At 40.2% G+C, this 57,671-nt stretch carries 48 protein-coding genes and 2 pseudogenes (2 of these 50 running past the window's edge); 48 read left to right on the top strand and 2 right to left on the bottom strand.

Annotated features, from left to right (window positions below):
* From uppS to RCP16_RS09795, 24 genes are all read left to right on the top strand, one after another.
* Positions 1-400: the 3' portion of an undecaprenyl pyrophosphate synthase gene (uppS, locus tag RCP16_RS09910; RefSeq protein ID WP_069327348.1), read on the top strand. It extends 368 nt beyond the left edge of the window; the window shows 400 of its 768 coding nt (coding positions 369-768); its start codon lies beyond the left edge, outside the window; its stop codon occupies positions 398-400.
* A gap of 55 nt (positions 401-455) precedes the next feature.
* Entirely contained in the window at positions 456-1,256 is an 801-nt protein-coding gene (locus tag RCP16_RS09905) for a phosphatidate cytidylyltransferase (protein ID WP_137222729.1), read from the top strand.
* Positions 1,257-1,304: 48 nt separating this feature from the next.
* Positions 1,305-2,453, top strand: coding sequence for a 1-deoxy-D-xylulose-5-phosphate reductoisomerase (locus RCP16_RS09900; RefSeq protein WP_308642320.1), 1,149 nt, complete (start codon positions 1,305-1,307; stop codon positions 2,451-2,453).
* Between the two features lie 194 nt (positions 2,454-2,647).
* Positions 2,648-3,919 carry an RIP metalloprotease RseP gene (rseP, locus tag RCP16_RS09895; RefSeq protein ID WP_069327345.1) on the top strand — a complete coding sequence of 424 codons (1,272 nt, stop codon included), beginning with the start codon at positions 2,648-2,650 and terminating at the stop codon, positions 3,917-3,919.
* A 274-nt stretch (positions 3,920-4,193) separates the two neighbouring features.
* Positions 4,194-5,651, top strand: coding sequence for a proline--tRNA ligase (gene proS, locus RCP16_RS09890; RefSeq protein WP_273593734.1), 1,458 nt, complete (start codon positions 4,194-4,196; stop codon positions 5,649-5,651).
* A gap of 206 nt (positions 5,652-5,857) precedes the next feature.
* Positions 5,858-10,177 (top strand): PolC-type DNA polymerase III, encoded by a 4,320-nt coding sequence (locus tag RCP16_RS09885; RefSeq protein WP_137222735.1) that lies wholly within the window; start codon positions 5,858-5,860, stop codon positions 10,175-10,177.
* Positions 10,178-10,485: 308 nt separating this feature from the next.
* Entirely contained in the window at positions 10,486-10,947 is a 462-nt protein-coding gene (gene rimP, locus RCP16_RS09880; RefSeq protein ID WP_069327342.1) for a ribosome maturation factor RimP, read from the top strand.
* 34 nt (positions 10,948-10,981) lie between these two features.
* The gene (nusA, locus tag RCP16_RS09875; protein WP_069327341.1) at positions 10,982-12,079 is read left to right on the top strand and encodes a transcription termination factor NusA; all 1,098 of its coding nucleotides are present in this window, start codon (positions 10,982-10,984) and stop codon (positions 12,077-12,079) included.
* A 119-nt stretch (positions 12,080-12,198) separates the two neighbouring features.
* Complete coding sequence (gene rnpM, locus RCP16_RS09870) at positions 12,199-12,507, top strand: RNase P modulator RnpM (RefSeq protein WP_069327454.1); 309 nt, start codon at positions 12,199-12,201, stop codon at positions 12,505-12,507.
* Entirely contained in the window at positions 12,500-12,841 is a 342-nt protein-coding gene (locus RCP16_RS09865; RefSeq protein WP_069327340.1) for a L7Ae/L30e/S12e/Gadd45 family ribosomal protein, read from the top strand. Before rnpM ends, RCP16_RS09865 begins: the two co-directional genes overlap by 8 nt.
* The gene (infB, locus tag RCP16_RS09860) at positions 12,816-15,335 is read left to right on the top strand and encodes a translation initiation factor IF-2 (protein ID WP_308642319.1); all 2,520 of its coding nucleotides are present in this window, start codon (positions 12,816-12,818) and stop codon (positions 15,333-15,335) included. Before RCP16_RS09865 ends, infB begins: the two co-directional genes overlap by 26 nt.
* 17 nt (positions 15,336-15,352) lie before the next feature.
* A complete protein-coding gene (gene rbfA / locus RCP16_RS09855; protein ID WP_069327338.1) occupies positions 15,353-15,709 on the top strand; it encodes a 30S ribosome-binding factor RbfA in 357 nt (118 codons plus the stop codon).
* Between the two features lie 57 nt (positions 15,710-15,766).
* Positions 15,767-16,744 carry a DHH family phosphoesterase gene (locus tag RCP16_RS09850; protein WP_273593736.1) on the top strand — a complete coding sequence of 326 codons (978 nt, stop codon included), beginning with the start codon at positions 15,767-15,769 and terminating at the stop codon, positions 16,742-16,744.
* A complete protein-coding gene (gene truB / locus RCP16_RS09845) occupies positions 16,741-17,679 on the top strand; it encodes a tRNA pseudouridine(55) synthase TruB (RefSeq protein ID WP_069327336.1) in 939 nt (312 codons plus the stop codon). Before RCP16_RS09850 ends, truB begins: the two co-directional genes overlap by 4 nt.
* Before the next feature lie 33 nt (positions 17,680-17,712).
* The gene (locus tag RCP16_RS09840) at positions 17,713-18,669 is read left to right on the top strand and encodes a bifunctional riboflavin kinase/FAD synthetase (RefSeq protein ID WP_069327335.1); all 957 of its coding nucleotides are present in this window, start codon (positions 17,713-17,715) and stop codon (positions 18,667-18,669) included.
* A 157-nt stretch (positions 18,670-18,826) separates the two neighbouring features.
* Positions 18,827-19,096 carry a 30S ribosomal protein S15 gene (rpsO, locus tag RCP16_RS09835; protein ID WP_069327334.1) on the top strand — a complete coding sequence of 90 codons (270 nt, stop codon included), beginning with the start codon at positions 18,827-18,829 and terminating at the stop codon, positions 19,094-19,096.
* 223 nt (positions 19,097-19,319) lie between these two features.
* The gene (gene pnp, locus RCP16_RS09830; RefSeq protein WP_069327333.1) at positions 19,320-21,428 is read left to right on the top strand and encodes a polyribonucleotide nucleotidyltransferase; all 2,109 of its coding nucleotides are present in this window, start codon (positions 19,320-19,322) and stop codon (positions 21,426-21,428) included.
* A gap of 220 nt (positions 21,429-21,648) precedes the next feature.
* A complete protein-coding gene (locus RCP16_RS09825; protein WP_308642318.1) occupies positions 21,649-22,902 on the top strand; it encodes a M16 family metallopeptidase in 1,254 nt (417 codons plus the stop codon).
* Complete coding sequence (gene dut, locus RCP16_RS09820; RefSeq protein ID WP_069327331.1) at positions 22,886-23,341, top strand: dUTP diphosphatase; 456 nt, start codon at positions 22,886-22,888, stop codon at positions 23,339-23,341. Before RCP16_RS09825 ends, dut begins: the two co-directional genes overlap by 17 nt.
* 204 nt (positions 23,342-23,545) lie before the next feature.
* Positions 23,546-24,592, top strand: a complete 1,047-nt coding sequence (locus tag RCP16_RS09815) for an aspartate-semialdehyde dehydrogenase (protein WP_069327330.1) — start codon at positions 23,546-23,548, stop codon at positions 24,590-24,592.
* A gap of 18 nt (positions 24,593-24,610) precedes the next feature.
* Positions 24,611-25,849 (top strand): aspartate kinase, encoded by a 1,239-nt coding sequence (dapG, locus tag RCP16_RS09810; RefSeq protein ID WP_069327329.1) that lies wholly within the window; start codon positions 24,611-24,613, stop codon positions 25,847-25,849.
* 54 nt (positions 25,850-25,903) lie between these two features.
* The gene (dapA, locus tag RCP16_RS09805; RefSeq protein ID WP_308642317.1) at positions 25,904-26,782 is read left to right on the top strand and encodes a 4-hydroxy-tetrahydrodipicolinate synthase; all 879 of its coding nucleotides are present in this window, start codon (positions 25,904-25,906) and stop codon (positions 26,780-26,782) included.
* Between the two features lie 498 nt (positions 26,783-27,280).
* Positions 27,281-28,960 (top strand): ribonuclease J, encoded by a 1,680-nt coding sequence (locus RCP16_RS09800; RefSeq protein ID WP_069327328.1) that lies wholly within the window; start codon positions 27,281-27,283, stop codon positions 28,958-28,960.
* A 171-nt stretch (positions 28,961-29,131) separates the two neighbouring features.
* Complete coding sequence (locus tag RCP16_RS09795; protein WP_308642316.1) at positions 29,132-31,936, top strand: FtsK/SpoIIIE family DNA translocase; 2,805 nt, start codon at positions 29,132-29,134, stop codon at positions 31,934-31,936.
* 153 nt (positions 31,937-32,089) lie between these two features.
* On the opposite strand, the gene RCP16_RS09790 is transcribed toward RCP16_RS09795, so the two are convergent.
* Positions 32,090-33,166 carry a stalk domain-containing protein gene (locus tag RCP16_RS09790; RefSeq protein ID WP_308642315.1) on the bottom strand — a complete coding sequence of 359 codons (1,077 nt, stop codon included), beginning with the start codon at positions 33,164-33,166 and terminating at the stop codon, positions 32,090-32,092.
* 395 nt (positions 33,167-33,561) lie between these two features.
* On the opposite strand from RCP16_RS09790, the gene yfmF reads away from it, so the two are divergent.
* The 24 genes and pseudogenes from yfmF (at position 33,562) to RCP16_RS09670 (ending at position 56,988) form a co-directional block, all read left to right on the top strand.
* Entirely contained in the window at positions 33,562-34,845 is a 1,284-nt protein-coding gene (gene yfmF, locus RCP16_RS09785; RefSeq protein WP_069327326.1) for an EF-P 5-aminopentanol modification-associated protein YfmF, read from the top strand.
* 2 nt (positions 34,846-34,847) lie between these two features.
* A complete protein-coding gene (gene yfmH, locus RCP16_RS09780; protein WP_069327325.1) occupies positions 34,848-36,131 on the top strand; it encodes an EF-P 5-aminopentanol modification-associated protein YfmH in 1,284 nt (427 codons plus the stop codon).
* 44 nt (positions 36,132-36,175) lie between these two features.
* Complete coding sequence (gene ymfI / locus RCP16_RS09775) at positions 36,176-36,904, top strand: elongation factor P 5-aminopentanone reductase (RefSeq protein ID WP_069327451.1); 729 nt, start codon at positions 36,176-36,178, stop codon at positions 36,902-36,904.
* A gap of 322 nt (positions 36,905-37,226) precedes the next feature.
* Positions 37,227-37,994: a DUF3388 domain-containing protein gene (locus RCP16_RS09770; protein WP_069327324.1), complete on the top strand. Its 768-nt coding sequence runs from the start codon at positions 37,227-37,229 to the stop codon at positions 37,992-37,994.
* Positions 37,995-38,030: 36 nt separating this feature from the next.
* Positions 38,031-39,077 carry a helix-turn-helix domain-containing protein gene (locus RCP16_RS09765; RefSeq protein ID WP_308642314.1) on the top strand — a complete coding sequence of 349 codons (1,047 nt, stop codon included), beginning with the start codon at positions 38,031-38,033 and terminating at the stop codon, positions 39,075-39,077.
* Positions 39,078-39,205: 128 nt separating this feature from the next.
* Positions 39,206-39,694, top strand: a complete 489-nt coding sequence (locus tag RCP16_RS09760; RefSeq protein WP_069327322.1) for a YajQ family cyclic di-GMP-binding protein — start codon at positions 39,206-39,208, stop codon at positions 39,692-39,694.
* A 128-nt stretch (positions 39,695-39,822) separates the two neighbouring features.
* Complete coding sequence (gene pgsA / locus RCP16_RS09755) at positions 39,823-40,410, top strand: CDP-diacylglycerol--glycerol-3-phosphate 3-phosphatidyltransferase (protein WP_069327321.1); 588 nt, start codon at positions 39,823-39,825, stop codon at positions 40,408-40,410.
* Positions 40,411-40,580: 170 nt separating this feature from the next.
* A complete protein-coding gene (locus RCP16_RS09750; protein ID WP_069327320.1) occupies positions 40,581-41,852 on the top strand; it encodes a competence/damage-inducible protein A in 1,272 nt (423 codons plus the stop codon).
* A gap of 316 nt (positions 41,853-42,168) precedes the next feature.
* Positions 42,169-43,236 (top strand): recombinase RecA, encoded by a 1,068-nt coding sequence (recA, locus tag RCP16_RS09745; protein WP_069327319.1) that lies wholly within the window; start codon positions 42,169-42,171, stop codon positions 43,234-43,236.
* 144 nt (positions 43,237-43,380) lie between these two features.
* Positions 43,381-44,067, top strand: a complete 687-nt coding sequence (locus RCP16_RS09740; RefSeq protein WP_308642313.1) for a regulatory protein RecX — start codon at positions 43,381-43,383, stop codon at positions 44,065-44,067.
* Positions 44,052-44,147: pseudogene (locus RCP16_RS09735) on the top strand (regulatory protein RecX); the annotation flags it as partial. The gene RCP16_RS09740 and the pseudogene RCP16_RS09735, both read left to right, overlap by 16 nt.
* A 367-nt stretch (positions 44,148-44,514) precedes the next feature.
* Complete coding sequence (gene rny, locus RCP16_RS09730; RefSeq protein WP_069327318.1) at positions 44,515-46,056, top strand: ribonuclease Y; 1,542 nt, start codon at positions 44,515-44,517, stop codon at positions 46,054-46,056.
* A gap of 65 nt (positions 46,057-46,121) precedes the next feature.
* A complete protein-coding gene (locus RCP16_RS09725; protein WP_153226900.1) occupies positions 46,122-46,916 on the top strand; it encodes a TIGR00282 family metallophosphoesterase in 795 nt (264 codons plus the stop codon).
* Between the two features lie 157 nt (positions 46,917-47,073).
* Complete coding sequence (locus tag RCP16_RS09720; protein ID WP_017813748.1) at positions 47,074-47,334, top strand: stage V sporulation protein S; 261 nt, start codon at positions 47,074-47,076, stop codon at positions 47,332-47,334.
* A gap of 278 nt (positions 47,335-47,612) precedes the next feature.
* A complete protein-coding gene (pduL, locus tag RCP16_RS09715; protein WP_069327317.1) occupies positions 47,613-48,185 on the top strand; it encodes a phosphate propanoyltransferase in 573 nt (190 codons plus the stop codon).
* 112 nt (positions 48,186-48,297) lie between these two features.
* On the top strand, positions 48,298-49,035 hold the full coding sequence (locus RCP16_RS09710; protein WP_308642312.1) for a L,D-transpeptidase family protein: 738 nt from the start codon (positions 48,298-48,300) through the stop codon (positions 49,033-49,035).
* Between the two features lie 170 nt (positions 49,036-49,205).
* Positions 49,206-50,756, top strand: coding sequence for a tRNA (N6-isopentenyl adenosine(37)-C2)-methylthiotransferase MiaB (gene miaB, locus RCP16_RS09705; protein WP_308642311.1), 1,551 nt, complete (start codon positions 49,206-49,208; stop codon positions 50,754-50,756).
* A 31-nt stretch (positions 50,757-50,787) separates the two neighbouring features.
* Positions 50,788-51,248, top strand: a pseudogene (locus RCP16_RS09700) (YlbF/YmcA family competence regulator).
* Between the two features lie 132 nt (positions 51,249-51,380).
* Complete coding sequence (locus tag RCP16_RS09695; RefSeq protein WP_308642310.1) at positions 51,381-52,421, top strand: GNAT family N-acetyltransferase; 1,041 nt, start codon at positions 51,381-51,383, stop codon at positions 52,419-52,421.
* A 28-nt stretch (positions 52,422-52,449) separates the two neighbouring features.
* On the top strand, positions 52,450-52,848 hold the full coding sequence (locus tag RCP16_RS09690) for a PaaI family thioesterase (RefSeq protein WP_069327314.1): 399 nt from the start codon (positions 52,450-52,452) through the stop codon (positions 52,846-52,848).
* Between the two features lie 71 nt (positions 52,849-52,919).
* A complete protein-coding gene (locus RCP16_RS09685; RefSeq protein ID WP_175425157.1) occupies positions 52,920-53,693 on the top strand; it encodes an NUDIX domain-containing protein in 774 nt (257 codons plus the stop codon).
* Between the two features lie 48 nt (positions 53,694-53,741).
* Complete coding sequence (locus tag RCP16_RS09680) at positions 53,742-54,284, top strand: cysteine hydrolase family protein (RefSeq protein WP_137222757.1); 543 nt, start codon at positions 53,742-53,744, stop codon at positions 54,282-54,284.
* A 91-nt stretch (positions 54,285-54,375) separates the two neighbouring features.
* Positions 54,376-55,830 (top strand): nicotinate phosphoribosyltransferase, encoded by a 1,455-nt coding sequence (locus RCP16_RS09675; protein ID WP_069327311.1) that lies wholly within the window; start codon positions 54,376-54,378, stop codon positions 55,828-55,830.
* Between the two features lie 159 nt (positions 55,831-55,989).
* The gene (locus RCP16_RS09670) at positions 55,990-56,988 is read left to right on the top strand and encodes an acrylyl-CoA reductase family protein (protein ID WP_308642309.1); all 999 of its coding nucleotides are present in this window, start codon (positions 55,990-55,992) and stop codon (positions 56,986-56,988) included.
* Between the two features lie 171 nt (positions 56,989-57,159).
* Here RCP16_RS09670 and RCP16_RS09665 read toward each other — a convergent pair whose 3' ends face one another.
* Positions 57,160-57,671, bottom strand: partial view of a MogA/MoaB family molybdenum cofactor biosynthesis protein gene (locus RCP16_RS09665; RefSeq protein WP_137222761.1) — the 3' portion only. It continues 1 nt past the right edge of the window; the window shows 512 of its 513 coding nt (coding positions 2-513); its start codon straddles the right edge of the window (only 2 of its three bases are visible, at positions 57,670-57,671); it ends in the stop codon at positions 57,160-57,162.

Below are 57,671 nucleotides of genomic sequence, written 5' to 3'. Positions count from 1 at the left end.
ATTACCCCCTCATACGATTGAGCCTTTAGAAAAAGCGATTCGTGATACTGCTAATAATACAGGACTGGTTCTTACTTTTGCTCTGAATTATGGAAGTCGTGATGAAATTACTGAAGGTGTGAAAGAAGTCGCTCAAGCTGTACAAAAAGGTACAATGCGTATCGAAGATATCACTTCTGAAAGTTTTGAACGTGTTTTACAATCTTCAGGGATGCCTGATCCTGATTTACTTATACGAACAAGCGGAGAACTTCGCCTGAGTAATTTTATGTTGTGGCAACTTGCCTATACAGAATTATGGTTCACTCCTATTTTTTGGCCAGAGTTTGGCAAGCAGCATATGATCGAAGCGGTATTAGAATACCAGCGTAGAACTCGCAGATATGGTGGTTTGAAATGAATGGTGATCTCTGCATAGGCAGGGAATATCCATTTGTTCGGATGGAGGATGGATTGTGAAAGAGCGGATAATCACTGGCATTGTAGCCGGAATACTCTACTTAGGGCTTTGCCTGCTCGGTGGCTATGCTTATCATGGGCTGCTCGTGGTGATGGCTCTTATTGGATATTATGAATTTGTAATCATGACAAAGTCGGCTCCGTTCGGAGCACCGGCAGTGATTGGTTATATTAGTGTGCTATATATGCTTTTACCATGGACATTAATGAATCTTGAACCGCCGTTGTCTGTTGATCACAGTATGTGGATTGTGATGCTGTTATTATTGTCCATTACTGTTATTTCCAAAAATAAAGTGGATATTAAACAAATGGCATTATTGTTCATCGGAGCCGTTTATATAGGTACAGGGTTTGCATATATTGCAGATACACGTCAGACACCAGACGGACATGGATTATTTTGGACGTTTATGTTGCTAGCTTCGATTTGGGCTAGTGATATTGGAGCTTATTTTACAGGCAAAATGCTAGGCAAAAATAAGCTATGGCCTTCGATCAGTCCCAATAAAACGGTTGAAGGTGCGATTGGTGGAGTCGTATTTGCTATTATTGTAGCTGTTATCTTCTCACTGATATCACCAGAACTTCTTCCAATGACCAATGCGATATTAATAGGTATAGCAGCGGCAGTCGTAGGACAGATGGGTGATTTGATTCAATCGGCATACAAGCGCATCTATGGAATCAAAGATTCTGGAAAATTGTTACCAGGTCATGGTGGTATTTTAGATCGTTGTGATAGCTGGTTAATGGTATTTCCACTGGTTCACATTGCGTTGCTTTTACCTTTCTAAATGATACGGATTTAAATGATAACCTATTGTAATCTAACGGGGTGCACAATGAAAAAATTAGCGATTCTTGGCTCTACAGGTTCAATCGGTACTCAAACATTAGATGTTGTTCGTACGCATCCTGAAGCTTTTGAAGTTGAAGGACTAGCAGCAGGTAATAATATAGAATTGTTGATTCAGCAAGTATTGGAGTTTAAGCCATCTAAAGTTTCTGTAGGTTCTAAACAATCAGCAGAGCAGATCAAGCAACAACTACCTTCTCATATCGAAGTATTCTATGGGGAGCAAGGATTGATTGAAATTGCAGCAGGAACAGATGCAGATACCGTTGTTACAGCAGTTATGGGTAGTATGGGGCTTCCATCTACACTTGCAGCGATTGATGCAGGCAAAACGATAGGATTAGCGAATAAAGAAACATTGGTAACAGCAGGTCATCTAGTTACAGCTCGTGCTAGACAAAAAGGCGTTCAATTGTTGCCGATTGATAGCGAACATTCAGCATTATTTCAATGTCTAAATGGAGAACCCCGTGAACGTGTACATCAATTAACGTTGACTGCTTCGGGAGGTTCATTTCGTGATCGTACACGAGAGCAATTGAAGCATGTGACTGTAGCTGATGCACTGAAGCATCCTAACTGGTCTATGGGTTCCAAAATTACGATTGATTCTGCAACGATGGCGAATAAAGGACTTGAAGTGATTGAAGCACACTGGCTATTTGATATGCCTTATGATCAGATTTCAGTACTGTTGCATCCTGAAAGTATTATTCATTCATTTGTAGAATTTGTAGATACCAGTATTATTGCACAATTGGGTAATCCAGATATGCGTGTACCGATTCAATATGCATTAACGTATCCTGATCGTCAGCAAGCTCCTTCTTCGCGTCTGTCGTTAGCTCAGATCGGGCAGCTTAATTTCCGTGAAATGGATTACAATCGTTTTCCTTGTCTAAGTATGGCTTTTGAAGCAGGACGTTTGGGCGGAACAGCACCGACAGTATTTAATGCAGCGAATGAAATTGCAGTAGCTCGATTTTTAAATGGAGAAATTCCATTCTTATTGATCGAAGATATTATTGCGGATGCTCTACAACAGCATGAAGTGATTGCCAATCCAGAGCTAGAAGTCATCTATGCTACCGACGCACAGACTAGAGCAAGAGCCAGTGCATTTTCAGTATTGTAAAAGGAATGGTATGTTGTATAGATAATGTGATAATGGTTTTGTATCATGACGATTATGCCTATAACCGGGATTATCAACAGAAATGGAATTTATTTCTTGATGTTCGCCATGCTCTGCTTGTATCAGACCGTACAAAAGTGATAATCTAAAAGTGCAGACCTTCGGTCGCAAGCGAAAAAGGAGGATTTGGCGATTTGGAGACACTTCAAGTAGTAGTTATGACGGTACTCATGTTTTTTATTATTGTTACAGTGCATGAGTGGGGGCATTATTATTTTGCCAAGCGTGCAGGAGTATTAGTACGTGAATTTGCTATTGGCTTCGGCCCAAAACTGTTTTCATATAAAAAAGATGAGACTGTATTTACATTGCGTTTACTGCCTTTTGGTGGTTATGCCCGTATGGCTGGTGAAGATCCTGAACTGGTTGAGATTCAGCCCGGACAGACGATCGCTATTCGTACAGCCAATGAAGTCGTTAAAACGATTTTTGTAGATCAATTAGATAATCGTAAGAATGTTATTCGTGGCGAAGTACAATCAATTGATATTATTGATGATCTCAAAATTGTATTAGATGTTGATGGTGATATTCAAACATTTAATGTAGATCCCAAAGCAATGATGTCGATCAAAGGGCAAGATATTCAGATTGCACCGCGCAATCGTCAGTTTAATAGTGCAACTGTAGGTCAACGTGCATTGTCTATTTTTGCAGGACCTGCAATGAACTTTATTCTTGCTTTTATTCTTTGTCTGATCTTGGTACGTATGACAGGTGTACCTGTTGAAAATCCAACAGGGGTTATTTTGGGTCAGGTCACTTCGGATTCTCCAGCTCAATCTAGTGGGTTGCTAAAAGGCGATCTAGTGGAGAAAGTTAACGGAACCGAAATTGCAGGAGATTCTGTCAAAATGATTAGTTTGATTGAATCTTCGGCTGGTAAACCTATGGAATGGACGATTGAACGTGGTGGTCAAGAACAGACGGTTACTATTACTCCTAAAGCAAACGAAAAAAATGTAGGTAAAGTAGGGGTCGCTGTAGAACCTCAAACTCGTTCAGCTTCTTTTGGTGAAACATTTAGTTATGCAGGCGAACGCTTTATCGATATGAGTACAACGATTTTAACAAGTTTAAAAATGTTAATTTTTGGACAGTTCCATTTAGATGATCTAGCAGGACCTGTAGGTACGATTCAAGTTACGACTGAAGTGGCAAGACAGGGACTTGATAGTATGATTCTTTGGACAGCACTAATTAGTACCAACTTGGGAATATTCAATCTATTGCCTATTCCAGCATTAGATGGAAGTCGTTTGATTTTCTTGTTGGTGGAATGGATACGTCGTAAGCCACTTGAACCAAGCAAAGAAGGTCTGGTTCATTTAATCGGATTCGGTATGTTATTCTTGCTGATGATCGCTGTAACCTATAATGATATTGTACGTTTAATTAAAGGTTAATATCTGTGCTGTAGCGTATAGACAGACATGATATACTCAAAGAAAGACCACGGAAGCAGAAGGGTGGAAATGCAACATGTACGCCTCAGCGTAAAGTTGAAGGATGTTGCAGATCATCACTCTTTTGCTTCTTTGTCTGAAATCATTCAACAAGCACTCACAATCATGATACAATAAGGTAAAATGAGCGACTAATAATAACAGATATCGATTCTGATATTATTCAGATCTGCTCGCTAAATATTTGGTTACTTACAGGAGGATATCCATTTTTATGTCGAATGATAAGCAGGACAAACAATTCGTAACTGAAATTACACCACAAAGCGAAGACTTCTCACGTTGGTATATCGACGTGATCAAAAAAGCTGAATTAATGGACTATTCACCTGTACGCGGTTGTATCGTTTTCCGCCCGGATGGATATGAAATTTGGGAGCATATTCAGCACGATTTAGACCGTCGTTTTAAAGAAACCGGTCATCGTAATGCGTATTTCCCATTATTTATTCCAGAAAGCTTTTTTGAAAAAGAAAAAGAACATATCGAAGGATTTAATCCTGAATTACCTTGGGTAACTGAAGCAGGTGGAGATAAGCTAGAAGAACGTTTGGCTATTCGTCCTACATCAGAAACCATGTTCGGACATATGTATTCTAAATGGATTCAATCTTATCGTGATCTTCCAGTATTGATTAACCAGTGGGCTAACGTTGTTCGTTGGGAAAAACGTACATTGCCTTTCTTACGTACAAGTGAATTCTTGTGGCAAGAAGGTCATACTGCTCACGAAACAGAAACAGAAGCACGCGAAGAAACAATGCGTATGCTTGAAGTGTATCGTGATTTTGTAGAAAGTTTCTTAGCGATTCCTGTAATTACAGGGCAGAAGAGTCCTTCTGAGAAATTTGCAGGCGCACGTGATACGTATTCCATCGAAGCAATGATGAAAGATGGACGTGCTGTACAAGCAGGTACTTCTCACTTTATGGGTACTAACTTTGCAGAAGCTTTTGAAATTCAATACTTAAGTCGTGATAATACACAAGAGTATGCACATACCACTTCTTGGGGTGTAAGTACACGTCTAATCGGTGCGCTTATCATGGTACATGGTGATGATCGTGGATTGGCTTTACCTCCTAAAGTGGCTCCAAAACAAGTCATGATTATTCCAATTGGACCTCCTAAAACACGTGATATGGTTGTAGGGCGTGCAGATGAATTATTTGCTGAATTGAAAAAAGCCGGAGTGCGTGTAGGTATTGATGATCGTGCCGATGTACGTCCAGGTTGGAAATTCAACGAATATGAAATGCGTGGTATTCCAGTTCGTTTGGAAATTGGACCTCGTGATATGGAAAATGGAGTATGTGTATTGGTTTCTCGTATCACAGGCGAGAAAAAGCAAGTGGCTCTTGAAAATATTGTAACTGAAGTTCAAAATATGTTAGATCAAGTACAACAAGAAATGTACGATCGTGCGCTTGCTTTCCGTGAAGAAAACATGCACCAAGTCGATACATTGGATGAAATGAAAGCTATTATGGAAGAAAAACGTGGCTTCTTTATCGCAGGCTGGGATGGTACGATCGAATCCGAAGCGAAAGTAAAAGAAGAAACAGGAGCAACGATCCGTAATATTCCTTTCCAATTAGATGTACAAAAAGAAAAATGTCTTGTTACAGGTGAACCTGCGAAACATACTGTTGTATTCGCTCGTGCTTATTAAGATATCTTATAGATCTAGACTGTCATCTATCTAGATCGGGTAAATGTATAATTCAATTTCTAGCTGCTGTTGGTATAGGGCTGAAATGAACATATAGCTAACGATGTAAAGCTATTGAAGCAGGCAAGCTTCCAACAGAGTGGAGTAGACGGCAGTCTGATACCAACTTTAGTGGAGGCTTGTTGCTTTTTGGAAAGGGGGATCTTATGAGTGTTAGTGGAGAGAAAAGAACACGGTTCGAACTGTTAATGAACCAGGCACAAGTACCTGCTGGATTAATGGAGCCTCATTTTGCAGATGGTATGATCGATCGAGTAGAGATTAGTCGTAGCAATAAAGAATGGAAAATCGTGATTGCGAAAGAAACATTAGTAGCAGCACCAACCTATCGTGCATTTTGCTTGCATATTCAAGAGAAGATGGGGCATATCGCCAAAATTCGCTTTCTCTTTCAATACGATGAAGCGGTCGATGTGGTACAGATTGTAGAAGAATACTGGAATATGTTTTTGGAATGGGTACAACGTGAAATCCCTTCTGTTAATGGATGGATGACACGTGCTAAATATATGGTAGACGATCATACAGTTACAGTGACGATGAGTGATAATATGTCACTAGAACTTGCCAAAAAGAAACAAATTGATCAAGCTATCGTACGCTTTTATCAAGATTATTTTAACCTTACGTTACGGATCAAGCTTCAAGTGGGTGAAAATACGACTGAAGCTGTAGAAGAATTCCATGTACAGCGTCGTAAAGAAGAACTGGAAGAAATCGAGAAATTGATGACCAGTATGGAATCCGAGTTCGAAGAAGATACCGATGCAGATGGAGAGCCTGTACGCTTACAAGTTGGTTATGAGATCAAAGAACAACCTACACCACTTCAAGATATTCAAGATGAAGAAAAGAAAATTACGATTCAGGGAACTATTTTTGGCTTAGAAAGCAAAGAGCTTCGTAATGGTAGTACATTATTTACGTATTTCTTAACAGACTTTAGTGATTCCTTGCAAATGAAAATGTTTGCTAAAAATAAAGAAGATCTCAAAATCATGAATCTACTAGCCAATGGAAAATGGGTAAAAGCTCGTGGTAGAGTAGAATACGATCGCTTTATGACTATTCCAGAACTTGTCATGATTCCATCGGATCTAAGCGAAGTTAAAGCTCCTGCTGGACGCAAAGATGATGCTGACGAAAAACGGGTTGAATTTCATTTGCATACAACAATGAGTTCAATGGATGGTATTACCCCGATTGATCAATATGTCAAAACAGCCGCTGCATGGGGACATTCTGCGATTGCAGTTACCGATCATGGTGGAGTTCAATGTTATCCTGAAGCCTACAAAGCTGCTAAAAAGCATGGTATCAAAATGATGTACGGACTTGAAGCGAATGTAGTGAATGATGCCGTAGCGATTGTACTCAATCCTCAACCGATTGATTTGAAAACAGCTACGTATATCGTTTTTGATATAGAAACAACCGGTCTATCGGTTACACAGAACAAAATTATTGAAATTGCAGCGATCAAAATGGTAGATGGCAAAGAGTTAGATCGCTATGCGACTTTTGTCGATCCGCATGAACGAATTCCTTACAATATTCAGCAGTTGACTAATATTACGGATGAAATGGTTCGTGGAGCACCAGAAATTGATCAAGTGATTCGTGAGTTTGTAGAATTTGCTGGTGATGGTATTCTAGTCGCGCATAACGCACGTTTTGATATCGGCTTTATTCAAGCTACACTGAAAAATCACGATTTACCAGAAATGGAAAATCCGGTGTTAGATACTCTTGAATTAGCACGTTTACTGTATCCAACATTGAAAAATCACCGTCTAAATACATTAGCTTCGAAATATAAAGTCTCTTTGGAAAGCCATCACCGTGCGATTGACGATACACTAGCACTTGGAGGTATTTTGTTTGGACTGTTGAGTGATGCGGATAAAGAACGTCGCTTAACTCGTTTGGATCGTTTGAATGAATTTGTAGGGCAAGATTTATCCAATGTACGTCCTTTTCATTGTGGTATTTATGCATTGAATGAGATTGGCAAAAAGAATCTATTTAAATTAATTACTTTATCACATACTCAATACTTCAAACGGGTAGCTCGTATACCTAAATCGGTATTGACTGAATATAGAGAAGGATTGTTAGTTCTCTCTGGTTGTGAAAAAGGGGAGTTTTTCGAAGCCGTTCTTAATAAATCAGTAGAAGAAGCCGAGGAAATTGCTCAATTCTATGATGTATTAGAAATTCAGCCGCTAACGATGTACATGCATCTGGTGGACAAAGGATTAGTAGCTAGTCCACGTGAGTTAGAGATCGCTGTAAACAAAATTTATGATATCGGAGCTAAATTAGACAAACCGGTAGTCGCAACAGGAAATGTTCATTATTTGGAACCGAGACAGAAATTGTTCCGTGATATTACGATTAACGGGATTACCGGTTTTAGTCCGCTTAAAGATCAGCGTAAACCGGATGCTCATTTACGCACAACGAATGAAATGATTGAAGAATTCAGCTTTATGGGTGAAAGCAAAGCCAAAGAAGTCGTTGTTACCAATACACAAGCATTAGCAGAACGTTTTGAATCGTTTGAGCTGTTCCCTGAAAAATTGTTTACACCTATTTTGGAAGGCGCAGACGAAGAAATTCGAAATACTTGTTATGATACAGCGAAGTCGATCTATGGCGAAGAGTTACCAGATGTTGTTGTAAAACGTCTTGAAAAAGAATTAGAACCGATTATCAAGTTCGGATTTTCTGCCAACTATTTGATTTCCGAGAAATTAGTTAAAAAATCTAACCAAGATGGTTATTTGGTAGGTTCACGGGGTTCTGTAGGTTCTTCTGTTGTAGCTACGTTTCTAGGTATCTCTGAAGTAAATCCATTACCTGCTCACTATATCTGTACCAACCCAGAATGTAGACATAGTGAATGGTTTTTAGATGGTAGTATCCCGAGTGGATTCGATTTACCCGACAAAGACTGCCCTGATTGTAATGGTAAGCTTAAAGGGGAAGGTCAAGATATTCCGTTTGAAACGTTTTTAGGATTTAAAGGGGATAAAGTTCCCGATATCGATTTGAACTTCTCAGGGGATTATCAACCGAAAGCTCATAATTACACCAAAGAATTGTTTGGCGAAAAAAATGTATTCCGTGCGGGTACCATTGGTACAGTAGCGGAAAAAACAGCATTTGGTTTTGCTAAAAAATATGAAGAATTGCATCAGAAGAAATGGCGTAATGCTGAACTTAGCCGCCTAGCTTCAGGATGTACAGGCGTCAAACGGAGTACAGGACAGCATCCCGGCGGTATCGTTGTTGTACCGGATTATATGGATGTAGAAGATATTACACCTGTTCAGTTCCCGGCAGATGATGTGAATGCAGAGTGGAAAACGACACACTTTGATTATCATGCTTTTGAAGCCAACTTGCTCAAGCTAGATATACTAGGACATGATGATCCGACCATGATGCGGATGTTGCAGGATTTGACAGGTGTAGATCCGACGAAGATTCCGATGAATGATCCCAAAGTCATGAGTATGTTTAACTCGACAGAAGCATTAGGGATTACAGCAGAGCAATTACGTAGCCCTGTTGCTACTTATGGTGTACCTGAGATGGGTACTAAATTTGTACGCCAGATGTTAATTGAATCGCTACCTTCTTCCTTTGCCGATTTGTTGCAGATATCAGGTCTATCTCATGGAACAGGGGTATGGTTAGGAAATGCACAAGATTTGATCAAAAATAATACCTGTAATATCAAAACAGTAATCGGTTGTCGTGATGATATTATGTTGTTCTTAATTTACAAAGCAGGTATGGATGCCAGTCTTGCTTTTAAAATTACTGAAAGTGTACGTAAAGGGAAAGGGTTGTCCCAAGAGTGGATTGATGAGATGAAGAAATGCAAAGTACCGCAGTGGTATATTGATTCCTGCCTCAAAATCCAGTACATGTTCCCGAAAGCCCATGCTGCTGCTTATGTTATTTCAGCAGTGCGGACGGCTTACTTCAAACTATATTATCCAATTCAATACTATGCGACTTATTTTACAGTGCGGATCGAAGACTTTGATCCTGATCTATGTTGTCAGGGATATGAAGCGATCTATCGTAAAATTGTCGAGATTGAACAAATGGGATTCCAAGCTCCAACCAAAGAAAAAAATATGATTCCTATGTTAGAAATGGCACTTGAAATGACAGCACGTGGATTCAAATTCCAACCGGTGGATCTGTATCGCTCTGAAGCGACTACATTTACAGTGGATGGAGATAGCTTGATTCCTCCATTTTCAGCTGTACCGGGGATTGGTGATAATGCAGCACGTAATATTGCGGCTTCTCGTCAACACGGGGAATATCTGTCGATTGAAGATTTCCAACAGAAATCCAAAGCGACTAAAACGATCGTGGAATTGATGACGCAAATGGGTTGTTTCCGTGGCTTGCCAGAAAGCAATCAGCTGTCTCTATTTTAAATCAAGACGATGCGTCATGTACCAAGCATTAACACCTTGTAGTCAAGGTTATTTACTTGTCACTCCTTTGGAATTATGATATAATTTTAAGGTGATAAGGAAGATAAAACCGTTTTGTGAAGAGTGGGGAAACCCACTCTTTACTCTTTGGTATACGGTTGTTGAATACATTTACAGGAAATAATGACGCAGAAGATCGAACCGAGAGAAGTAAATTGGTTCGATTTTCTACAAAAAGCGGCAATAATGAATTGGTTCAACAACATGTTTTGTATATAGGATTTTAAGGTGATGGAGGGTTGAATTGTTTGAGCACACCGAAGATTAAAACGACCGTAGAAGAAATGGTACAGCCATTTTTGAGTGAGCATGGCTTCGAGTTGGTCGATGTGGAATATGTAAAAGAAGGCAGTAACTGGTTTTTGCGAGTGTTCGTGGATAAGGACGGCGGTATTGATATCGAAGATTGCAGTCGGATCAGCGAATATATGAGTGAACAATTGGATGGCAATGATCCGATTACGGGAGCTTATTTTCTAGAAGTATCTTCTCCAGGTGCAGAACGTCCACTTAAGAAGAGTGAAGATGTTGCAAAAGCAGTTGGCAAAGATGTTTTTGTAACAACGTATGCAGCTTTGGATGGACAGAAGGAATTTGAGGGACGATTGCTTTCATTTGATAATGAAGAATTACTGATCGAAGCGGGCAAAAAAACTCACACTATTCCATATGAAAAAGTAGCCAGCGCAAGACTGGCAATCATTTTTTAAACGGTAGTTTTTTGAAAGGGGGAACTTGAAGCACATGAGTATGGAGTTTATTGAAGCAATGAACGAATTGGAAAGAGAACGAGGAATCAGCAAAGACATCGTGTTCGAAGCGATCGAGGCTGCCCTAATTTCCAGTTACAAGCGTAATTTTAATGCAGCACAAAATGTACGTGTTGATATGAACCGCAATACAGGAGTTATCAAAGTATTTGCACGTAAAAATGTAGTGGAAGAAGTCTTGGATGCACGTACAGAGATTTCTATAGTATCTGCGCACGACATCAACCCGAACTTTCAGTTGGAGGATGTTGCTGAGATCGAAGTGACTCCGCGTGACTTTGGACGTATTGCTGCACAAACAGCGAAGCAAGTCGTAACTCAACGTATTCGTGAAGCAGAACGTGGTTTGATTTACAATGCTTTTATCGACAAAGAAGAAGATATCGTAACAGGTATCGTTCAACGTCAAGATGCACGTAATATTTATGTGGATCTTGGTAAGATCGAAGCTGTACTTCCTCTAACTGAATTAATGCCTAACGAGAAATTCACAATGAATGAACGTATCAAGGCTTATATCACTAAAGTGGAAAATACAACTAAAGGTCCTCAGATCATTTTGTCACGCACACATCCAGGATTGCTTAAACGTTTGTTCGAACTTGAAGTACCTGAGATTTTCGATGGTGTGGTTGAGATTCGTTCTGTAGCACGTGAAGCAGGCTTCCGTTCTAAAATTGCTGTCTTCTCACGCAACGAAGAAGTAGATCCAGTTGGTTCATGTGTAGGTCCTCGTGGTATACGTGTACAGATGATCGTTGGTGAACTTCGCGGTGAAAAAATCGACATTGTTCGTTATTCTGATAGTGTTGAAGAGTATGTTGCTAATGCTCTTAGCCCATCCAAAGTACTGGAAGTTCAAGTATTTGAAGATGAGAAAATGGCACGCGTAATCGTTCCTGATTATCAACTATCTCTGGCGATTGGTATCAAAGGGCAAAATGCTCGTCTTGCTGCCAAATTAACAGGATGGAAAATTGATATTAAGAGCGAGACACAAGCAGAAGAAGAATATGGTCGTCCAAAAGAAGCTAGCGAAGAAATGCACCAAGATTCGATATCGGTTGACTAAACATTTTCATTTGTATGCCTGATAGGACTTTCCCTCAAAATGGCAGGGGACAGGTGCCGCTTTGGATGTTGATGTTATGATAACAATATGGGGAGTTCGAAGGGGGACATGAGATGATGATAAAAACCAAGAAAGTACCGCTGCGCAAATGTGTAGCTTGCCAGCAAATGATGCCTAAGAAAAGTCTAGTGCGTATTGTACGTACGCCAGACGATCAGGTGGAAATGGATTTGACCGGTAAAAAATCGGGACGTGGTGCGTATATTTGTGGCAACATGGCCTGTTTTCGTTTGGCACAAAAGAGTCGTGCGTTTGATCGTGCACTCAAAGCGCCTGTTAGTGCGGAAATATATGAGCAGCTTGCCCATGAATTTAGCAGTGTAGAGAACGATTTTTGCACAGTACAGGAAAGAGGCGCTAATGAATAACGAACTATCCCTACTCGGGCTTGCGATGCGAGCCGGCAAAGTGTTATCTGGAGACGAATTGGTTCTCAAAGCGATTCGTTCTCAAGAAGCCACCCTTGTCGTATTAGCTGGAGATGCTTCAGATAATACACAGAAAAAATTCCGTGATAAATGCGGAAGTTACAGTATTCCGCTTCTTATCGGGTATGACCGTGATCAGCTCGGCTCAAGTATTGGTAGAGATGGACGAGTCGTGTTGGCTCTGACAGACAAGGGTTTCGCAGAGTTATTCCGCAAACGAATGGGGAATTCCTCGGAGGTGGAATATATTGAGCACACAGGAGCAGAAGGATAAACTGAGAGTTTATGAATATGCGAAATCTCTCAATATGAGTAGTAAGGAAATCATTACGATCTTGAAAAGACTGGATGTACCGGTCAATAATCATATGAGTGTTATGGAAAATGATGCTGTATCCAAAGTGGAAAAGTTTTTCAAAGATATCAAATCAAATGCTGCGGATAAGCATGTCAATTCAACAACCCAAAACGCGAGTGCGGATCGTACTCGTGAAAAAATTCAACAGGAAAAGCAGGTAGGTATGGATACGAAAACGCAGAACAACTCAAATAGTGGGAATAACAAACCCCAAAACGGTTCCTCTAGCAGTAACCGTAGTAACTCGTCGTCTAGTCAATCAAGTAACCGTCCAAGTACGGGAAGTAACAACAGCAGTTCTAGAACATCTTCAACATCAGGACAAAGCAGTCGCCAACCAAGCAGTGCTTCTCGTCCGCCATCTCAATCCAGTTCTCAGAACCGTCAGCCTTCAGGTCAAGTAAGAAGCGCTGGTCCTACAGGTAACAGCAGTACAAGTAGCAATGGTAACCGCAATGCTAGTGGCGGTACTGGAAGTAGTAATGCTGGTCCTAAACGCAATAACAGTACTGGTGGCGGTCAAGGCGGAGGCAATCGCTCCGGCGGCGGTAACCGTTATGGTAGCAACAACAATAGTAACCGTAACAGTGGACGTGGTGGTAAAGGTCGCGGTAAAAATCAATATAGCAACCAACCTCCTCGTGAGAAAATTGATAATACACCTAAGAAAATCATCGTTCGCGGTGAAATGACTGTTGGTGAAACAGCTAAATTGCTTCATAAAGATGCTTCAGAAGTTATCAAAAAGTTGATCACAAGTGGCGTAATGGCTACGATTAACCAAGAGCTTGATTTGGATACGATTCAGTTGCTTGCTAGCGACTATGGTGTAGAAGTTGAAATCAAAATCGCAGTTGAAGATGATCGTTTTGAAACCGTTGAAGAAGTCGATGATGAAGCTGATTTGAGCGCACGTCCTCCAGTTGTAACGATCATGGGTCACGTCGATCATGGTAAAACAACATTGCTTGATGCTATCCGTTCTACGAACGTAACTGGCGGCGAAGCTGGTGGTATCACTCAGCATATCGGTGCATATCAAGTTGAAATCAACAAAAAGAAAATTACTTTCTTGGATACACCGGGTCACGAAGCGTTTACAGCTATGCGTGCTCGTGGTGCACAAGTTACAGACATTACAATTATCGTAGTTGCAGCAGATGATGGCGTTATGCCACAAACAGTAGAAGCGATTAACCATGCGAAAGCAGCGGGTCTTCCTATTATTGTTGCTGTAAACAAAATTGATAAACCAGGTGCGAACCCTGATAAAGTAAAACAAGAGTTAACAGAGTATGAATTGGTGCCGGAAGAGTGGGGCGGAGATACAATCTTTGTTAATGTATCTGCAAAACAACGCGAAGGTATTGAAGACTTGCTTGAAATGATCTTGTTGGTTGCTGAAGTGAACGACTATAAAGCAAACCCTGACAAACGTGCTCGTGGTGCGGTTATCGAGGCAGAGCTAGATAAAGGTCGCGGTCCAGTTGTACGTATTCTTGTACAAAACGGTACACTCAAAATCGGAGACGCATTTGTTGCAGGTAACTGCTTCGGACGTATCCGTGCCATGGTAAATGATAAAGGTCGCCGTCTTAAAGAAGCAGGCCCTTCTACACCAGTAGAAATTACAGGTCTGACTGAAGTTCCTTTAGCGGGAGATCCGTTCATGGTGTTTGAAGATGAGCGTAAAGCTCGTTCAATCGCTGACAAACGTGCGATTACACACCGTCAGTCTGAATTGGGTGCTAACACTCGTGTAACATTGGATGATCTTTTCCAACATATCAAAGATGGTGAAATCAAAGACCTTAACGTAATTATCAAAGGTGACGTTCAAGGTTCGGTTGAAGCTCTTAAAGGTTCATTGGAAAAAATCGAAGTCGAAGGCGTTCGCGTCAAAATTATCCACCGTGGTGTAGGTGCGATTAACGATTCTGATATTATCCTTGCTGCTGCTTCTAATGCGATCGTTATTGGTTTTAACGTTCGTCCAGATAGTCAAGCAACGCAAACCGCTGAACAAGAAAAAGTAGATATCCGTCTACATCGTGTTATCTATAATGCTATTGAAGAAATCGAGCAAGCTATGAAAGGCATGCTGGATCCAGAATATAAAGAAGTTGTTGTTGGTCACGCTGAAGTACGTAGCGTATTCAAAATCAGTAAAGTTGGAGCTATTGCAGGATGTATGGTTACTTCCGGTAAAATGGTCCGCGCTGCTGAAAGCCGTCTGATCCGCGATGGTATTGTTATCTTTGAAGGTAAATTAGATTCACTTAAACGTTTCAAAGACGATGCTAAAGAAGTGGCTCAAGGGTATGAATGTGGTATTACATTAGATGGCTACAATGACCTCAAAGAAGGCGACATTATCGAAGCATTCATAATGGAAACCGTAGAGCGCTAAGTGCGAGGTGAAAAAACATGGCTAAAATCCGAACAGGTAGAGTCGGAGAACAAATCAAAAAAGAATTAAGCTTGCTTATTCAAAGTGAAATGAAAGACCCACGTATCGGTTTTGTAACGGTAACAGGTGTAGATGTCACTAATGACCTATCACAAGCTGAGGTATACCTTAGTGTGATGGGTGATGAAGAGCAAAAAGCGAATTCTGTAAAAGGTATCGAAAAAGCAACAGGGTTCCTTCGTTCTGAATTGGGCAAACGTATCCGTTTGCGTCACACTCCAGAGTTGATTTTCAAAATCGACGAATCGATTGCTTATGGTAGTCGAATCGAAGAGCTTTTGGGTGAGATCAAAAAAGACGAAACGAACGAGTAATTTTAATCACTTTTACAAGGATCAAGCCATATAGCTTGATCTTTAAAGGAGACGGCGATGCAGACCTATGAACAAGGGCTTCTGAATGCGAAAGCATTTATTGAGGAGCACGATGATTTTCTAGTGGTTTCGCATGTTCAGCCGGACGGAGACGCAGTCAGTTCCACTGTAGTAGTGGGCTGGCTTCTGTCTTGTCTAGGCAAAAAATTCACACTGGTGAATGAAGGACCGATTCCCAAAAGAATGCACTATCTAACCTTATCTGATCAGATTATTGATCAACAAGAGGATGGTAGTGAACGTCAATATCAACATATTATTTGTGTAGATTGTGCAGATTTTAAACGTGTAGGTTTAGTTAGCCATTGGATGAGTGATACAGCTTCTATTTTAAATATTGATCATCACCCGACCAATGATAATTATGGCGAAGTTAATCTGATCAAAGCAGATGCAGCTGCAACTGCTGAAATTTTATATGACTGGATTGAATGTTTTGATGTGAAATGGACCAAAGAAGCGGCTGAAGCTATCTATACGGGTCTGTTAACAGACACAGGCGGATTCCGTTACTCCAGTACTTCTCCTAAAGTAATGGAGATTGCTTCACGATTATTGGATCTTGGTGTAAATGGACCGGATTTAGCAGAAACATTGCTAGAAGAAGTGACTTTACCACAAGTGAAAGTATTAGGGATGGCATTATCGACATTGCAAATGTGTGAAGATGGCAAAATTGCTCATGTCCATGTTACACCTGAACATATGATTATAGCTGGAGCCGATAATGAAGACTTAGAAGGTATTGTTAACTATCCTCGTAATATTCAAGGCGTCGAAGTGGGCATCTTTTTTAAGGTAATTAATGATACTGCTGTTAAAGCAAGTCTCCGTTCTGCAGGTAAAGTCAATGTGGCAGCCGTTGCTCAACATTTTGGCGGTGGAGGTCATATTAAAGCTGCAGGTTGCCGTTTGGAAGGGACTCTGGAAGAAGTTACAGCACAAGTGATCCAGCAGGTGAAGGAGTCATTATGAATGAATTTGATGGAGTGCTTGCGGTACATAAACCGGCGGGCTTCACTTCTCACGATGTGGTTGCCAAAGTTCGGCGTCTTGTAAGCATGAAAAGAATAGGACATACCGGTACACTTGATCCAGCCGTAACAGGTGTATTACCATTATGTCTGGGACGTTCAACACGAATTGTTGAATATTTGCAAGAAATGCCCAAAGAATACGTAGCTACACTTCGATTAGGATTAGCTACAGATACCGAAGATATGACCGGTACGATTACAGAGCAGATCGATACAGTAGAGGTATCAGAAGAACAAGTACGTCATGTACTGGGGCAAATGATTGGAACGATCTCTCAAGTACCCCCGATGTACTCTGCGATTAAAGTAGATGGTAAACGTCTGTATGAATTAGCACGAGAAGGCAAAACGATTGAACGCAAAGCACGAGAAGTAACGATCTATGAATTGGAAATCATTGATTTCAAAGCAGGGGATCATCCTGAAGTTTCTTTCCGAGCATTATGTTCAAAAGGAACTTATATTCGTACGCTTTGTGTAGACATTGGACGTGCTCTGCATGTACCTTCGGTGATGGTTGAATTGGTTCGCACACAATCAGCGGGTATTTCACTCGATCAATGTGTAACATTTGAACAAATTGCAGAAGCTGTAGAGCAAGGCGTATTAGAACAACATTTGATCAAGCCAGATCAAGCTATGTCTAATCTACCTTCTTATATAGTAGATGCTTCGGTATATAAGCATACACTACAGGGTAAACGTATCAGCATCGATGCGATTCAGCCACACGATGAATCACAACTTCTAGCTGATATGACAATAGAGTCACCTGTATTTAAATTGTATGCACCAGATGGGATTTTTATCGGTATTTTCCGTTTGGAACAACCCGCACAAGAAATTGTACCTGTTAAAGTATTTTTACCGTAACGAATCCATTGTGGAATTGCAGGTGATATCGTAATGAATACAGTACATTTATCTTATCCATGGCCTGAAGATGTAGTTAAACATGCTTCCAAACCACAAGTACTTGTGATTGGACAGTTTGATGGGCTTCATCTTGGACATGCAAGTGTGATTGATCACGGTATTCGTCTAGCTAGACGACTGGGTGTTCCTGCTTCTGTGATGACTTTCAATCCTCATCCCAAAGAAGTGATGGGAAAAGGCGATTATGAAGGTTATCTTACACCGCTTGCAATGAAGGAAGAATTGTTGCGTGCGATGGGTGTAGATACATTATATATCGCTGAATTCAATCATGCTTTTTCACAGGTCACACCACAGCAATTTTATGAACAAATGTTATGCCCATTACAAGTTCATACAGTAGTGGTCGGCTTTGATTTCCATTTTGGATACAAAGGCGAAGGGAATCCAGATCTACTACGTACATTGGGTGAAAATGTATTGTCTGTAGAAACAGTTCCTGCTTTTTTATTAGAAGGAAACAAAGTAAGCAGTTCGGCTATTCGTGGTGCTTTGCGAGAAGGCAATGTCGCTCATGCGTATAAGCTATTAGGTCGTCCTTACCAGATTCGTGGTAAAGTGGTCGATGGTGATAAGCGTGGACGTACGATTGGATTCCCGACCGCTAATCTAGAACTGGATGGAAATTATGTAGTGCCGTCTTCTGGAGTATATGCAGTTCGTGTACTTGCTGAAGGGGCTTGGCGTGCTGGTGTTATGAATATCGGATACAAGCCTACGTTCCAAACAGGAGAGACACGACCTAGTTTCGAAGCTCATATTCTTGATTTTCAAGGCGATCTCTATGGACAGCATCTAGCTGTGGAATTAATAGATTATATTCGTCCCGAGCAGAAGTTCAGCGGAATTGAAGAGTTAGTTACTCAAATTCGTAAAGATGCAGACGGTGCACGTTTATTATTATCGAATCTTGATTATGAATCATAAGAATACCGTTGATATTTAATATCGACTTATGCTATACTAATCAACGTTGTCATTCTAATAAATGACAGTCTTCAAAACCTTGGCTTGGTTATACGATCTCACCGTCGATAACGAGGCTAACGGTTATTATGAATTACACTATTAGGAGGTGAATAGGATGGCATTAACACAAGAACGCAAGCACCAATTGATCGAAGAGCACAGAACTCACGAATCCGATACAGGATCTGTTGAGGTGCAAGTCGCTATCCTTACTGAGAACATTTTGAATCTGCAAACGCATTTTCGTGCTCACAAGAAGGATCATCATTCCCGTCGTGGATTGTTGAAAATGGTTGGTCAACGTCGTAAGCTTTTGGCTTACATCAAAAAGACTGACGTTAAACGTTATAGTGCATTGATCGAAAAATTAGGTCTTCGTCGCTAAAATTAAAAAGTATGTCCAAAGCAGCCTGGTTGTTCAGCCGTATGGTCTTTTCGGAGCCGACGGTGACGGCCGGGTTGCTTTTTGTAAGTAGAGGTATTTTTGCAATTTTTATACTTATTAGTGATCATATAAGCATAAAGTCTAGCGGTGAGATTTCCTTGAAGCAGGGAATCATCACCTTTTTATAGAATACAAATAATGGACTTAAAAAAGGAGGAATTTCATGGAACAGCGAGTTGAAATGCAGCTCGGAGGAAGAACGCTGACATTTGAAACAGGTCGTTTAGCTAAACAAGCAAATGCAGCAGTTATGGTACGTTACGGTGATACAGCAGTTCTATGTACAGTAACGGCATCATCAGGTCCTAAAGACTTAGACTTTTTCCCACTTACCGTAAACTACGAAGAAAAATTATATGCAGTAGGTAAAATTCCAGGCGGATTTATCAAACGTGAAGGTCGTCCAAGCGAGAAAGCAATCTTGGCAAGCCGTTTGACAGACCGTCCTATTCGTCCGTTATTCCCTGAAGGTTTCCGTAATGATATTCAGATTGCGAACCTTGTTATGAGCGTGGAGCAAGATTGTGAGCCTCAAATTGCAGCAATGATCGGTACTTCAGCAGCATTGAGCATTTCTGATGTTCCTTTTAACGGTCCTGTAGGTAGCGTAGCAGTTGGACGTATCGACGGTCAGTTTATTGTGAACCCAACAGTAGCTCAACAAGAAGTAAGTGATCTTTATCTTGTGGTTGCAGGAACAAGAGAAGCGATCATGATGGTTGAAGCAGAAGCGAACGAAATGCCTGAAGACGTTATGTTAGAAGCGATCATGTTTGGTCATGACGAAATTCAACATATCGTAGCAGCGATTGAAGAACTTGTAAGCAAAGCTGGTAAACCTAAAATGGAAGTTAAACTTCATACGGTGGACAGTGATGTGAATGCAGCAGTACGTGAGTACGCTCAAGCTCGTTTGGTTGATGCTGTACGTGTAGCTGAGAAACAAGCTCGTCAAGATGCTATTGATGTAGTTAATGATGAAGCTGTAGCCTTTTTTGAGGAGAAGTACATAGAGACTCCTGACCTCATGAAGGATGTTAAAGAAATATTGCATGATATCGTAAAAGAAGAAGTACGTCGTCTGATTACTCATGAAAAAGTACGTCCAGATGGTCGTGGTTTAGCTGAAATTCGTGCGATTGAATGTGATGTGAACTTACTACCAAGAACTCACGGATCTGGATTGTTTACTCGTGGACAAACTCAAGCATTGAGCATTTGTACATTGGGTGCACTTGGAGACGGACAAATCTTGGATGGTATCGCACCAGAATCTTCTAAACGCTTTATGCATCATTACAACTTCCCTCCATTTAGCGTAGGTGAAGCTCGTCCACTTCGTCCACCAGGTCGTCGTGAAATCGGTCACGGTGCTCTAGGCGAACGTGCATTGATGAAAGTTATTCCTTCTGAAAAAGAATTCCCATATACGATTCGTCTAGTATCTGAAGTATTGGAATCTAATGGTTCAACTTCACAAGCAAGTATCTGTGCAAGTACGCTTGCGATGATGGATGCGGGTGTACCAATTAAAGCTCCTGTAGCCGGTATTGCAATGGGTCTTATTAAAGATCAAGAGCATGTATCGATTCTAAGTGATATCCAAGGTATGGAAGATCATTTAGGAGATATGGACTTTAAAGTAGCAGGTACGGCTGAAGGTGTAACAGCTATTCAAATGGATATCAAAATTGATGGAATCAGCCGTCAAATTTTATCGGATGCATTGTCACAAGCACGTGAAGGACGTTTGTTTATTCTTAGCAAAATGATGGAAATCATTCAAACGCCAAGAACAAGCCTTTCTGCATATGCTCCGAAAATTATGATTATCAATATCAATCCAGACAAAATCCGCGATGTAATCGGACCGGGTGGTAAAATCATCAACAAAATTATTGATGAGACTGGCGTAAAAATTGATATCGAGCAAGATGGTCGCGTATTTATCGGTTCTTCGGATGAAGCGATGATCAAACAAGCTCAAACGATGATCGAAAACTTAGTGCGTGAAGTGAAAGTTGGCGAAACGTATTTAGGTAAAGTAAAACGTATTGAGAAATTCGGTGCATTTGTAGAAATTATTCCAGGTAAAGATGGACTGGTACACATTTCTCAACTCTCTACAGAGCGTGTAGCTAACGTAGAAGATGTTATTGCTATCGGTGATTCAATTACAGTTAAAGTAACAGAAATTGATAATCAAGGTCGTGTAAATCTTTCTCGCAAAGCAGTACTTGTTGCTGAAGGAACGGCTAAAACACAATCTTAAGTTCATGTTTTGCTATTTATTTAGCAATGTTGAGATAAAGTAAACAATTCAAAGAGCCAGAAGATTTTATTCTGACTCTTTTTTTGTAGGATTTTATTTTAAATACTAAAATGAGTACGTTAAAGATAGATCTACAAGCTCTGCACATATAGCGGAGTCTTGAGCCGTTTTTAAAAGTCTGGTAGGATAGGTATGCATTTATCGAATGGGAGGCCCTCGCATGGAACGAGTTCAACTACACAATGGTCTACGAATAGTTATGGAAAAAATGCCGACCTTCCGTTCTGTCACGATTGGGATCTGGATCAAAACAGGTTCACGTTATGAAAATTTAGTGACCAATGGAATTTCACATTTTATCGAGCATATGTTATTTAAAGGAACAGAGCGCTTTGATGCGCAAAAAATTGCTGAAGTATTTGATGGTATCGGTGGCGATGTGAATGCTTTTACTGCCAAAGAATATACATGTTTTTACGCTAAGGTATTAGATGAGCATTTATCCATCGCTGTCGATATTTTATCGGATATGTTTTTCAACTCATTGCTTGATCCGGAAGAATTGAAAAAAGAAAAAAATGTTATTCTTGAAGAAATTTCAATGTATGAAGATGATCCAGATGATCTGGTACACGATCTAGTCACGATGTCTTCGTATGGGGATCACCCATTAGCTTATCCTATTTTGGGAACCGAAGAACGTCTTCATCCTATGGGTAGTGAAGAGCTTAGAGCCTATATGAAAGAACACTATACAATCGAAAATACAGTGATCAGTGTCGCTGGTAATATAGACAACAGTGTGATTCCTTTGTTGGAGAAACATTTCGGTGCTTTTGATAATCATGGAACCAAGCAAGACTTAACCATACCTGCTTTTGCAGGCGGGCAGATTTTTCATAAGAAAAAAACAGAACAAAATCATATCTGTATGAACTTCCCTGGTGGTAAAATAGATGATCCACGGTATTACGCTATGGTGCTTCTGAACAATACACTGGGCGGAGGCATGAGTTCACGTCTTTTCCAAGAGATTCGTGAAAAAAGAGGATTGGCGTATTCGGTCTATTCTTATTATACAGCTCATGCAGATAGTGGATTATTTACGATCTATGCAGGAACAGCACCGAAGCAGACCAAAGACGTTTTTGAATTGACACATGCTCTGTTACATGATGTCAAAGTCAATGGCATTACTGAACAAGAGTTATATCAAGGGAAACAACAACTGAAAGGCAGTCTTGTATTGAGTCTTGAAAGTACAAGCAGTATTATGAATCGTCTGGGCAAAAATGAAATTATGCTTGGCAAACACAATACAGTCGATCAGACATTACAATATATTGAAGAAGTGACGATGGAAGATATTCGCTCGGTGATTGATGATATGTTTGCAGAGCCTTATGCGCTGGCAATGGTAGGTCATTCTGAACGAAGTCTTGCTCATGTTAGGAGAGATGAACTTGTCTATTAATGTTGAAATTATGGCTTTACCCGGCAGTGAAGGATTAGAATTACCCCGCAAAATGTCTGAACTGGCTTCTGGATTCGATCTGTATGCTGCGGTAACAGAACCGATGGTATTAGAACCAGGCAAAAGAGCATTGGTACCAACAGGACTAGCATTAGCGATGCCTGCTGGACTTGAAGCACAGATTCGCCCACGTAGTGGACTTGCGTATAAGCATGGAATTACATGCCTCAATACACCGGGTACGATTGACGCAGATTATCGTGGAGAGATCAAAGTGTTGTTGATCAATTTGGGTGAAGAAGCTTTTGCGATTGATCGTGGTGAACGTATAGCCCAAATGGTATTCCAGATTGTACCTGAAGTGAATTTGATTGAAGTACAACAATTATCAGAAACAGTACGCGGTGCTGGTGGTTTTGGACACACAGGAACGAAGTAAAGCTTTACATGATTAAAATGTTTTTGCGAAAACAGTTGAAAGATGTAACAGGGAATGATATTATTTCTACAATTATTGCAGAACACTGAAATTATAATCCAGTGAAAGCTGGCTAAAAGTTGACGGTAGTCTTTGCGACTGCCGTTTACGTTTACATTCAGATGTAAATGAACTTTTTGAAATCGAAGGGGAGAGATATGCCAGATGTCTAATCAATCGTTTAATGTAGCTGTCGTAGGAGCGACAGGAGCAGTGGGTCAACAAATCGTAAGATTGCTTGAGGAACGAGATTTTCCGGTAAAAACATTGAAGTTATTGTCTTCTGCGCGTTCTGCCGGTAAAAAGGTGCTCTTTAAAGGTCAGGAAGTTACAGTAGAAGAAGCGACACCGGATAGTTTTGACGGTGTACATATCGCTTTATTTAGCGCAGGAGGAGATATCAGTAAGGCACTCGCTCCTCACGCCGTCAGACATGGCGCTGTATGCATTGATAATACAAATGCTTTCCGTATGGACCCTAATACCCCTCTCGTGGTTCCTGAGGTCAATAGTGACCGTATAGCAGATCATAACGGTATTATTGCCAACCCTAACTGCTCTACAATCCAGATGGTTGCAGCACTGAAACCACTTTATGATCGTTATGGTATCGATCGTATTATCGCTTCGACGTATCAAGCGGTATCTGGAGCAGGGAATCAGGCGATTGATGAATTGAAGCGTCAAAGCAAATCTGTACTTGAAGGTGAAGAAGTGACTCCGGATATTTTGCCTGTAGGCTCATTACCGGTCAAACACCAAATTGCTTTTAACGTGATCCCTCAAATCGATAAATTTCAGGACAACGGATATACATTGGAAGAAATGAAAATGGTAAATGAAACGAAAAAAATTATGGAAGATGAGTCGATCCATGTAACGACAACTTGTGTACGTGTGCCTGTTGTCTATGGTCACTCGGAATCTGTATATGTAGAATTAAAACAAGATTATGATCTAGATGAAGTGAAAACATTGTTGCAACATGCGCCAGGTATTACTTTAGTTGATGATCCAGCGAATCAAGCGTATCCACTAGCTACAGAAGCAGCTGGCAAAAATGATGTGTTTGTAGGACGTTTACGTCGTGATCTAGGTCATGAACGTGGTTTGAATATGTGGATTGTATCTGACAACTTGCTTAAAGGTGCAGCTTGGAACGCCGTGCAAATTGCCGAGATTATTGCAGCAAAAACACCAGCAATTAGCTAACGGAGGCGCATAGTTATTATGTCTACTGTGGTAGAAAAGCAAAATATTTTAGTGCAGAAATTTGGAGGAACTTCGCTTTCTACACCTGAAGCGAGAGTCCATGTACTTCGTCATATCAAACGTGAGCTTGCCGAGCAGGTCAAGCTCGTAATCGTAGTTTCAGCGATGGGACGTAGTGGTGATCCTTATGCCACCGATACATTGCTTGAAAGTACTGTGCTTAACGGCAGTATCCCTTCTCCACGTGAACGTGATTTGTTAATGGGATGCGGAGAAATGATTTCGGCAGTCACGTTAAGCGGTATTTTAAACAGTGAAGGAATCGCTTCGATTGTTCTGACTGGAGCACAGGCTGGATTTATTACCGATGATAATTTTGGGAATGCACGTATTCTTGCTGTACGTCCAGATCGTGTAAGTCGTGAACTGGATAGTGGCAAAGTCGTGATCGTTACAGGATTTCAAGGACAAAGTGAAGCAGGAGATCTCACCACATTAGGACGTGGTGGAAGTGATACTTCGGCTACAGCGCTTGGAGCAGCACTACATGCCGATATGGTTGATATCTATACTGATGTTAATGGTATATTGACGGCTGATCCACGTATTGTAGAAGATGCCAAGCCACTTGCTTATGTTAGTTATAACGAGATTTGTAATATGGCACATCAAGGTGCCAAAGTGATTCATCCTCGTGCTGTAGAGATTGCAATGCAAGCTCAAGTGCCTGTACGTGTACGTTCTACATTTGCAGATACAGAAGGCACACTTGTTACACAATCTGAACGTTTTGCAGATACACCAACAGGTGTTGTTGATCGCCTAGTTACAGGTATCGCTTATGTGAATAACGTTACACAGATTACAGTCGGTCAACAAGAAGGTGTCGAACATCTTCAATTGAAAGTGTTCCAAGCGATGGCTGAAAATAGTATTAGTGTTGATTTTATTAATGTAACGCCATTTGGAGCTGTATATACTGTATTTGATAGCGAAGCAGAACGTGCACTTGCAGTATTAGAAGAAATGGGTCTGCAACCTACAGGATTATCAGGTTGCGCGAAAGTTTCTGTGATCGGTGGCGGAATCAATGGAGTACCTGGAATTATGGCTCGAATTGTAGCTGCTTTGACAGGACAAAATATTCCGATATTGCAATCAGCCGATTCGAATACAACCATATGGGTGCTTGTGAAAAAAGAAGATATGGTGCAAGCTGTTCGCGCACTACATTCTCAATTCCAATTGCATCTATAATCATGTGCTGAATACAGGTCATCGGATAGCTCCGTATTTGAAGGAGGAAATAGAGTGGTAGACTTTGGAAGATTAATGACAGCGATGATTACCCCTTTTAATGAACAAGATGAGATTGATTGGGATGCTACAGCAAGATTAATCGATTATTTAATTGATTTTCAAAAATCAGAATCATTAGTAGTATGTGGTACAACCGGTGAATCGCCTACACTTAGCGATGAAGAAAAACTGCAAATGTTTGAGTTTTCGGTTAAACATGCAGCAGGACGATGTAAAATTATCGCTGGAACAGGTAGTAATGAGACACGTCATTCGATACATTTGACCCGGGAAGCTTCCAAATTAGGCATAGACGGTGTATTGATTGTTGTTCCTTATTACAACAAACCTAATCAAGCCGGTATATATGAGCATTTTAAAGTGATTGCTCAAGCTACAGAACTGCCAGTTATTATGTACAATGTTCCAGGTCGTACAATTACAAGTATGTCTGTAACAACAACACTTAAGCTTGCCGAAATTTCCAATATTGTTGGAACCAAAGAATGTGCTTCACTTGAACAAGTTACCCAGATTGTTGCTCATGCGCCAGAAGGCTTCCAAGTCTATTCAGGTGATGATTCTTCAGGTTTACCTGCTCTGGCTGTAGGGGCTCATGGTATTATCAGTGTAGCTAGTCATGTGGTAGGTGCAGAAATGACTGATATGATCGAAGCTTATCTTGCAGGTCGTCCTGTAGAAGCAGCTAAGCTGAATCAAAAGCTGTTCCCTATTTTCAAAGGGTTATTTGAAAGCCCTGAGCCGCTTCCTAATCCATCTGCGGTGAAATATGCACTATCTAAACGTGGCTTTGGTAATGGTAACGTTAGACTGCCATTATTACCGCCTACCGATCAAGAACAACAATTTATCGATCAATTATTTGTATAAAGTAGATGATCGATCATATAATCGTTCTAGACATAAAAAAGTTGCTCTTAATTAGGAGCAACTTTTTTATTTTTAAAGTGATAAATTTTTACGCATACATAAGAAGCTAGAAATAAAATATTGGAAATGAATAGATAAAATTTGAATGAAACAGGGCAGTTTATAAAGGCTTTAGCAGACTCAAGCAAACATGACTTGTGTTTTTGTTTTTTAATCATGTATAATAATCTCAAGTGACTGGGTGCGGTATAAAGAAATAGAGGTTTGCTGAATGGATACTTTGTCAGGCAGAGTATTTGTGCAACTCAGCAGACGGTCAACGAACCGATAAAGCTTTCGGGTGCTGATTCCTTGCGGAATCGAAACGGTTTGATAGATATCCGTTTTGAAAAAGGAACCCACCTTTATCGAAAGTTTTGTAATTATTGTATATACACATTAAATTTGTTTAAAAATATTTAGTAATACGTCCAATACTTATAGGAGGTCTAGATAACATTGTCGAAAAAAACGAATAACGAAAAACTGACGATCTTTGCTTTGGGCGGCGTTGGTGAAATTGGTAAAAATATGTACGTCATTCAATATGGTAATGACATTGTCGTAATTGATTCAGGTCTTAAATTCCCAGAGGAAGATATGCTAGGGATCGATATCGTTATCCCTGATATTTCATACCTTACAGAAAACCGTGACAAAGTACGTGCTATCATTTTGACGCATGGTCACGAAGATCATATCGGTGGTTTGCCATATGTATTGAAACATTTAAATGTACCTGTATACGGTACCAAATTAACGATTGGATTAGTGGAGAACAAGCTGAAAGAAGCAAATCTGCTTGGCGAAACTAAACGTATTCTGATCAATGAAGATTCAGAGCTTAAATTAGGTAACACCCTCACTGCTACATTCTTCCGTACGAACCATAGTATTCCTGATTCTGTAGGTGTATGTGTCGCTACTCCAGAAGGTAACGTTGTACACACAGGTGACTTTAAATTTGATCATACGCCTGTAAATGGTGAATTCGCTAACTTGCAACGTATGGCTGAAATTGGTAGTAAAGGTGTTCTTGCACTACTATCCGATAGTACAAATGCTGAAAAACCAGGCTTTACACCTTCAGAACGCAATGTAGGTATTGTGTTAGAAGATATTTTCCGTAAAGCAACACAACGTGTAGTTGTCGCTACATTCGCATCTAACGTTCACCGTATTCAGCAAGTAGTTAACGCTGCTGCTGCAACAGGTCGTAAGATCACAGTTATCGGTAGAAGTATGGTAAATGTAGTAGGAATCGCTTCTGATCTTGGATACCTTGAAATTCCAGATGGTATGATTATCGAGCCAGAAGAAGTCAACAAAATGGCAGCAGATCGTGTAGTTATCCTGTCTACAGGAAGTCAAGGCGAGCCGATGTCAGCACTTACACGTATGGCCCGTTCGACACACCGCAAAGTCGATATTTTACCGGGAGATACTGTTATTATTGCAGCTACACCTGTACCGGGTAATGAAAAATATATCGGACGTACGATTGATGAATTGTTCCGCTTAGGTGCAAATGTTATCTACAGTGGTTCTAACTCAGGCGTCCATGTATCAGGACACGGATCACAAGAAGAGCTTAAATTAATGCTTAACTTGATGAAACCGAAATTCTTTATTCCTATTCATGGTGAACACCGTATGCAACGTAAACATGCTTTACTAGGTGAAGCTGTAGGTATTGCTCCAGAAGATATCTTTATGATTGATATTGGTGATACTGTTGAGATTCAAGGTGGAGTAGCACGCAAAGCCGGTAAAGTCACTTCTGGTAACGTGTTAATCGATGGATTAGGCGTAGGTGATGTAGGAAATATCGTTCTTCGTGATCGTAAACTATTGTCACAAGATGGTATCCTTGTTGTTGTCGTAACGCTTAGCAAGCAAGATGGACAGATTGTATCTGGACCAGACATCATCTCTCGTGGATTCGTATATGTTCGCGAATCTGAAGGATTGCTGGATGAAGCGAACCGCATCGTAACAAGCACATTGCAACGCTTAATGAGCGAACGTGTTAATGAGTGGGCTTCACTTAAAACAAGTGTTAAAGACTCTCTTGGTCGTTTCTTATATGAGCAAACGCGCCGTAGACCTATGATCCTTCCGATCATTATGGAAGTCTGAGTTCATGAAATATAGAATAAACGGGTAAGAGGCAACCAGTCGCCCCCGTTCATCACATGGTATATTGGACGGTCCCATGTGATGAACGGGGGTTTTGCGTTTTTTTTAGAGAGCGAAATCGTCTCAATTTGCTTGGTATATGATATAATAGTGCATCGGAGGTGGTGACAGATGGCGAAGCCTACAACAACCCAGAAATCCAAGTCAGCGCAAAGTTCACCACGAAAAAAAGTGGTGTCCAAAACTTCTTCAGCGACTCGGAAAACAACAACGACAACCAAGCGCAAACCTGTTGCTCGGAAGCGAAATACCAAAGCTAAAGTATCCGCTTGGGCGACATTAAAATATGAGGTCTATGGTATTATTTTGATTACATTTTCGGTGATTGCGTTATCCAGACAAGCCGCAGTGGGTGAATTTCTGCATTACATAACAGCCTTTATTTTAGGCAAAGTCTATTTCGTATTACCTTTGGTAGGTATTTATATTGGACTGGCTATTATGCTAAGACGAAAATGGCCACGAGGATGGAACGGCAGATTATCTGGATTGGTATTATTGACCTGTGCAGCTACACTGATCAGTATTTTAATGTATGTGCCAGCAGAACAATTAACTTCGTTGCCAGCAAGACAAACAGCAGGTGGTTATATTGGTGCTGTCCAGATGTGGTTATTTATGATGTTGTTCGGCGTGATCGGAACAAAACTTATTGCTACGGTTATGGTAATTATCAGTCTGATGCTGATTACTCAGTTGTCGGTCGCTGATCTAGTACAACGTATTCGTTTGCATGTTAGACAATTCTCTTCATGGAGTCAGGAAAAGATAGAACTGATGCAGATTGCCAAAGCAGAACGTCAAGAAGAACGTGAACTGCAAGCAGCAGAAGCAGCAGAGATGGAAGCATATGAAGATGAGCTAGAAGACGAAGAAGAGGAAGCACCACGTACCAAGTCTAGTCTTTTTCCTTGGAAACGTAAGCGTCAAACCGAAGAAGCAGAAGAAAATCAATATGCTGCGATTGATGCACAGTATGAAGAAGCAGAAGCTAGACTTGCAACCGCATCTGTTGTGACTGCTATGCCTACTCGATCGAAAAGTCGATTATCTGCAAAAACCGAGCTTGATGAACAAGCTAGTCTATCGACTTCACCTGCTGTAGCATCTACGCCAGAAAGTGATATTTGGGATAATGTAGATTCCGAAGGATCACTAGCTGAAAAGCCTCCGATTATCCGTGACTTTTTTGCACAAATGCAGTATGAACGTGGAGAGCAGAGTGAAGAAGAATACAATAGCGAACATGCGACTACAGATCATTTATCAACAGATATAGAAACAGAAGCTTTAACAGCTATTCTTCAGGCAGATCAGAATGAACAGGTAGTCACGCCGTTGCATCTGGTAGAAGAAGATCTAACCAATACAGATACAGAATCAATAGAATCTGAGACTAATAACGCTGTAGAAGATCAGCAGAGTTCCGGTATTGCTTCAGGAGCAATAGAAGGTAGCACGATCGTGCCTCCGCCTGTACCACAGCCTAAGCCTTACAAATTGCCTTCATTTGCTTTATTAGCGAAGCCGAAGAATATTAGTACTGCTAATGATCAAAATGACTATATGGTGATTGCACGTAAGCTAGAGACTACACTTGAAAGTTTTGGAGTACGTGCCAAAGTCGTTGAAGTCGTTCGTGGACCAGCAGTAACCCGTTATGAACTGCAACCTGATGTAGGTGTCAAAGTAAGCCGTATCGTAGGATTGACCGATGATATCGCATTAGCACTGGCTGCTAAAGATATTCGGATGGAAGCACCGATTCCAGGTAAAGCCGCTGTAGGGATAGAAGTACCGAATAATGAAGTGGCGATGGTTACTATGCGTGAAGTGATGGAAACTTCGATTTTCCAAGAGTCAGAAGCCAAATTGTCTATTGCTTTCGGACGAGATATCGCAGGACAGACGATTGTAGGGAACTTGGCTAAAATGCCCCATTTACTTGTAGCTGGAGCCACAGGTTCAGGTAAATCTGTATGTATTAATGGTATTATTACAAGCATCTTGTACAAAGCGAAGCCAGATGAAGTCAAATTCTTAATGGTCGATCCTAAAATGGTAGAGTTGAATATTTATAATGGGATTCCGCATCTGTTAGCACCGGTCGTGACTGATCCCAAACGTGCTTCATTAGCACTGAAAAAGATCGTTGTCGAAATGGAAAAACGGTATGAGTTATTTTCCAAATCAGGTACCCGTAATATGGAAGGCTACAATAATCTGATGAAAGATAATCCAGCTGCTGTTTTACCCTATATCGTGGTGATTGTCGATGAGTTAGCCGATCTGATGATGGTTGCTGCTGGAGATGTGGAAGATGCAATTGCACGTTTAGCACAGATGGCGCGGGCAGCAGGTATTCATTTGATTATTGCAACTCAGCGTCCTTCAGTCGATGTTATTACAGGGGTCATCAAAGCCAATATTCCTTCACGGATCGCATTCGGTGTGTCTTCACAGATCGACTCACGGACTATTCTGGATATGGGTGGAGCGGAGAAATTGCTTGGTCGCGGGGATATGCTATTTATGCCTGTAGGTTCTTCCAAACCGACTCGTGTACAGGGAGCCTTTATGTCTGACGAAGAAGTAGAAGCGATTGTTGCCTACTGTCGTGGTCAAGGAGATGCGCAGTATGTAGAAGACTTGGTTCCTGAAATCGACGATACGGTGAATAACATGGATGAACAATTGGATGAATTGTATGATCAAGCTGTGCAGATTGTAGTAGAAGGTAAGCAAGCTTCGGTATCTCTATTACAACGACGCATGAGAGTAGGGTATACTCGTGCAGCACGTCTAATCGATTCTTTAGAAGCTCATGGAATTGTAGGTCCTTATGAGGGCAGTAAGCCTCGTGAAGTCTTGATTACGATTGAGCAATATCAGCAAAAGTTAGCTAGCAATTCATAATCGATGTAGAACAGATAGTGCAAGAGATGATCTATCCCAGAGTGGATTTATCATCTCATCTACCCTTAATAATAAATAAAAAGAAGCGCCACTCCTAAGTATTAGCGAGTAGCGCTTCTTTTTATGCGTATTAGATGTTCAACGAACGAAATCTTATGAACCGTTGTAACGCTCTAAAATACTTGTTTTGTTGGAGCTATCATACACAAATCCGTAAATCTTTTTGTTCATATTGCTATACGCGCTATCAATTTCTTCAGCAACGCTATTGAACAATGTATTGGTTTGGTATGAAGTTAATGAATTCCAATCACCTTTGTTAGCATAGATACGGAATACGATTTCTTCATCGTTGTCGTTAGACAATTCAATCGACAATTTAACACCTTTGTACGTACCAAAGTCGTTATTCAATGTAGTTTGAACTGTACTTAAATCAACATTTGAACCAATAATGATACTGTTACTGCTATTGGTTGAGAAAGTTAGCAATTTAATAGAGTTTTTGTTAACTACGGTTCCTGTTACTGTAGCTTCATCATAAGTGCTGTTGTCATGAATAGCATCTACGATATTTTGTAACAATGTTCTGCGGTTCGAAGTAGACAAATCGTTCCATACACTTTCAGTGACTTTGATATTCACTTTCAATTTGTCTGAATTACCTGTTAATTCAATATTAGCACTTGTACCTTTGTAATCAGCATAAGAATTGTTAAGTGTTGTTTGTAACTTATTCAATGTTGTGCTGTTTGAATTGGAGCTCGTATTATTGTTTTTCAAATCTGTAATTTGAGTGTTTAAGCTTGTGATTTGCGCTTGCAATTGAGCAATCGTTGTATCTTTTGTAGTGTTTTGCGCTGTTGCTGTATTCAATTGTAATTGTAGATTTTGGATTTGAGAATTTAACGTATCTACAGTTGTTTGAGGCACTTGAGTTGTTTTGTCAGCTACATTTACGATTTTGTTCGTATTGTCCCAAGTTACTTTTTTATCAAATACATCACCCATCATACGAAGTGGAATGTATGTAGTACCGTTAACCATGAAAGGTTCTTGGCTAGCATCTACAGTCACTTCTTGGTTGTTGTAAATGACTTTAATGTTGTTGTACATCGCTTTGAGTTGCTTGGTCGCTTGAGAAGCATATGTGCTATTTACAAAAATACTGCCGGAAATAGCAAGAGCGGACACAGTAGCAATAATCACAGGTTTTTTTCTTAGTTTCATGTTGTTCGTCGAGCTCCTTTTTTTCTAGATTTGGAGATATACTTTTTTACTATACGCAATCTAAAGTATGACCCCTTGATAATACTGCTTGTTTTGCCAGATAGACTGAGCATGACCATTCCTCATATAGTATGACGAAGTGTATCCAAAATATGTTGCTTTAAATCTGCTGATCTCCAGAAATTCGACATCAGACCGTCTATATTCCTTCATCAGAGACTAAATTTTATCACAGATGGAGGGGTGAAAGAAACCCAATGGCTTTTTTGAATACTTTGACTCATATAGCGCTATAACGAAATACCTGTCATCTCGTTTGCTTCTTGTATTTCGATTAGTATAAAATAAGTAGAGTTAGAGTATCACCAAATTGGCTTGATAAAGGAGTTTTGACGTTGAATAAGACCGGATTCGAACGCGGTGAAGTGAATGGAATACGTGTACATGTAATGCCAACGACACGATTCAAAACATTTGCCGTTTCACTTTATATGGGAACCCCCCTTGCAGAAGATACAGTTACTCCTACAGCTTTGATTCCTTTTATCTTGCGTAGAGGAACAGCCAAGTATCCAGAAACAACACAATTTCGTGAAGCTTTAGAAAATATGTATGGTGCAGGCTTTGGATTTGACGTATATAAAAAAGGCGATTATCAAATGGTGCAATTCCGTATGGATACGATCAATGATTCGTTTGTATCCGCAGATGAGTCGCTGTTAAAACAAAGTATTTCGTTTTTAGGCGATGCAGTGACTAATCCTGTGCTTGAAAATAATGCATTCCGTGAAAAATATGTGACTGCTGAGCGTGAGAATGTTCGTAAACGCTTAGAGTCTGTAGTGAATGACAAAATTCGTTATGCAGCTGAACGTTGTATTCAAGAAATGTGTAAAGATGAGCCTTACCGCTTAAATGCACTGGGTCAACTTAGTGATCTAGATCAATTGAACGGTGCTAACGTCTATGAACGCTACCAGCAATGGCTTGAAAATAGCACGATGGATCTGTATGTGGTAGGCGATACTACGTTAGATGAGGTTCTAGAGCTTGTAAGTAGTCAATTTGCTCGCAAAACCAATACCTTACATGCTTACAAAATATCTATTCCACGTTCTGCTGGTGCAGAAGTTAAACATATTGTTGAAAAAATGGAAATCAGTCAAGGTAAACTGAACATGGGATTACGCACACCGATTACTTATGGAGATAACCGTTATGCATCTGCATGGGTAGCAAACGGTATTCTTGGTGGATTCCCTCATTCCAAATTGTTTACCAATGTACGTGAAAAAGAAAGTCTAGCGTACTATGTCGGTTCACGATTTGATCCTTACAAAGGAATTACTACGATCCAATCAGGTATTGAAATACAGAACTTTGATAAAGCACTAAATATTATCAAAGAACAATTGGCTATTCTGCAAGCTGGTGAAATCAGTGAATCAGAGATCAGTCAGACCAAAGCAATGATTCGCAACGATTTGTTAGAATCTCGTGATTCTGCTTATCAAATGATCGGTTATGATTTCAATGGACGTTTTGCAGATAAAGATCGTCCGGTAGAGCAATTATTGTCTGAAGTAGAATCGGTTACAAAAGAGCAGATCCAGACTGCGGCAAGTGTATTGACACTGGATACGATTTATTTCCTTACGACAGAACAGAAGGAGGCATAATTATGGAAAGCATCCGCTATGAGCGTTTACAAGAAACATTATATTTCGAAACAATGGATAACGGACTACAAGTATATGTGCTTCCCAAAGAAGGATTTCAAAAAACATATGCTACATTTGCAACCAAATATGGCTCTGTAGATAATCATTTCCAAGTAGAAGGACAAGAAGAAGTTAAAGTACCTGATGGTATTGCTCACTTTTTGGAGCATAAAATGTTTGAAGAACCTGATGGTGTGGATGTATTTTCTAAATTTTCAGTTAAAGGAGCTTCTGCTAACGCATTTACTAGCTTTGAGCAGACTGTATATTTATTTTCAGCAACAGAACAGATTGAAGATAATCTAGAAACATTGTTGAATTATGTACAGAATCCTTATTTTACCAAAGAAAATGTAGATAAAGAAAAAGGTATTATCGGTCAAGAAATTCAAATGTATCAAGATAATGCAGACTGGCGTGTGTATTATGGATTGCTTGAAGCTATGTATCAAAAAAATCCATTACGCATCGATATTGCAGGTACGATTGAATCGATTAGTACGATAACTAAAGATACATTGTACGAGTGTTACAACACGTTTTATCATCCTTCGAATATGATGCTATTCGTAGTAGGTGGAGTTGATCCTGCTACAGTTATGGAGCAAGTACGTTCGAATCAAAAAGCGAAAGATTACCAACCACAAGGTGCAATCAGTCGTTTCTTTGAAGAAGAACCTGTAGCTGTAGGAGAAGCATGGCACGAAGTTCGCTTGCCTGTATCAGAGCCTAAATGTCTACTAGGTCTGAAAGAAGTCAAAAATGGTCTTACAGGTGAAGCTCTACAACGTCGTACATTAACAACCAAGCTTATGCTCGATCTATTGCTAGGAAACAGTACGCAGTTGTATCAGACTTTGTATGACGAAGAATTGATTTCAGATGATTTCGGAAGTGATTATAGCAGTACAACCGAATATGGCTATTCGATGATGGGTGGAGATACCCGTGATCCTAAGCTACTTGTCAAACGTCTGCAAGAAGAGATTAATAAAGTGGTTGCTACTGGCTTTAGTCAAGATGCATTTGATCGAGCTTTACGTAAAAAAATCGGTGGATACTTGCGAATGTTAAATTCTCCAGAAAGTATTGCACATGAATTTACACGTAATCGTTTCCGTGATAGTGACTTCTTTGATATTCTTCCTATCTACGAATCATTAACGGTTGAAGATGTAAATGCTCGTTTGCGTGAACATATGAACTGGGATCAGCTAGCTGTCTCGGTGGTTGTTAGTCCGTGAATCAGCCCCCATCTGTAGCAGCAAGTAGCAAGCCTTTTTCACAAATGACGGTCTTGGTTACAGGCGCAAGTAAAGGGATAGGGGCTGCAACAGCCAAACGGTTTGCGATGGCTGGAATGAATGTCGCTGTTCACTATCGCAGTTCGCATGAAGAAGCGAATGATGTAGCTCGTGTCTGTCTGGATTACGGTGTAAAAGTACTGACTATTGCAGCAGATTTACGCAGTATGGAACAGATTAAGCGGATGCGTGAAAAGTTGGAACAGCATGACATGTTGCCTGATATTCTGGTAAACAATGCAGGTATCGCTCATTATGGAATGTTGACTGATATGACAGAACAAGATTTCGATGATGTGATTGCTACCAATCTCAAAAGTGTTTTTCTTTGTACTCAAGCTTTTATGCCGCATATGATCCATCAACGGTATGGACGTATTATTAATGTGTCGAGTATCTGGGGGATCACAGGCGCTTCTTGTGAAGTGTTGTATTCAGCAAGTAAAGGTGGAATCAATGCTTTTACCAAAGCGTTAGCCAAAGAGCTAGCGCCCTCTGGTGTGACTGTGAATGCGATCGCGCCGGGTGTAGTGCGTACAGAGATGATTGCTCATCTGGAACCTTCGGAAATTGAATCGTTGGAAGAAGAGATTCCAGCAGGACGAATTGCTGAACCAGATGAAATTGCTTCGATGGTTTACTTTTTGGCGTTGCCTGAATCGGGATATATGACGGGACAAGTAGTCAGCCCGAATGGTGGATTTTTGACTTGAGGTTGTTAAGGACGTAAGATGTTTAATATGATGAAGGAGCTTCTATATTTAAATATAGAAGCTCCTATTCATATCATGATATAATCGTGTAGTTTCAGTGATGACGAAGTTGTTACTGTCTGCTTCTTGCCTTTCTATTTTATTTTATATATCATTAACGTGTTAATGACTTTGCATTGAACAGCAGAAAAGGGTCGGAGTTCGTACAGACTATCTGCTTTGATGACTATATAGTAGCACCGTTGTAAAAATAAATGTTTGATCCATCGACATAGGATTCGGGCTATAAAGTATTCATGCGATAGAAAGGTTAGAGGTGAACGTGGAACTAAAACAGTGGTATTTGGAGTACAGGATACATAAAAATCGTCCTGGTCTATTGGGAGATGTGGCGTCTTTATTGGGTATGCTGAATGTTAACATTTTGACCATTAATGGTGTAGAGGGTAAGACCCGTGGTATGCTATTAGAGACAGATGATGATGAGAAGATTCGTTTGCTTGGCGATATGCTCGCTAAAGTGAGCAATATTACAGTGACGGCTTTGCGTCAACCCAAGCTTGTTGATATTCTAGCTGTACGTCATGGACGTTATATTGAGCGTGATTCGGATGACAAGAAGACATTCCGTTTTACAAGAGATGAACTGGGCTTGTTGGTTGATTTCCTTGGTGAAATATTTAAGCGTGAAGGCAATCAGATTATCGGTTTACGTGGAATGCCACGTGTCGGCAAAACAGAGTCGATTATCGCAGGTAGCGTATGTGCGATGAAACGGTGGACATTTGTATCTTCGACTTTGCTTAGACAAACGGTACGTAGTCAATTATCTGAAGAGGAGAACAATCCAAACAACATCTTTATTATCGATGGAATTGTGAGTACGATTCGTTCCAATGAACGTCATCACCAATTGCTTCAAGATATCATGGCGATGCCAAGTACCAAAGTGATCGAACATCCCGATATTTTTGTGCGGGAATCTGATTATGAGTACAGTGATTTCAACATTATTATTGAATTGCGCAACAATCCGGGAGAAGAGATCGTCTATGATACATTCACGGAAAGTTATGCGGATGATATATAAAAAAAGTCAAAAACATTATAACCAGGAGGTAATAGTATGTCAGATCTAGGTCGGCAGTTAAGGGATGCCCGCCTTGCGAAAGGTTTATCACTTGATGATGTGCAAGAAATGACCAAAATACGTAAACGCTATTTGGAAGCTATTGAAGCAGGAGATTTTAAAGTACTTCCAGGCAGTTTTTATGTACGTGCATTTATTAAAACGTATGCGGAAGCGGTAGGTCTTAGTGCGGACGAGTTGTTACAAGAGCATCAAGACGATGTTCCAGAGACCGAAACAGAAGCAGTGATGGAACCGGTAGTGCAACAAAGGCGAGCGGCAAGAAGAACATCTTCAGGATCAGGACGAAGCGGTAAATGGTTATCAACAACATTGATGTGGATATTCCCATTATTGATCGTCGTATTGGTCTACATTTTTGTAGTGCGTACAGATAACGGTGCTCCTGAAGTGGCAACAAATAACAAAGGTCAACAACAAGAGACACCACAACCAACGACCACGACACCACCGGCAACAACTAAACCGGAAACAACAACTCCAGAAAGTACAACGACAACACCACCGACTGGAGCAGGTACAGATCAAGAACAATCTACACCTGAAGCAACGGGTACGGATGAAGAAGCTACAGATCCTACAACGACTACAGATACAGCTTCTCAACCTGTGATTACACAAGCAGGTAAAGAAGGAAGAAACACTATTTTTAATGTGAATTACACAGGTACGACACCGCTTAAAGTTAGTATCAAAGCAACGGGTCAAAGTTGGCTTGAAGTATACAAATCAGCAGATTCTAGCGGAGAACGTTTATTTTTCAATAATACGGAAAGTGGACAAGACCTTTCTTACGATCTAGCGGATACAGGATTATATATCAAGTCTGGTAATTCTCCAGCTACCGATATTACAATCAATGGACAACCGATCACAGATGGTAAAGCAACTTCACGTATTGTTTTGAAATTAGTGAAAGAAGCTCCGGCTACAGAAACTACGGATTCTACGGGTACATCGACAGATTCTTCTACAGATGCGACAACAGATGAATCGACGACTACAGAGACAAGCGGAAATTAATGGTTAGTCACACAAAAAAGGACATACCTTCAAGCTGCCATTAGACAGCAGATTAAGGATGTCCTTTTTGTGCCATTAGACTTGTAACAACATATATTCTATAATTTTACCTAAAAGGGGGAAATCACATGGCAGAGAGTTCATTCGATATTGTCTCGAAAATGGATATGCAAGAGATGACAAATGCGATTACGCAAACAGAGAAAGAATTAGCAAGTCGTTTTGATTTTAAAGGAAGTAAAAGTACTCTAACGTTAGAAAAGGAAACATTAGTTGTGGTTTCTGATGATGATTATAAGTTAGGTGCTTTGATTGATATTTTGCAATCCAAAATGCTCAAAAGAGGATTGCCTATCAAAAATATAGACTATGGAACAATAGAGTCTGCGTCGATGGGAACGGTTCGTCAACGACTCAAATTAAAACAAGGTATTGATCAAGAAAACTCCAAAAAAATCAATACGTTAATCCGTGATGCAAAATTGAAAGTGAAAAGTCAGATTCAAGGCGATCAGATTCGGGTTACCGGAAAGAATAGAGATGATTTGCAAGCAGTAATCCAATTGCTTCGCAAAGCAGATCTTACTGTGGATCTTCAATTCACGAATATGAAATAAATCAGGTATCACCATGGTTGTGATCGAATTGATGGAGGCAGTAAAAAGATGAAACAAAAGATGCAGGCGGGAGCAATTACATATCATTGGTTCGCTGTTGAAAATAGATGCAGTAAGGAGGATACACAATGAATTTACCTAACCGCATAACGCTTACCCGTATTTTCTTAGTACCGGTGATGATGTTGTTCCTGCTCGTTAATTTTTCGTTTGGAGAAGGGCTTTTAAAAATTGGAGCATCTTTTGAGGTTAGTTACAACGATCTTATTGCGGCTTTGATCTTTATTATTGCAGCAAGTACAGATGGCATTGATGGACATATTGCACGCAGTCGTAATTTAGTCACCAATCTAGGGAAGTTACTCGATCCTTTGGCTGATAAATTATTGGTATCTGCGGCATTGATCTCATTGGTGGCTCTTGGTAAATGTGAAGCATGGATGGTTGTGATTATCATTAGTCGTGAATTTGCAGTAACAGGACTTCGTCAAATCGCATTATTGGATGGCAAAGTCGTTGCAGCTAGTAATTGGGGCAAAGCCAAAACGATTACACAAATTATAGCGATCTCTGCTTTAATGATCAACAATTTCCCGTTTGCTTTACTAGGTATTCCATTTGCGGAGATTATGATCTGGGCAGCTACACTAATCACAATCTATTCCGGTATTGATTATTTTGTCAAAAATAAATCGTTACTTCATTTTTCCAGTTAAAATAACCTGTTTCTGTTCATCAGAAAATAGGTGATATAACAAGTAATATAGTGTAAGCGGCGATAGGGTTTTCTCTATTGCCGCTTACTTTTGCCATAGTCACAGTACTTTGTATTCATTTCGAAGCATTTACATCACAGAGCAACCCTAATAATAAGGAGGCACTTGTAATGAAAGCAGAAATTATCGCAGTAGGTACAGAGCTATTACTAGGTCAGATCACTAATACGAATGCCAGATATTTATCTCAACAATTATCCTATATGGGAATAGATGTTTATTATCAGACTGTAGTAGGAGATAACTTAAATCGACTCAAACAAGCGATTGAACTTGCAAGCAGTCGCGCAGATGTTATTTTATTTTCGGGCGGAATTGGACCCACTCAAGATGATCTGACCAAAGATGCATTAGCTGAAGTTTTAGGAAGATCAATCTATATTGATCCAGCTTCTATGGAGAAAGTCGCTAGCTTTTTTGAAGGCAGAGACATTACAATGACTGAAAATAATCGTCGCCAAGCTCTTGTGATTGAAAACAGTCATGTGCTTGCTAATTCTACAGGATTGGCTGTAGGAATTGCGATTGAAGATAAAGAGAAATATTATATCGTTCTACCAGGACCTCCCAAAGAATTACAACCGATGTTTGAAAATGAAGCGAAACCTTGGCTTCTTGAGCATGTGCTCACAGATGAACATCCTATTTATTCAAAAATGCTTAAATTTGCAGGTATTGGTGAATCTGCTCTTGAAGATGCCTTGATTGATCTGATCAGTGCTCAGAGTGATCCTACGATTGCACCTTATGCCAAAGAAGCAGAAGTGACTATTCGTCTGACCACCAAAGCAGCTACAGAAAAAGAAGCGATGACCAAGCTGAAAAATATGGAAGCTCAGATTCGTGATCGTTTGCCTAATCATATGTATGCTGATCAAAATATAAGTATAGAAGAACAAATTTTATTAATGATGACAGGTATGAAGTTAACCCTAACTGCAGCAGAAAGTTGCACAGGGGGCCTACTGATGCAAAATCTAACTCTTATTCCGGGAAGCGGAAATGTATTTATGGGTGGAGTCGTCTGCTATTCCAATGAAATGAAAGAAAAAATGCTAAATGTCCCTCATGAGTTACTAGAAGGCGAGAATGCTCCAGGAGCAGTTAGCCCAGAAGTAGCAGAAGTTCTGGCAGATGAAGCTAGAAAAACATTAGATACAGACTTTGCTGTATCGATTACCGGTGTAGCGGGTCCAGGTTCTTCAGAACGCAAACCTGTAGGTTTGGTATATGTAGGGCTAGCAGAACGCAATCAACCTACACAGGTATTTGAATTGAATATCCGTGGTAATCGTGAATCGATCCGTGTTCGGGCTGCCAAAAGTATTCTGTACCGTTTGTGGCTTCGTTTAAGTGAACTTCAGAAGGAATCTGTAAAATAGTACATTTTAAATAAAACAACCTGCATCAGACGTACAAGAGCCCATGAAGCTTATTGCAATTCCTACGTCTATTATGCTAAAATAACCGTAGACGGAAGAACCGCAGCAAATTTATTTGTTGCGGTTTTTTTATGTTTATAGACCCAAAATCAAGAAATACATGCATCTATTTGAAATCATTATTTATTACCAATAAATGTAATTAAGTAATGATTTCATACCAAAAAGACGAATATATGTTCGAAAAAAGCTTGGCAAATGAGAAAAAAAGTAGTATAATTAGAGTATAAATAAGAAGAAGAGGGACGTGAGTTTATTGTCAGATCGTCGTGCAGCGTTAGATATGGCGCTTCGTCAAATAGAGAAGCAATTTGGTAAAGGTTCGGTTATGAAACTTGGAGAATCCACTCATATGCAAGTTGAAGTTATTCCTAGTGGATCTATTGCTTTAGATATTGCTTTGGGAACAGGCGGTATGCCAAGAGGACGTATTATCGAAATATACGGACCAGAATCTTCAGGTAAAACAACAGTAGCGCTTCATGCTATTGCTGAAGTTCAAAAAGCTGGAGGACAAGCAGCATTTATTGATGCAGAGCATGCTTTGGATCCTCAATATGCTAAAAACTTGGGTGTTAATATTGATGAGCTATTATTATCTCAACCAGATACAGGTGAGCAAGGTCTAGAGATCGCGGAAGCTCTTGTACGTAGTGGCGCTGTAGATATTATTGTTATCGATTCTGTAGCAGCATTGGTACCAAAAGCAGAGATCGAAGGCGAAATGGGTGACTCTCACGTTGGTTTGCAAGCACGTTTGATGTCTCAAGCATTGCGTAAATTGTCTGGTGCAATCAGCAAATCCAAAACAATCACGATCTTTATCAATCAGCTTCGTGAAAAAGTTGGCGTTATGTTTGGTAACCCTGAGACAACTCCTGGTGGTCGTGCACTTAAATTCTACTCTACTGTACGTCTAGACGTGCGTCGTATTGAAGCAATCAAAAACGGTAACGATGTTGTCGGTAACCGTACACGTATCAAAGTTGTTAAAAACAAAGTGGCTCCTCCATTCAAACAAGCTGAAGTGGATATCATGTACGGAGAAGGTATCTCCAAAGAAGGTAGCTTGATCGATATTGGTGTAGAACACGATATTGTTAACAAAAGTGGTGCTTGGTACTCTTACGAAGGTGAGCGTATGGGTCAAGGTCGCGAGAACTCTAAGCAGTTTTTGAAAGAAAACCCACACATTGCAGATATCATTGAACAAAAAATTCGTGTATCTAGCAATTTAACAACAGTGGTTGAAGAACCATCAGCTGAAGAAAAAGAAAAAGAAAGTCTTGAAGAGCAAGAATTATTCTCTAAAGCAACTGAATAATCACTTTAAGATGATATATGCTTAAATCCTGTAGCGCCCAGGACGTGAAATACGTTCAGGGCGCTTTTTTATTTATATTTCATAAAAGATTCATCTGATCACTATACACTGATTTAAAATATAGATAGACGAAAGGAAACAATTATGGCTGATTATCGTCGTTATGCTAAAAAACCGTCCAATACTAATACTACCTCTGAACCTGAGGCTGATGAAGAATGGGATATCTATGCAGATGAAGGAGAGCGTCTAGATGGGTTCCCTGATGAGGGTGAAGTAGAGATTACGGCTGTAACCCCTCTACGTAAGCCTAGGCATCATTATAAGTTAACCTTCGGTGAGTTGAACCTTATGGTGCATGAAGATGTTATGATCAAGTATCGGCTGTTAAAAGGCATGTCCTTTTCTAAAGAAGAACTAGAAAGTATTGTGATCGCTAATGAACGTCAAACGGCTTATGCAGAAGCACTGAATTATTTGAGTCGCAAAGCACGTACTCGAACAGAGATTGCCCGCAAGCTTAAAGAAAAAGAAATTCATCCTGAGATCATTGAGACGACTCTTGTACGATTACAACAAGAGAAATTAATTGATGATGAGTTATATGCTCAACAGTGGGCTAAACAAAGAGTGAATAGCCAGAAAAAAGGTAAAGTATGGATTAGACAAGAATTACGCCAAAAAGGTGTAAATAAAGAAAATATAGAGCAAGCTTTGGAAGAGATCGATCCTAATGATGAAATCGCAAGTGCTACAATACTAGCAGAAAAAAATGGAAATCGACTTCGGGAGAAGTTTTTGATAAAAAAAGAAAAACGATGGCTTTTTTAATGAGAAGAGGATATTCTTCGGATATTGTAAGGAAAGCCCTAGATGCTGTTCAACAAAAGCCAGAAGATGATTGGGAATAACCACTAAAATCCAAATATAATAAAACCGAATAACCGTGTCATTTAGGGTAACAAACTTGACATCGTTAAATACGGTTACTGCAATTGCTTGACAATGTCTTTTGGCAAATAATAAAATGTACTTGTGCAGATTGTCATTTTTACGTCATCTTTTCCCGGCAGGTGATTAGATGAAGTGGGTAATGAATTCTGTAGCAAGACATTTCTGAAGAATTTTAGAATGTTTGATCTCCCTATGAAAAGGGAATTAGCACATGTACCCGCATGAGCAATGGAACAAATGTATAAGGGACGAATCATCGATTAACCAAATGAACATGTAATTCCCAGGGAATACCTTGGAGGAATCAGCGAGGAGGTGAACAGAATGGAAGTTCTCTGGACCACAATTCTCGTTGTTGCCGCATTATTCTTTGGGTTCTTGGTCGGATATTTTATTCGCAAGTCTCTTGCAGAAGCTAAAATTTCTAGTGCTGAACAAGCTGCTATCCAAATCGTAGAAAGTGCGAAGAAAGAAGCAGAAGCACAGAAAAAAGAAACAGTTCTGGAAGCAAAAGACGAAGTGCACAAACTCAGAACTGAAGCTGAAAAAGACATTCGTGAGCGTCGTAATGAAAATCAACGCCTGGAAAGACGATTGTTGCAGAAGGAAGAGTCGCTGGATAAAAAAATTGAATCACTAGAACGCAAAGAAGAACAAGTGGCTAACAAAGAGAAACGTATTGAAGAGACTCAGCAACAAATCGAACAACTTCACACCAGTCAGGTTGCGGAACTCGAACGAATTTCTAATCTGTCTATGGAAGATGCTCGAGGTATCATTTTGAGCAACGTGGAGCAGGAAGTTCGCCACGAAACATCACAAATGATCAAGGATATTGAACAACAGGCGAAAAATGAAGCAGACAAACGTTCTCGCGAGATTATTACTCTTGCTATTCAACGTTGTGCTGCGGATCATGTAGCCGAGACTACCGTCTCTGTTGTCACCTTGCCTAATGAAGAAATGAAAGGCAGAATTATCGGTCGTGAAGGTCGTAATATTCGTGCATTGGAGACACTTACAGGTATCGATTTAATTATCGATGATACACCGGAAGCTGTTATCCTTTCTGGATTCGATCCGATTCGCCGTGAAATTGCCCGTACCGCTCTTGAAAAATTGGTAGCAGATGGACGTATACATCCTGCAAGAATTGAAGAAATGGTGGATAAAGCACGTCGTGAAGTGGATGAGCGTATCCGTGAATACGGTGAGCAGTCTACATTTGAAGTTGGCGTACATGGACTTCATCCAGATCTTATCAAGATTTTGGGACGTCTCAAATTCCGTACCAGTTACGGTCAAAACGTACTCAAACATTCCATGGAAGTGGCTTACCTTACAGGTTTGATGGCTTCCGAATTGGGTCAAGATATCACTTTAGCGAAACGCGCAGGATTACTGCATGATATCGGTAAAGCACTCGATCACGAAGTGGAAGGTTCTCATGTAGAGATTGGCGTAGAGTTGGCTAAGAAATATAAAGAACATCCAGTTGTAATTAACAGTATCGCGTCTCACCACGGCGATACGGAAGCGACTTCTATTATTGCGATGCTTGTTGGCGCAGCAGATGCATTGTCTGCCGCAAGACCAGGTGCACGTCGTGAAACATTAGAAACGTACATCCGTCGTCTGGAGAAACTAGAAGAAATCTCTGAATCCTTTGAAGGCGTAGAGAAATCATATGCTATTCAAGCCGGACGTGAAATTCGCGTTATGGTTCAACCGGATAAAGTGGATGATGCAGATAGTTTCCGCTTGGCACGTGATATTACGAAGATGATCGAAAATGAACTGGATTATCCAGGACATATTAAAGTTACTGTTATTCGTGAAACGAGAGCAGTCGATTACGCAAAATAAAGAACGATGCGAAAAGTGACCTGGCAATCAGGTCACTTTTTCTCTTCGTGGACGGAGGAATTATCATTAAAGTTATATTTATTGGAGATATTGTTGGAAGTACAGGTCGTAAAGCGATTAAAGAGACGCTACCTCGGTTAAAATCAAAGTATACCCCGGACATCATCATAGCTAATGCCGAAAACTCAGCTTCAGGTCGGGGCATTACGCGAGGAATCGCTCGTCAACTTTTTGAAATGGGTGTACACGGTATAACGATGGGTAACCATACATGGGACAACAAAGAGATTTTTGAATTTATAGATGATGAACCCCGTATGATTCGTCCCGCTAACTTTCCTCCAGATACGCCTGGACGTGGATATACGATTATCAAAGCCGGCGGTAAGCAGCTAGGTATCGTGAATCTACAAGGTCGTACATTTCTACCAGCGATCGATTGTCCTTTTCGCAAAGTCGATGAGATTATGGATGAATTGAAAGGGAAAGTGAATTGTGTATTAGTTGATTTCCATGCAGAAGCCACTTCAGAAAAGATTGCGATGGGATGGCATTTGGATGGTAGAGCTTCTATGGTCGTTGGTACACACACTCATGTCCAAAGTAATGATGACACCTTGCTACCTGGCGGAACAGCTTATTTGACCGATACAGGTATGGTAGGTTCATACGAAGGTGTACTCGGTATGCAGCGTGATGCGGTATTGTATAAATTCCAGACACAGTTGCCCGCTCGTTTCCAAGTGTGTGAAGGCAAATGGCATTTTCATGCTGTGTATGTGGATATAGACGATCAGACAGGCAGAGCGAAAAAGATTGAAAAGATTCGTATGTATGAAGACGAATGGCATATGGAATAGTTTCAAGTACCAGCAGAGTGTTTAAAATCTTTATAAATTTTATGTGAAATATCATTGATTTTTGATTTTATGCAGCAGGAACCAAAAGGATGTTGTCGAATATTATCTACTAATCATGGAATCAAGCCATCATTCATTCCCAGGGGAGGTACTTATCATGGAAGTATTAAAAGTTTCAGCAAAATCCAACCCGAATTCTGTAGCAGGAGCATTGGCAGGAGTATTGCGTGAAAGAGGTGCTGCTGAACTTCAAGCAATTGGAGCAGGTGCACTGAATCAAGCAATCAAAGCAGTCGCTATTGCCCGGGGATTCGTAGCACCAAGTGGAGTTGACCTGATTTGTATTCCAGCCTTTACGGACATTGTGATTGATGGAGAAGACAGAACCGCCATGAAGTTGATTGTAGAACCTAGATAATAATGCTGCTATCCTGAACGTAAGTGGATGCCTATAATGATCCTATTATAGAGTGTAAATCTTGCAACAGAGATGATAGGTAAAAGTAGCAATTCGTTTGGATACTTGGGACCTGTAAGCTTGTTGGTTAAGCTTGGAGGTCTTTTTGCTGAGTTGCTTTTCATTTTTGATATAAAAGATGTATAATAAAGTAGCATGCATTTTGCAAATGTACGAGTATGTGCGTTTTGTTACAAAGTGCAAATGAAATAGAGAATATCGAAGGAGTGAGTGATCACATGAGTAAAACTGTACCTGTAGGCGTGTCTGCACGTCATATTCATCTAACTCAAGAACACATTGAAGTATTATTTGGTGAAGGATACCAATTAACAGAATTTAAAGCGTTGTCCCAACCTGGACAATTTGCTGCTAATGAAACTGTTGCTGTTGTAGGTAGCAAAGGAAGTTTTGAAAAAGTTCGTATTTTAGGACCTGCTCGTCCAGCAACACAATTGGAAATCTCTCGCACGGATTCTTTTGCTATTGGTGTAAAAGCTCCAGTACGTGAATCTGGTAAAATTGATGGTACACCAGGTGTACTTCTTAAAGGACCTGCGGGTGAAGTTCAAATCGAAGAAGGCGTGATTGTAGCTGCACGTCATATTCATTTCCATACTTCTGATGCAGCAAAATGGGGAATTAAAGATCAAGAGTTGTTGAAAGTTCGCTTGTCTGGTGAACGTGGTCTTGTTCTAGAAAACGTTATTGCACGTGTATCTGATTCTTTTGCATTAGACATGCATATCGATACAGATGAAGCCAATGCTTCCGGTGCTGCTACTGGCGACACTGCTGAAATTATCGATTAATCATAGCTTTTTATACAGCAAGCCTATTTCGCTCTTTTGAAATAGGCTTTTTTGTTATGCTTTTTTATGATACATTCCTTATTAAAATATAGCGTGCAATGGAGGGAAATAGATGCGATTAAGAAGTGTGCTCAAATGGGTATCGTTAGGAATGTTACTCTATACGCTAAGTGCAATGGTAAATACGACAACATCAATGAGTATAGCCGCGTCTAATACTTTAACAGATGAACAAAATATGCATCAGCAAGCACTTTTTCACAAATTCGATCAATTGCATACAGAACAAGTTATTCTAGTCACAGCTGCGAATAAGAAGACATTCAAAGGCACACTTCAGATATACAATAAGCAAAATGGAAACTGGAAACTGCAAATCACTGCTTTACCCGTAGTCCTAGGGAAAAACGGAGTAGGCAAAATTAAAGAAGGCGATGGCAAAACACCTCTAGGCACCTATTCATTAGGAACTGCTTTTGGCACAGCGTCCAAGCCTACAGGTCTGAAAGTGAATTATCAACCTCATACTTCTCAAGATTACTGGATCGATGATGTTAGTTCTAATGACTATAATCAAAAGGTGACTGAACCGGGCAATCCCAATCAACGCTGGGCATCCTATGAGAGAATGGATAATCCGCTGTATAAATACGGTATGGTTGTGAATTACAATACCGATCCAATTATTAAAGGCAAAGGCAGTGCGATCTTTATGCATATCTGGCGAGCATACAATCGACCTACCGATGGCTGTATCGCTTTATCTGAAGCCAATCTATTAAAAGTGTTACAAGCGATCGATCCTACTAAGTCTCCTAAGATTCGGATCGGTACAGTCAGTGCTCGCTAAATGTCTGGTTAACTAGTTAAGAATATTAGCTGTTATACGGGTGGATGAGGTATAATTTGACAGCTTTTTATAATAGAGTAAGCATGATATAATTAGCAGTAATGCTTTTTTGAGATGTTGGAAGAGGCATACAGAACTTTAGAATGATGCTTACAGTGGGGAGTGGCAGCATGTCAAAAGAAATTAAGGATTATTCCAAGTATTTTGATTTTTCGGATGCTAAAGTGATTTCAGAAGATGAAACTGGCAAAAAAATTCGTATCCGAGGTCGGGAAATCCATATTATATCTGAACCGAATCAACGTGAAGAAAAGAAACGTGGTAAACAAGATGTTCAAGTCGTGTACGAAGAAAGCATCCCAGAAGACATGCGTATGATCGGGCTTGGTAAGCATTATCTGGTCTATACATTTGGTTGTCAGATGAATGAGCATGATTCGGAGACTATTAAAGGCATGCTAGAACAAATGGGCTACCAAGCGACTGAAAGCCGAGAAGAAGCAGATATTATTTTGTTAAATACGTGTGCTATTCGTGAAAATGCAGAAGATCGTGTATTCGGTGAATTGGGTCATCTCAAAACATTGAAGCTAGAAAACCCGGGCTTGTTACTCGGTGTATGCGGATGTATGTCGCAAGAAGAAGGCGTCGTTAACCGTATTATGCAAAAGCATGGATTTGTAGATATGATCTTCGGTACACATAATATTCACCGTCTGCCTTATTTGATCCAAGAATCGCTATTCAGTAAAGAAATGGTCGTCGAAGTCTGGTCCAAAGAAGGAGACATCGTCGAAAATTTACCGAAAAAGCGGCAGGGTATGCGTGGTTGGGTAAATATTATGTATGGATGCGATAAATTCTGTACGTATTGCATTGTGCCTTTTACACGTGGTAAAGAACGCAGTCGTCTTCCGCAAGATGTTATTGCTGAGGTGCGTGAATTAGCACGTCAAGGATTTAAAGAAATTACACTACTGGGTCAAAATGTAAATGCTTATGGCAAAGATTTGACAGGTATGAATTATACATTTGGCGATCTAATGGATGATATCTCTAAAATTGATATTCCGCGTGTTCGCTTTACAACATCGCATCCAAGAGATTTTGATGATCGCTTGATCGAAGTACTGGCTAAAGGTGGCAATTTAGTCGAGCATATTCATTTGCCTGTGCAATCAGGTAGCAGTGCAGTGCTCAAGAAAATGAGTCGTAAATATACACGCGAGTTGTATCTAGACTTGGTGGGTAGAATCAAAACAGCGATCCCTCATGCGGTGCTAACTACAGATATTATCGTAGGTTTCCCGGGGGAGACTGATGAGCAATTCGAAGAAACATTATCACTTGTGCGTGAAGTAGGATTCGATTCAGCATTTACCTTTATCTATTCACCACGTGAAGGTACACCCGCTGCAGTGATGGAAGACAATGTACCGATGGAAGTGAAAAAAGAACGTTTGCAACGCTTGAACAAAACAATTAAAGATTATAGCTTGATCGGTAGTGAGAAATTCTTAGGTCAAGTTGTTGAAGTATTGGTTGAAGGTGAGAGTAAAAATAATGCTACTGTGCTTGCAGGACGCACACGTTCTAACAAACTGGTGCATTTTGAAGGTTCAGCAGATATGATCGGTCAATTCGTACATGTACAAATTACTGATTATAAAACATTCTATATCAAAGGCGAGCTGGTTCCAGAACCGGTTATAGCTTATTAATTAAATTTGGAACGTGAACGGAGGATTGTCGATGGAGCATCATGATCGCAATGTTGAGTCAACGACAGGCGGAGCACCACTTGAATTGAATACACAGGGTCTTTTTATTCGTGAAGATATTATGGCAAAAACAAAACAATTAGCTGCATTGATCTCGGAAAGTGAAGAAGTGGATCATTTCAAAAGAGCAGAAAAAATGATTCAAACTCATCCACGGATCGAAGAGTTAATTCGTACCATCAAAAAAAGCAAAAAGAAGTGGTTGCTTTTGAATCGATGAAAAACGAAAAAATGATTGCTCGAATTGAAGGCGAATTAACAGCGTTACAACAAGAACTGGATGATATTCCTTTAGTATCGGATTATCAAGAAAGTCAGGTCGAAATTAACGATATGTTACAAATGGTTATTTCCGTTATCCATGATACCGTTTCTGAGAAAATTAATGTAGAGAGCGGTAAGGATTCACCTCCATCGTCCTGCAATGACTAGAACAAATTCAAAGACGCGGAGCCTATAGCCGCGTCTTTTTGTATTCCGATATCTTTTTTCGTTGTAGTGGATAGTCATTGTTAACAATCACTCATTGCTCTTGATTCTACATGCAGAAAGAAGTGAATGGTCATGGAATCTTCTGATTATAGTTATGATTCTGTGTTAATCCGTGCTCAATCCAATCACGAAAGTATACCGATTACCTTGTTAATGCTTGCTGATCCTGATCTAGAATCTATAGAACACTACAAAGCCTATTGTCGTTGGTGGACCGCAGAAATAGCGAATCATATCGTAGGCGTCTGTGGAGTGCTTCAACGTGCAGCACAAGAATGGGAAATTATGAACATTGCGGTAGAGGTAGATTATGAGAGACAAGGGATTGGTAGCAAATTACTAGATGAAGTATTACAGCAGTTAAAACAGTACAAAGCTCAAGTGGTTACTGTGGCTACAGGTAATTCGAGTCTAGGAGCACTTGCTTTTTATCAAAAACATGGTTTTCGCATGATACGAATCGAGCATGATCATTTTATTAGACATTACCAGCAACCGATTATCGAAAATGGAATTGTCTGCCGTGATCAAGTGATTTTACAAAAAACATGGGCAGATTCTAACTCTCTGTCTTCTGTATATCCCTATACCAAAGAACCTTATCTAGCAATGTTAGTGTCTGTACGTATTGCACAGATGAAAGATTCAGGGGCTTTGGTTCGGATGAAGCAGAAATTAGATGAACAGACTACATTTATGCTGCTTGAACCAGGAGAACGGAATCTGAATGAAGCCGAACAACGAGAGATGATTCGCTATGCACTGCGTAGTGCCAATTCTAATATTTTTCTAGCTGAGTACGAAGGTCAGATTATTGGATATTTGGAAGCGATTGGTGGCAAAGTTGCACGTAATCGTCATAGTGTATATATTGTTGTAGGTGTACTTCAAGAGTATGCTAATCGTGGGATTGGACGACGATTATTTCAGACCATGATTCATTGGGCGCAAGATCGGCATTTACATCGTCTTGAATTGAATGTACAAGGCAGTAATGAACGCGCTTTACATTTATATCGTTCATTAGGTTTTCGTATCGAAGGGATTCAAAAAAACGCATTAGTGGTTGAACATCAGTATGTAGATTTGATACAAATGGGATTGTTATTGTAACAACCGTTTTGAACAGGAGGAGCATTTTTTGACACATTGGGATGAAATATTAAAAAAAAGCGAACAACTATATTGGGGATTATTGGGGTGCCGTCTAATCGCAAGTGAGCAAGATTATATTACGATTGGACTCACGGCGACTCCACAACATCTTAATCATATGCATATTGTGCATGGTGGTGTGCAGATGTCGATGATGGATCAGGTGATGGGGATGTTGTCGATGGCGATTCAAGATGGGCAACCTTGTGTTACAACAAATATGAATACGCATTTTGTAGAGTCGATGAAAGAAGGCGAATTATTCGCAACAGCTAGAATTCTTCATCTTTCAGGAAGAACAGTAACTTTACAAGCGGAAGTTTCTAACGAACAAGGCGTTGTAGGCGCTATCTCGACAGCTACATTTATCGCAACTCGCAAATAAAGATTGACCTGCCTTAGAGAATCATTCATAATGATATTATCAAAAAGATAAAATGAACAGTGGTGATAACGATGACGGATAACAGCAAACAGCATTCGTATGATGTCAAAAAGTATCGTACGCCCGATGGCGCACCCGCCGATATTGTCATGTTTACTTTGACCAAAAAAGAGCGGAAGACTTTTACCAAAACATTACCTTTGCGTGAACTGAAAGTAATGTTGATTCGTCGTCGCTCATGGCCTTTTGCCGGAAAATGGGCTTTGCCTGGTGGATTTTCACGCGATGATGAGTCTTTATTTGAAGCCGCACAGCGTGAACTCAAAGAAGAGACAGGAGTCGACGGTCGCCATCTTGAGTATTTAGGTGTCTATAGTGAGCCCGGGCGTGATCCTCGTGGTTGGATTATATCGCATGCGTTTTTTGCTTTAGTAGAAGAACAGGTGTTGGAAAAACGGCAAGCTGCTGATGATGCGGAAGAAGTCGGTCTATTTACGATTGAAGAAGCATTGGAAAAGCTAGAACTTGGATTTGATCATCATGATATTATTCGTGATGCGTATATGCGAATTCAAGAACAGATGCTTAGTACAGTGATTGCCAAAAAGTTTTTGCCGCCTGAATTTACGTTAAGCGAATTGTATCAGGTAATCAAAGCGGTTGTACCTGACTTTGAAGAACCGAACTTTATTCGCAAAATCACTTCAACACGTAGCCGTAAAGGTATCATTGAAGAGGTGCATGATGAAGAGGGGAACTTACTAAGTTCGAATCAGTACTCTCAACGCCCAGCACAATTGTATCGTTTTACAGGTCTTGTACCTCGTCTTTCGATTTATTCGTAAGGATATGCTGAATGATTGTTTGTATTTCAATATCTGGAGGTCTATATCATGAAAGCTCTTATTGTGATCGATTATACTCGTGACTTTGTAGATGGTGCTTTACCTGTAGGACAACCTGCAATCGATATTGAACAGCGTATCGTTGAATTGACAGAGAAATTTGTTAGTACTCATGATTATGTAGTGATGGCTGTTGATATGCATGAACCGAATGATGCGTACCATCCAGAGACCGCTCTTTTTCCACCACATAATATTCGTGGTACAGCTGGACGAGAATTGTATGGTCGGTTAAGTGAAGTCTATGCAGAACATCAACAGCAGATCGTCTGGATGGATAAAACGAGATACAGCGCGTTTGCAGGAACCGATCTTGAATTGAAATTGCGTGAACGTGGAATAACTGAATTGCATCTCATTGGCGTATGTACCGATATCTGTGTACTGCATACAGCTGTAGATGCTTACAATAAAGGGTTCAAATTAGTGATTCATACCGATGCAATAGCAAGCTTTAATGCACAAGGTCATGTATGGGCAATCGATCATTTTGAAAAAAGTATAGGTGCACAACTTATTCATAGTTATTAATGTGCAATGATTCACAATTCTGCTTGTGCAGCAGAAAGACGTGCAAGCAGAATTGCTTTAGCATGATCAACAATGAAGAGGTGACATGGTGATGAACGAAATGGGACTGGCTTTACATACAGATAAGTATCAGATCAATATGATGTATGCTCATTGGATTAACGGTACACATCATAAGAAAGCAGTATTTGAAGCTTATTTCCGCAGACTTCCTTTCGGTAACGGATATGCTGTCTTTGCAGGTCTGGAACGGATTGTGAATTATATAACCAACTTGAGTTTTCGAGAAGAAGATATTGCTTATCTGGCAGAACAGGAAGAGAACTATGACGCGAAGTTTTTAGAAGAATTGCGTCAGTTCCGTTTTCATGGCAATTTGTTTTCGATGAAAGAAGGCGCCGTTGTTTTTGCAGATGAGCCATTGATTCGTGTGGAAGGTTCGATTATTGAAGCACAGTTGGTAGAAACAGCTTTGCTTAACTTTATGAACTATCAGACGCTAATTGCCACCAAAGCTTCACGGATTAAGCAGGTGGGCGGTACGGATACGTTGCTAGAGTTTGGTACAAGACGTGCTCAAGAAGCCGATGCGGCGATCTGGGGAGCTAGAGCGGCTTATATCGCAGGCTTCCATGCGACTTCAAATATGTTAGCAGGGGCTAGATTTGGTATTCCTACCAAAGGTACACATGCTCATGCTTGGGTACAAAGTTTCGGTAATGAACAAGAAGCTTTTGATCGTTATGCGAATGCGATGCCAGATGGAGTCACTTTGCTAGTCGATACATTTGACACGTTAGGTAGCGGTGTGCCTCATGCGATTAAGACTGCCAAAGACTTAGAAGCTCGTGGCAAAAAGATGATTGCTATTCGTCTGGATAGTGGTGACCTTGCATATTTGTCGATTCAAGCTCGCAAAATGTTAGATGATGCAGGATTATCTTATGTCAAAATCGTTGCTTCTAACGATCTCGATGAAAATACAATCTTGGATCTAAAAGCGCAAGGGGCACGAATTGATACATGGGGCGTAGGAACACAGTTAATCACAGCATCAGATCAACCTTCTTTGGGTGGCGTATACAAATTAGTCGAGTGCGAGATTGATGGCGAAATGGTACCTACAATCAAAATCTCGGCTAATCCCGAAAAAGTATCGACACCGGGAACGAAAGAAGTCTACCGCATTATCAATCCAACCAATGGTAAAGCTATTGCGGACTATATCTGTTTCCCAGATGAAAAAGAGCCGCTTGAAGGCAAACGTCTTAAATTGTTTAATCCAGCGCATCCTTATATTCGTAAATATGTATCTGACTATAAAGCTGTTCCTATGTTGGAACCTATTTTTATCGAAGGTAAGCAAGTCTATACGATGCCTAATTTGGAAGAGATTCGGGCGTATCATGTGAGTCAACTGGATGAATTCTGGCCAGAATATTTGCGTAAATTAAATCCTGAGATTTATCGTGTAAATGTGAGCGTCAAAGCTTGGGAAATGAAGCAGAAATTGATTGCACAATATTTACCGGAAGAAGAACTTTAATCAGTACTAAACCAGAATCTGAACCTGCCTTTTTTATAAAGGTGGGTTTTTTGGTTATATTACGTAAGAGAGTACAGTGAACAGAATGTAGCATTTATCGCTGTCAGGCTTTGAAGGAATCCTTATAATAAAGAAGGAAAGATAGAAAGGATGAGTTAGATGGAACAGACATTTCGTGCGTTTGTATTAGAACAGTCAGATCAAAAAGTAACCGGTGAGGTTCAACAATTACAACTTCATCAATTACCTGAAGGATCTGTCACTATTAAAGTATCATATTCAGATGTCAATTATAAAGATGGACTGGCAAGTATAGCAGAAGGCAAGATTGTGAAACAGTACCCGTTTGTGCCAGGGATAGATTTGGCAGGAGAAGTAGTAGAGTCAAGCGATGAGCAGTTTCAAGTAGGCGATCAAGTGCTATGTACTGGATATAAGCTGGGTGTCAGTCATTATGGAGGGTACAGTGAATATGCTCGCGTGCCTGCCGAATGGTTGATTAAGCTACCTCAAGGACTAAGTGCTAAAGAAGCGATGATTATTGGTACGGCTGGATTTACGGCTGGAATGTCTGTAGATGCGTTAATTGAACATGGAATCAAACCTGAAGACGGTCCGATCCTTGTCACAGGATCTACAGGTGGGGTGGGAACCATAGCTATTTCGATCTTGAGTGCATTAGGATATGAAGTCTATGCAGCAAGTGGCAAAGCCGATCAAAAGGACTGGTTAACCACACTGGGAGCGTCTCAAATCATTTCAAGAGAAGAAGCGGAGCAGAAAGTAGACGGTCCATTAGGTAAATCCACTTGGGCAGGTATTATCGACCCTACAGGTGGTAAAGGGCTAGGAGAACGGCTGAAATCATTAAAATATCGTGGTGTAGTGGCTGTATCGGGTATGACAGCAGGTAACGATTTTGAAAGTTCAGTCTTTCCCTTTATTCTACGTGGAGCCCATCTGATTGGCATTGATTCTGTATTTTGCCCTATTGAGATCAGACAAAGAGTCTGGAAGCACCTAGCAAGCGATTGGAAACCAACTACAGCTATTCATCAAGCGGTTACAGAATATACGCTAGAACAAATACCACAAGCGTTAGAAACGATTCTAGCAGGTAAAGCAGTCGGTCGTCAGTTGATTAAAGTTACATCCTGAGATGTATTTCATCTGATTACATTAGGCATAAAATAAAAACAAAAAGCACACTGCATCGATAAACGGCAGTGTGCTTTTTTGCTATGACATGATATCGATAGTGTATGACATCTAGGATGGGAGAGCATTTATGCTTCTGTGTAGGCAGATGATCCTATAGAATCTATTCCATTATTTTTTATAAATTTCTCGCATCACATGTCCCAATTCAGGAATAATAATGCGTTCCATCGCTAACTTCACCGCACCTCGTGAACCGGGCATCGAAAAGACAGCAGTTCCTCCGATAGTACCTGCAATGGCACGGCTCATAATGGCAGCTGAACCAATATCTTCAGTAAAACTCAGAAAGCGAAAAATCTCTCCAAAACCAGGTAATTCTTTCGTCAAAAGACTTTGTACTGCTTCAAACGTTACATCTTGCGGAGCTATCCCTGTGCCACCTGTTAACAAAATAGCTTCGACTTCTGGACGTTCTGCGGCATCATGAAGCAATTCACGGATACCAACATAGCTATCTTTAACGATGGTATAATCTATAACCTGATAACCATTCTCTGTTAAAAGGGACTGCAATAATTGCCCACCTGTATCGGTTGCTTCAGTGCGAGTATCTGACACAGTAATGACCATACAACGTACAGTATCTGGTGCTTCTGCGCGATGTTCATCTACGGATCTCA

The organism is Paenibacillus nuruki, assembly GCF_963311185.1.
In the GTDB taxonomy this organism is placed as follows: domain Bacteria; phylum Bacillota; class Bacilli; order Paenibacillales; family Paenibacillaceae; genus Saccharibacillus; species Saccharibacillus nuruki.
This window is presented reverse-complemented; position numbering and strand designations above follow the sequence as displayed.

Excerpts from the sequence above, each read along its gene's own strand:
- miaB (WP_308642311.1), top strand. The coding sequence starts at position 49,206 with ATGTCAAAAGAAATTAAGGATTATTCCAAGTATTTTGATTTTTCGGAT.
- RCP16_RS09850 (WP_273593736.1), top strand. The coding sequence starts at position 15,767 with ATGCAGACCTATGAACAAGGGCTTCTGAATGCGAAAGCATTTATTGAG.
- RCP16_RS09680 (WP_137222757.1), top strand. The coding sequence starts at position 53,742 with ATGAAAGCTCTTATTGTGATCGATTATACTCGTGACTTTGTAGATGGT.
- RCP16_RS09865 (WP_069327340.1), top strand. The coding sequence starts at position 12,500 with ATGAATAACGAACTATCCCTACTCGGGCTTGCGATGCGAGCCGGCAAA.
- rny (WP_069327318.1), top strand. The coding sequence starts at position 44,515 with ATGGAAGTTCTCTGGACCACAATTCTCGTTGTTGCCGCATTATTCTTT.
- pgsA (WP_069327321.1), top strand. The coding sequence starts at position 39,823 with ATGAATTTACCTAACCGCATAACGCTTACCCGTATTTTCTTAGTACCG.
- RCP16_RS09840 (WP_069327335.1), top strand. The coding sequence starts at position 17,713 with ATGAATACAGTACATTTATCTTATCCATGGCCTGAAGATGTAGTTAAA.
- RCP16_RS09885 (WP_137222735.1), top strand. The coding sequence starts at position 5,858 with ATGAGTGTTAGTGGAGAGAAAAGAACACGGTTCGAACTGTTAATGAAC.
- RCP16_RS09795 (WP_308642316.1), top strand. The coding sequence starts at position 29,132 with ATGGCGAAGCCTACAACAACCCAGAAATCCAAGTCAGCGCAAAGTTCA.
- truB (WP_069327336.1), top strand. The coding sequence starts at position 16,741 with ATGAATGAATTTGATGGAGTGCTTGCGGTACATAAACCGGCGGGCTTC.
- RCP16_RS09760 (WP_069327322.1), top strand. The coding sequence starts at position 39,206 with ATGGCAGAGAGTTCATTCGATATTGTCTCGAAAATGGATATGCAAGAG.
- RCP16_RS09685 (WP_175425157.1), top strand. The coding sequence starts at position 52,920 with ATGACGGATAACAGCAAACAGCATTCGTATGATGTCAAAAAGTATCGT.
- RCP16_RS09675 (WP_069327311.1), top strand. The coding sequence starts at position 54,376 with ATGAACGAAATGGGACTGGCTTTACATACAGATAAGTATCAGATCAAT.
- dut (WP_069327331.1), top strand. The coding sequence starts at position 22,886 with ATGAACTTGTCTATTAATGTTGAAATTATGGCTTTACCCGGCAGTGAA.
- RCP16_RS09740 (WP_308642313.1), top strand. The coding sequence starts at position 43,381 with ATGGCTGATTATCGTCGTTATGCTAAAAAACCGTCCAATACTAATACT.
- dapG (WP_069327329.1), top strand. The coding sequence starts at position 24,611 with ATGTCTACTGTGGTAGAAAAGCAAAATATTTTAGTGCAGAAATTTGGA.
- RCP16_RS09825 (WP_308642318.1), top strand. The coding sequence starts at position 21,649 with ATGGAACGAGTTCAACTACACAATGGTCTACGAATAGTTATGGAAAAA.
- RCP16_RS09765 (WP_308642314.1), top strand. The coding sequence starts at position 38,031 with ATGTCAGATCTAGGTCGGCAGTTAAGGGATGCCCGCCTTGCGAAAGGT.
- pnp (WP_069327333.1), top strand. The coding sequence starts at position 19,320 with ATGGAACAGCGAGTTGAAATGCAGCTCGGAGGAAGAACGCTGACATTT.
- RCP16_RS09670 (WP_308642309.1), top strand. The coding sequence starts at position 55,990 with ATGGAACAGACATTTCGTGCGTTTGTATTAGAACAGTCAGATCAAAAA.
- RCP16_RS09695 (WP_308642310.1), top strand. The coding sequence starts at position 51,381 with ATGGAATCTTCTGATTATAGTTATGATTCTGTGTTAATCCGTGCTCAA.
- RCP16_RS09790 (WP_308642315.1), bottom strand. The coding sequence starts at position 33,166 with ATGAAACTAAGAAAAAAACCTGTGATTATTGCTACTGTGTCCGCTCTT.
- RCP16_RS09815 (WP_069327330.1), top strand. The coding sequence starts at position 23,546 with ATGTCTAATCAATCGTTTAATGTAGCTGTCGTAGGAGCGACAGGAGCA.
- RCP16_RS09750 (WP_069327320.1), top strand. The coding sequence starts at position 40,581 with ATGAAAGCAGAAATTATCGCAGTAGGTACAGAGCTATTACTAGGTCAG.
- RCP16_RS09720 (WP_017813748.1), top strand. The coding sequence starts at position 47,074 with ATGGAAGTATTAAAAGTTTCAGCAAAATCCAACCCGAATTCTGTAGCA.
- rbfA (WP_069327338.1), top strand. The coding sequence starts at position 15,353 with ATGGCTAAAATCCGAACAGGTAGAGTCGGAGAACAAATCAAAAAAGAA.
- RCP16_RS09710 (WP_308642312.1), top strand. The coding sequence starts at position 48,298 with ATGCGATTAAGAAGTGTGCTCAAATGGGTATCGTTAGGAATGTTACTC.
- rpsO (WP_069327334.1), top strand. The coding sequence starts at position 18,827 with ATGGCATTAACACAAGAACGCAAGCACCAATTGATCGAAGAGCACAGA.
- pduL (WP_069327317.1), top strand. The coding sequence starts at position 47,613 with ATGAGTAAAACTGTACCTGTAGGCGTGTCTGCACGTCATATTCATCTA.
- RCP16_RS09900 (WP_308642320.1), top strand. The coding sequence starts at position 1,305 with ATGAAAAAATTAGCGATTCTTGGCTCTACAGGTTCAATCGGTACTCAA.
- ymfI (WP_069327451.1), top strand. The coding sequence starts at position 36,176 with ATGACGGTCTTGGTTACAGGCGCAAGTAAAGGGATAGGGGCTGCAACA.
- yfmH (WP_069327325.1), top strand. The coding sequence starts at position 34,848 with ATGGAAAGCATCCGCTATGAGCGTTTACAAGAAACATTATATTTCGAA.
- proS (WP_273593734.1), top strand. The coding sequence starts at position 4,194 with ATGTCGAATGATAAGCAGGACAAACAATTCGTAACTGAAATTACACCA.
- nusA (WP_069327341.1), top strand. The coding sequence starts at position 10,982 with ATGAGTATGGAGTTTATTGAAGCAATGAACGAATTGGAAAGAGAACGA.